50 protein-coding genes (2 of these 50 cut by a window edge) are annotated in these 57,671 nt (G+C 59.1%); 25 read left to right on the top strand and 25 right to left on the bottom strand.

All coding sequences use genetic code 11. From position 1 onward, the window contains the following. The 6 genes from PH547_RS16500 to PH547_RS16475 all read left to right on the top strand — a co-directional run. A protein-coding gene (locus PH547_RS16500; RefSeq protein WP_285168871.1) for an amino acid ABC transporter permease crosses the window boundary here: on the top strand, positions 1-830 show its 3' portion. The gene continues 265 nt to the left of window position 1, outside the view; the window shows 830 of its 1,095 coding nt (coding positions 266-1,095); the start codon falls outside the window, past its left edge; it ends in the stop codon at positions 828-830. A gap of 28 nt (positions 831-858) precedes the next feature. Continuing rightward, positions 859-3,006: a N,N-dimethylformamidase beta subunit family domain-containing protein gene (locus PH547_RS16495; RefSeq protein ID WP_285168870.1), complete on the top strand. Its 2,148-nt coding sequence runs from the start codon at positions 859-861 to the stop codon at positions 3,004-3,006. Positions 3,007-3,127: 121 nt separating this feature from the next. Further along, positions 3,128-4,510, top strand: coding sequence for an aspartate aminotransferase family protein (locus tag PH547_RS16490; protein WP_285168869.1), 1,383 nt, complete (start codon positions 3,128-3,130; stop codon positions 4,508-4,510). A gap of 63 nt (positions 4,511-4,573) precedes the next feature. Further along, complete coding sequence (locus PH547_RS16485) at positions 4,574-5,326, top strand: amino acid ABC transporter ATP-binding protein (protein WP_260304652.1); 753 nt, start codon at positions 4,574-4,576, stop codon at positions 5,324-5,326. A gap of 25 nt (positions 5,327-5,351) precedes the next feature. Continuing rightward, positions 5,352-6,899 (top strand): choline-sulfatase, encoded by a 1,548-nt coding sequence (betC, locus tag PH547_RS16480; RefSeq protein ID WP_285168868.1) that lies wholly within the window; start codon positions 5,352-5,354, stop codon positions 6,897-6,899. Between the two features lie 144 nt (positions 6,900-7,043). Then, positions 7,044-8,078: a proline racemase family protein gene (locus PH547_RS16475; RefSeq protein WP_285168867.1), complete on the top strand. Its 1,035-nt coding sequence runs from the start codon at positions 7,044-7,046 to the stop codon at positions 8,076-8,078. Between the two features lie 77 nt (positions 8,079-8,155). Here PH547_RS16475 and PH547_RS16470 read toward each other — a convergent pair whose 3' ends face one another. Beyond that, the gene (locus tag PH547_RS16470) at positions 8,156-8,806 is read right to left on the bottom strand and encodes a TetR/AcrR family transcriptional regulator (RefSeq protein WP_285168866.1); all 651 of its coding nucleotides are present in this window, start codon (positions 8,804-8,806) and stop codon (positions 8,156-8,158) included. Between the two features lie 377 nt (positions 8,807-9,183). On the opposite strand from PH547_RS16470, the gene PH547_RS16465 reads away from it, so the two are divergent. The 6 genes from PH547_RS16465 (at position 9,184) to PH547_RS16440 (ending at position 17,750) form a co-directional block, all read left to right on the top strand. Beyond that, on the top strand, positions 9,184-11,256 hold the full coding sequence (locus tag PH547_RS16465) for a hydantoinase/oxoprolinase family protein (RefSeq protein WP_285168865.1): 2,073 nt from the start codon (positions 9,184-9,186) through the stop codon (positions 11,254-11,256). Positions 11,257-11,278: 22 nt separating this feature from the next. Continuing rightward, positions 11,279-13,009, top strand: coding sequence for a hydantoinase B/oxoprolinase family protein (locus PH547_RS16460; RefSeq protein WP_285168864.1), 1,731 nt, complete (start codon positions 11,279-11,281; stop codon positions 13,007-13,009). After that, entirely contained in the window at positions 13,009-13,881 is an 873-nt protein-coding gene (locus tag PH547_RS16455; RefSeq protein WP_285168863.1) for a sugar phosphate isomerase/epimerase family protein, read from the top strand. Before PH547_RS16460 ends, PH547_RS16455 begins: the two co-directional genes overlap by 1 nt. After that, positions 13,878-15,284, top strand: a complete 1,407-nt coding sequence (locus tag PH547_RS16450) for a glycerate kinase type-2 family protein (protein ID WP_260304659.1) — start codon at positions 13,878-13,880, stop codon at positions 15,282-15,284. Before PH547_RS16455 ends, PH547_RS16450 begins: the two co-directional genes overlap by 4 nt. A gap of 1 nt (position 15,285) precedes the next feature. Then, the gene (gene eno / locus PH547_RS16445; RefSeq protein ID WP_285168862.1) at positions 15,286-16,560 is read left to right on the top strand and encodes a phosphopyruvate hydratase; all 1,275 of its coding nucleotides are present in this window, start codon (positions 15,286-15,288) and stop codon (positions 16,558-16,560) included. Positions 16,561-16,628: 68 nt separating this feature from the next. After that, positions 16,629-17,750, top strand: a complete 1,122-nt coding sequence (locus tag PH547_RS16440) for a tyramine oxidase subunit B (protein ID WP_285168861.1) — start codon at positions 16,629-16,631, stop codon at positions 17,748-17,750. 92 nt (positions 17,751-17,842) lie between these two features. On the opposite strand, the gene PH547_RS16435 is transcribed toward PH547_RS16440, so the two are convergent. Both PH547_RS16435 and PH547_RS16430 read right to left on the bottom strand, forming a co-directional pair. Further along, entirely contained in the window at positions 17,843-19,081 is a 1,239-nt protein-coding gene (locus PH547_RS16435; protein WP_285168860.1) for an NAD(P)/FAD-dependent oxidoreductase, read from the bottom strand. Positions 19,082-19,094: 13 nt separating this feature from the next. Further along, on the bottom strand, positions 19,095-19,301 hold the full coding sequence (locus tag PH547_RS16430) for a tautomerase family protein (RefSeq protein WP_285168859.1): 207 nt from the start codon (positions 19,299-19,301) through the stop codon (positions 19,095-19,097). A 203-nt stretch (positions 19,302-19,504) separates the two neighbouring features. On the opposite strand from PH547_RS16430, the gene PH547_RS16425 reads away from it, so the two are divergent. Next, positions 19,505-20,293 carry a shikimate dehydrogenase family protein gene (locus PH547_RS16425; RefSeq protein ID WP_285168858.1) on the top strand — a complete coding sequence of 263 codons (789 nt, stop codon included), beginning with the start codon at positions 19,505-19,507 and terminating at the stop codon, positions 20,291-20,293. 20 nt (positions 20,294-20,313) lie between these two features. Here the strand turns inward: PH547_RS16425 and PH547_RS16420 are convergent, their stop codons facing one another. Next, on the bottom strand, positions 20,314-21,051 hold the full coding sequence (locus tag PH547_RS16420; protein ID WP_104826095.1) for a GntR family transcriptional regulator: 738 nt from the start codon (positions 21,049-21,051) through the stop codon (positions 20,314-20,316). A 185-nt stretch (positions 21,052-21,236) separates the two neighbouring features. Further along, the gene (lhpI, locus tag PH547_RS16415; protein WP_285168857.1) at positions 21,237-22,955 is read right to left on the bottom strand and encodes a cis-3-hydroxy-L-proline dehydratase; all 1,719 of its coding nucleotides are present in this window, start codon (positions 22,953-22,955) and stop codon (positions 21,237-21,239) included. A gap of 274 nt (positions 22,956-23,229) precedes the next feature. Between lhpI and dapA the strand changes: the two genes are divergently transcribed. The 6 genes from dapA to PH547_RS16385 all read left to right on the top strand — a co-directional run bounded on the left by dapA (position 23,230) and on the right by PH547_RS16385 (position 29,526). Beyond that, positions 23,230-24,108, top strand: a complete 879-nt coding sequence (dapA, locus tag PH547_RS16410; RefSeq protein ID WP_260304665.1) for a 4-hydroxy-tetrahydrodipicolinate synthase — start codon at positions 23,230-23,232, stop codon at positions 24,106-24,108. 63 nt (positions 24,109-24,171) lie between these two features. Further along, positions 24,172-25,194: a proline racemase family protein gene (locus tag PH547_RS16405; RefSeq protein ID WP_285168856.1), complete on the top strand. Its 1,023-nt coding sequence runs from the start codon at positions 24,172-24,174 to the stop codon at positions 25,192-25,194. 38 nt (positions 25,195-25,232) lie between these two features. Then, the gene (locus PH547_RS16400) at positions 25,233-26,480 is read left to right on the top strand and encodes an NAD(P)/FAD-dependent oxidoreductase (protein WP_260304667.1); all 1,248 of its coding nucleotides are present in this window, start codon (positions 25,233-25,235) and stop codon (positions 26,478-26,480) included. A gap of 25 nt (positions 26,481-26,505) precedes the next feature. Next, a complete protein-coding gene (locus PH547_RS16395) occupies positions 26,506-27,981 on the top strand; it encodes an aldehyde dehydrogenase family protein (protein WP_285168855.1) in 1,476 nt (491 codons plus the stop codon). Positions 27,982-28,000: 19 nt separating this feature from the next. Next, positions 28,001-28,759 (top strand): SDR family NAD(P)-dependent oxidoreductase, encoded by a 759-nt coding sequence (locus tag PH547_RS16390; RefSeq protein ID WP_285168914.1) that lies wholly within the window; start codon positions 28,001-28,003, stop codon positions 28,757-28,759. Positions 28,760-28,770: 11 nt separating this feature from the next. Beyond that, positions 28,771-29,526, top strand: coding sequence for an SDR family NAD(P)-dependent oxidoreductase (locus PH547_RS16385; protein ID WP_285168854.1), 756 nt, complete (start codon positions 28,771-28,773; stop codon positions 29,524-29,526). 91 nt (positions 29,527-29,617) lie between these two features. On the opposite strand, the gene PH547_RS16380 is transcribed toward PH547_RS16385, so the two are convergent. Further along, complete coding sequence (locus tag PH547_RS16380; RefSeq protein ID WP_260304670.1) at positions 29,618-30,028, bottom strand: hypothetical protein; 411 nt, start codon at positions 30,026-30,028, stop codon at positions 29,618-29,620. 196 nt (positions 30,029-30,224) lie between these two features. Beyond that, positions 30,225-31,253: a helix-turn-helix domain-containing protein gene (locus PH547_RS16375; RefSeq protein ID WP_285168913.1), complete on the bottom strand. Its 1,029-nt coding sequence runs from the start codon at positions 31,251-31,253 to the stop codon at positions 30,225-30,227. 246 nt (positions 31,254-31,499) lie between these two features. Here PH547_RS16375 and PH547_RS16370 point away from each other — a divergent pair, with 246 nt between their 5' ends. Then, on the top strand, positions 31,500-32,495 hold the full coding sequence (locus tag PH547_RS16370; protein WP_104826103.1) for a helix-turn-helix transcriptional regulator: 996 nt from the start codon (positions 31,500-31,502) through the stop codon (positions 32,493-32,495). A 183-nt stretch (positions 32,496-32,678) separates the two neighbouring features. Here the strand turns inward: PH547_RS16370 and PH547_RS16365 are convergent, their stop codons facing one another. Further along, positions 32,679-33,551, bottom strand: a complete 873-nt coding sequence (locus tag PH547_RS16365; RefSeq protein WP_285168853.1) for a TIR domain-containing protein — start codon at positions 33,549-33,551, stop codon at positions 32,679-32,681. A gap of 330 nt (positions 33,552-33,881) precedes the next feature. On the opposite strand from PH547_RS16365, the gene PH547_RS16360 reads away from it, so the two are divergent. Next, a complete protein-coding gene (locus PH547_RS16360; protein ID WP_285168852.1) occupies positions 33,882-34,136 on the top strand; it encodes a DUF982 domain-containing protein in 255 nt (84 codons plus the stop codon). 196 nt (positions 34,137-34,332) lie between these two features. Here PH547_RS16360 and PH547_RS16355 read toward each other — a convergent pair whose 3' ends face one another. Both PH547_RS16355 and PH547_RS16350 read right to left on the bottom strand, forming a co-directional pair. Next, positions 34,333-35,622, bottom strand: coding sequence for a TadE/TadG family type IV pilus assembly protein (locus PH547_RS16355; protein WP_260304673.1), 1,290 nt, complete (start codon positions 35,620-35,622; stop codon positions 34,333-34,335). A gap of 211 nt (positions 35,623-35,833) precedes the next feature. Then, a complete protein-coding gene (locus PH547_RS16350) occupies positions 35,834-37,720 on the bottom strand; it encodes a putative bifunctional diguanylate cyclase/phosphodiesterase (protein ID WP_245464218.1) in 1,887 nt (628 codons plus the stop codon). Positions 37,721-38,011: 291 nt separating this feature from the next. On the opposite strand from PH547_RS16350, the gene PH547_RS16345 reads away from it, so the two are divergent. Next, positions 38,012-39,049: a class I SAM-dependent methyltransferase gene (locus PH547_RS16345; protein WP_285168851.1), complete on the top strand. Its 1,038-nt coding sequence runs from the start codon at positions 38,012-38,014 to the stop codon at positions 39,047-39,049. A gap of 100 nt (positions 39,050-39,149) precedes the next feature. Here PH547_RS16345 and PH547_RS16340 read toward each other — a convergent pair whose 3' ends face one another. Continuing rightward, positions 39,150-39,530 carry a winged helix-turn-helix transcriptional regulator gene (locus tag PH547_RS16340; protein ID WP_104826109.1) on the bottom strand — a complete coding sequence of 127 codons (381 nt, stop codon included), beginning with the start codon at positions 39,528-39,530 and terminating at the stop codon, positions 39,150-39,152. Positions 39,531-39,622: 92 nt separating this feature from the next. On the opposite strand from PH547_RS16340, the gene PH547_RS16335 reads away from it, so the two are divergent. Further along, entirely contained in the window at positions 39,623-40,348 is a 726-nt protein-coding gene (locus PH547_RS16335; protein WP_285168850.1) for an SDR family NAD(P)-dependent oxidoreductase, read from the top strand. Positions 40,349-40,360: 12 nt separating this feature from the next. After that, positions 40,361-40,993, top strand: coding sequence for a DsbA family oxidoreductase (locus PH547_RS16330; protein WP_285168849.1), 633 nt, complete (start codon positions 40,361-40,363; stop codon positions 40,991-40,993). A gap of 230 nt (positions 40,994-41,223) precedes the next feature. On the opposite strand, the gene PH547_RS16325 is transcribed toward PH547_RS16330, so the two are convergent. The 6 genes from PH547_RS16325 to PH547_RS16300 form a co-directional block, all read right to left on the bottom strand. Continuing rightward, positions 41,224-43,158 (bottom strand): beta-galactosidase, encoded by a 1,935-nt coding sequence (locus PH547_RS16325; RefSeq protein ID WP_285168848.1) that lies wholly within the window; start codon positions 43,156-43,158, stop codon positions 41,224-41,226. Next, the gene (locus PH547_RS16320) at positions 43,158-44,249 is read right to left on the bottom strand and encodes an ABC transporter ATP-binding protein (RefSeq protein ID WP_104826113.1); all 1,092 of its coding nucleotides are present in this window, start codon (positions 44,247-44,249) and stop codon (positions 43,158-43,160) included. Before PH547_RS16320 ends, PH547_RS16325 begins: the two co-directional genes overlap by 1 nt. Positions 44,250-44,254: 5 nt before the next feature. Next, a complete protein-coding gene (locus tag PH547_RS16315; RefSeq protein WP_285168847.1) occupies positions 44,255-46,345 on the bottom strand; it encodes an alpha-galactosidase in 2,091 nt (696 codons plus the stop codon). Beyond that, positions 46,342-47,193, bottom strand: coding sequence for a carbohydrate ABC transporter permease (locus tag PH547_RS16310; protein WP_104826115.1), 852 nt, complete (start codon positions 47,191-47,193; stop codon positions 46,342-46,344). The genes PH547_RS16315 and PH547_RS16310 overlap by 4 nt, the downstream gene beginning before the upstream one ends. After that, positions 47,193-48,101, bottom strand: coding sequence for a carbohydrate ABC transporter permease (locus PH547_RS16305; RefSeq protein WP_285168846.1), 909 nt, complete (start codon positions 48,099-48,101; stop codon positions 47,193-47,195). The genes PH547_RS16310 and PH547_RS16305 overlap by 1 nt, the downstream gene beginning before the upstream one ends. A gap of 79 nt (positions 48,102-48,180) precedes the next feature. Beyond that, on the bottom strand, positions 48,181-49,371 hold the full coding sequence (locus PH547_RS16300; protein ID WP_104827827.1) for an ABC transporter substrate-binding protein: 1,191 nt from the start codon (positions 49,369-49,371) through the stop codon (positions 48,181-48,183). A 200-nt stretch (positions 49,372-49,571) separates the two neighbouring features. On the opposite strand from PH547_RS16300, the gene PH547_RS16295 reads away from it, so the two are divergent. Further along, positions 49,572-50,486 carry a helix-turn-helix domain-containing protein gene (locus PH547_RS16295; RefSeq protein ID WP_285168845.1) on the top strand — a complete coding sequence of 305 codons (915 nt, stop codon included), beginning with the start codon at positions 49,572-49,574 and terminating at the stop codon, positions 50,484-50,486. Between the two features lie 18 nt (positions 50,487-50,504). Here the strand turns inward: PH547_RS16295 and PH547_RS16290 are convergent, their stop codons facing one another. The 8 genes from PH547_RS16290 to PH547_RS16255 form a co-directional block, all read right to left on the bottom strand. After that, on the bottom strand, positions 50,505-51,446 hold the full coding sequence (locus PH547_RS16290) for an electron transfer flavoprotein subunit alpha/FixB family protein (RefSeq protein ID WP_285168843.1): 942 nt from the start codon (positions 51,444-51,446) through the stop codon (positions 50,505-50,507). Between the two features lie 27 nt (positions 51,447-51,473). Beyond that, positions 51,474-52,223 carry an electron transfer flavoprotein subunit beta/FixA family protein gene (locus PH547_RS16285; RefSeq protein WP_285168842.1) on the bottom strand — a complete coding sequence of 250 codons (750 nt, stop codon included), beginning with the start codon at positions 52,221-52,223 and terminating at the stop codon, positions 51,474-51,476. An 11-nt stretch (positions 52,224-52,234) separates the two neighbouring features. Then, positions 52,235-53,665 carry an aldehyde dehydrogenase family protein gene (locus PH547_RS16280; protein WP_104826120.1) on the bottom strand — a complete coding sequence of 477 codons (1,431 nt, stop codon included), beginning with the start codon at positions 53,663-53,665 and terminating at the stop codon, positions 52,235-52,237. 14 nt (positions 53,666-53,679) lie between these two features. Beyond that, positions 53,680-54,414 carry an ABC transporter ATP-binding protein gene (locus PH547_RS16275; protein WP_285168841.1) on the bottom strand — a complete coding sequence of 245 codons (735 nt, stop codon included), beginning with the start codon at positions 54,412-54,414 and terminating at the stop codon, positions 53,680-53,682. Further along, on the bottom strand, positions 54,411-55,229 hold the full coding sequence (locus tag PH547_RS16270) for an ABC transporter ATP-binding protein (RefSeq protein ID WP_260304681.1): 819 nt from the start codon (positions 55,227-55,229) through the stop codon (positions 54,411-54,413). The genes PH547_RS16275 and PH547_RS16270 overlap by 4 nt, the downstream gene beginning before the upstream one ends. After that, positions 55,226-56,536, bottom strand: coding sequence for a high-affinity branched-chain amino acid ABC transporter permease LivM (livM, locus tag PH547_RS16265; RefSeq protein WP_285168840.1), 1,311 nt, complete (start codon positions 56,534-56,536; stop codon positions 55,226-55,228). Before livM ends, PH547_RS16270 begins: the two co-directional genes overlap by 4 nt. Positions 56,537-56,553: 17 nt before the next feature. Beyond that, positions 56,554-57,471, bottom strand: coding sequence for an ABC transporter permease subunit (locus PH547_RS16260; RefSeq protein ID WP_104826124.1), 918 nt, complete (start codon positions 57,469-57,471; stop codon positions 56,554-56,556). 76 nt (positions 57,472-57,547) lie between these two features. Beyond that, positions 57,548-57,671 carry the 3' end of an ABC transporter substrate-binding protein gene (locus PH547_RS16255; protein WP_104826125.1) on the bottom strand. It continues 992 nt past the right edge of the window, so only the last 124 of its 1,116 coding nucleotides appear in the window; the start codon falls outside the window, past its right edge; the stop codon is at positions 57,548-57,550.

Raw genomic sequence — 57,671 nt, 5'->3', positions numbered from 1 at the left:
TCGGTCTCTACCCATATGAGGAGCAATGGCGCTCTGCCTTGGCTTGTCTTGCTATCCTGGCAACCGTCATTCTCTCCTGTATTCCCCTGTTCTGGTCGGCAAAGCTGCTGCCTGTCATCTGGCTCGTTGGATACGGCACCTTCTATTATTTGATGAGGGGCGGGATCCTCGGCTTGCCGGTCGTCCTTGAGACGCAGTGGGGTGGCCTGGCGCTCACGACATTCGTCTTCTCTTCCACCGTCGTGATCGGCATGCCGCTGGCAATCATCCTGGCATTGCTCCGCAGATCGAAATTGCCGGTGATTTCGTCGGTAACCGCACTCTTCATCGATGGCGTGCGTTCGCTGCCGCTGCTGTCCATTCTTTTCACGGCTGCCATTATCCTTCCCTTTGCGCTGCCGAGCTTCCTGGTTGGGGATAAGCTTTACCGGGTCATTCTCGGCGCAGCGGTTTTCTTTGCTGTCTATCAGGCGGAAATCATCCGAAGCGGCATCCAGTCTCTGCCGACTGGCCAGGAGGAAGCAGCCGTCGCGCTTGGCCTGAACTATTGGCAGACAATTTCGCGGATTATCCTGCCGCAGGCATTCCGCCTTGCATTGCCGCCGACGATCAACCAAGTCGTTATCGCGTTCATGGAAACGTCGCTCATCGTCATCCTCGGCTTCTTCGAGGTCACGGCATCGGGCAATGCATCCTTTTCGGCGGGCGGCTGGAACACGTTCTATGCGGAGGTCTATTTCTTCGTCGCGCTGATTTACTTCACCTTCACCTTCTCGCTCTCGCGATACGGCGCCTATCTGGAGCGATCGCTCAAGACATCGTCGCGTTGATGGTGCATAGGAGCATGGAGCACGCGCGATGCTGATCGGCTATACGGACAGATATTCGGCGCGGGCTGGCGAGACCATTGAGGTCAAGGTTTCGAGCAGCTTCCGCTGCGATTATCGGGCCGATCTGGTCCGCCTCTATTCGGCGGATCCGAACCCAAAAGGGCCGGGCATGGATGCACGTCCTGTACCCGCAGCCTTCGAGGGAACATATCCCTCCGTTGAGAAATCCGCTTACCCGGGCTCCTACGCCCTGATACCGCTTGCCGGGCTGGACGATATTCGCGGCGCCACGGTCTCGATCCGGTTCCAGCCGCGGCTGGAGAAGGATCGCCCGCAAACGATGCTTTCGCTGAAGGCCGCCAATGGTCGAGCGGTTTCCGTCAGCATCGAAGCGGATGGTCCGACCGTCGATTTCGACGGCACTGTTACACCCGTCGCCCGTCGGCTCGAACTCGGCGTCTGGTATGAATTACGGCTCGGTTTGACGGCTGCCGACGTCAGGCTGGCCTTTTATGTGGTCGCCACGGGAGAGCGGATTGCTCATGCCTCTGTGGCCCGGCCCGACAATGACGGGATATTCGTCGAGCTGTCGCTCGCGGCCCGGAGGAGAGGGGATGACGCCTCCTTTATGGCGCACTTCTTCAATGGGCGGCTCGAAAACCCTGCGATCACCCGTGGTCTTCATTTGCCGGACGCCCTCGGGCCGCTTCCGGCGGATGACGGCGCGGTCCTCGCCTCCTGGGATTTCGCGCAGGGCATCCCCACCGACACGATCCGGGATCGGGGGCCGAAATCGCTCGACGGCAAGCTGGTAAATCTGCCCGCCCGTGCAGTGCGAGGATCGCGGTGGACCGGCGCGGAGATGTGCTGGCGGCATGCGCCGGACGAATATGCCGCCATTCATTTCCATGAAGACGACCTGCATGATTGCGGCTGGGAAACAGATTTCCGCTTCGATATTCCCTCTGATCTCCAAAGCGGCGTCTACGGGATAAGGCTCCGCTGCGAAGGGGCTGAAGACATCATTCCGTTTTTTGTCCGTCCCGCTGCTGGCGGCAAAAATGCGAAGATCGCCGTTCTCTTTTCTACATTCACCTACCAAGCCTATTGCAACTATCCGAGGACGAATTACGGCCCGGCCTATATCGCTCGGCGCGAGGCCTGGGGCGGCTATCCGCATCATCCGGCCCAATTTCCCCAGTTCGGGCGTTCGCTCTATGACGTGCATCCCGACGATAGTGGGGTGATGTTCAGTTCAGCCCTGCGGCCACAGCTTTTGATGCGGCCCGGCTTCTTCGCCTATCTGGACGACAAAGGATCGGGGCTGCGGCATTTTCCGGCCGATATGCACCTCATTGCGTGGTGCGCGGCAAAAGACATCGCGGTCGACGTGGTGACGGATCACGATCTCGACGCGGAGGGCGTCGCAGCACTGGCCGGTTACGATCTGGTGCTGACGGTGAGCCATCCGGAATACCATACCGGCCGCTCGCTCGACGCGATCCAGGATTTCATCCGGGATGGCGGCAATTTCGGCTATCTCGGCGGCAACGGCTTCTATTGGCGCGTCGCAACGAGCGCGGCGTTTCCCGGCGCGATCGAAATGCGCCGCTGCGAAAGCGGCGTCAGAATGTGGCAAGCCGAGACCGGAGAATTTTACCATGCCTTCGACGGGCAGTATGGCGGCCTCTGGCTGAAGAACGACCGCCCGCCCCAGAGGCTCGTCGGCATCGGAATGTCGGCACAGGGTCCGTTCGACGCCTCGTACTATCGCCGCACCGCTGTCTCCCGCACTCCGAACTTCGCCTGGCTGTTCGAGGGCATCGAGGAGGAGATTATCGGCGACTTCGGTTTTTCCGGCGGCGGCGCAGCGGGTTTCGAACTGGATTGCGTTGATCCCTCCCTCGGCACACCGGCCGAAACCGTCGTGCTCGCATCGTCCGAGGGGCACTCGGCCGAATACAGTTGCGTGCCGGAAAAGATCTGGAACCCGGACGTCCATACGCGCGAATGGCAGGCGGAGCAGATCAGAGCAGATCTTTGTTTCGTGCCGATGAAAGGGGGAAACTTCGTGTTTTCAACCGGGTCGATCATGTTCTGCGGAAGCCTGCCCGCGAATGGATACGACAACAACGTCTCACGGCTTCTGGAGAATCTCGTGCGGCGTTGCCTGTAGCCAGTTTCGAGGCGTGATCCGCCTCGTAATCGTCGGCACGATGCCGACAGCCGTTTGACGAACCGCCGGTCTCACCCCGTACTCGTCCGAAGCCGCTCGAAAGTTCGGCAAAAATGAGGATATGATGAGCCTTTCAAATTCGATCAAGGACAAGGACCTCGCGTCCCACCTGCATCCGTTCACCAATCTGGCCCGCCACCAGGACGTCGGGCCTTTCGTGATCGAGCGGGGCGAAGGCATCTACGTGTTCGACGATCAGGGGCGCCGATACATCGAAGCCATGTCGGGGCTGTGGAGTGCCGGTCTGGGGTTCGGCGAGAAGCGGCTGGTTCATGCTGCGACACGGCAATTGGAGAAATTGCCCTACTATCACAGCTTCACACACAAGGCGCACGCACCTGCCATCGAATTGGCGTCAAAACTTGCGGAGCTTGCCCCTGGCGATCTCAACCATGTGCATTTCACCAATTCCGGTTCGGAAGCGAATGACACCGTCGTCAAGATGGTCTGGTACATCAACAATGCTCTCGGGCGGCCCCAGAAAAAGAAATTCCTGGCGCGCCAGCATGGCTATCACGGATCGACGGTGGCCTCCGCGAGCCTGACGGGTCTACCGGCAAGCCACCGGGATTTCGATCTCCCGGCAATACCTGTTCGGCATCTCACCGCGCCTTACTTTTATCGCTTCGGGCTTCCTGGCGAAACCGAAATGGAGTTCTCCGCGCGGTTGGCGCGGCAACTCGAGGATACGATCCTCGCCGAGGGGCCGGAGACGATCGCCGCTTTCATCGGCGAACCTCTGATCGCTGCCGGCGGGGTCATTCCCGCACCGACAGGTTATTGGAGCTATGTTCAAGATATCTGCCGGCGTTACGACATCCTCCTCGTCGCGGATGAGATCATCACGGCTTTCGGTCGCCTCGGCACCATGTTCGGTTCGGAATATTATGGCTTCCAGCCGGACATAATGGTGCTATCCAAACAATTGACGTCCTCCTACCAGCCACTGGCGGCAATCGTAATCTCCGATGCGCTGAACGAGGTGCTTGTCGAAAACAGCGGCAAGATTGGCACTTTCGCCCACGGCTTCACGACGACGGGACATCCCGTCGCCACGGCGGTCGCGCTGGAAAATATTGCCATCATCGAGGAGCGCGGCCTTGTCGCCCATGCGCGCGATCTCGGCGAGCGGCTGCAGGCCGGGTTACGGCAATTCTCCTCTCACCCATTGGTAGGGGATGTTCGCGGAGCCGGCCTTGTCGGCGGTGTCGAGCTGGTCGCCGACAAGCACACAAAGGCAGCTTTTGAGCGCCGCGGCGATCTCGGCGCTTATGTTTTCCGACGTGCCCACGAGCACGGGCTGATCATTAGAAGCATCTACGACACCATTGCTTTCTGTCCGCCGCTGATCACGACGGACGAACAGCTCGATGTGCTTCTGGACGCCTTTTCGAGAACGCTCGACAACGCCGCAAAGTGGGTCGAGACGGAAGGGCTGAAGTGACGAACCGAAATCATGGAGCTGGCGACTCCACACCTCGCCATCAAGCAGAGAAAGGGAGCAAATATGAACAGCAAGCAGCCGTCGACGGCCGTTGAGGTCGTCAATCTTGGGAAATCCTATGGAAGCTACCAAGTGCTTTTCGATGTGAACCTCAAGGTGGCGAGGGGGGAGAAGATCGTCATCTGCGGGCCTTCCGGTTCCGGCAAGTCGACCTTGATCCGGTGCTTGAACAAGCTGGAGGATCATCAGTCCGGTACCATCCGTGTTCTCGGCACCGAATTGAACGACGATATCGAGAACATCAATGAGATCCGCCGCGAGGTCGGCATGGTCTTCCAGCACTTCAACCTGTTTCCCCACCTGACTGTGCTCGAGAACTGCATCCTTGCACCCATGCTGGTCCGCAAGCAGGACCGCAAGACGGCGGAAGCGCAGGCGATGACCTATCTCGAGCGGGTCAAGATTCCGCAAAAGGCCGGCGCCTATCCGGGCGAATTGTCCGGTGGCCAGCAGCAGCGCGTCGCGATTGCGCGGGCGCTCTGCATGAAGCCGGAGATCATGTTGTTCGATGAGCCGACATCGGCACTCGATCCTGAGATGATTTCCGAAGTGCTCGACGTGATGGCCGAGCTCGCCCAAGGCGGCATGACCATGTTGTGCGTCACGCACGAAATGGGCTTTGCCCGCAAGGTCGCGGACCGCGTGGTCTTCATGGACAAGGGCAGCATCGTCGAAGAGGCGTCGCCCTCCGAGTTCTTCGACAATCCGAAGCACGAGCGTTCGAAAGCCTTTCTCAGCCAGATTCTGGGGCATTGAGGAGATACGAAGGAGCGCAGCCAGCATGAAACCGAACATCCTCCTGGTGATGTGCGATCAATTGACGGCGATCGCGCTCTCCACCTATGGCAATACCGTCTGCAAGACGCCCAACCTCGACGCCCTTGCCGCGCAGGGCTCGGTGTTCGAGAACGCCTATTGCAACTATCCGCTTTGTGCGCCTTCGCGTTTTGCGCTGATGAGCGGAAGGCTACCATCGCGGATCGGTGCGTACGATAATGCCGCCGAGTTCCCCGCCGCGGTTCCCACCGTCGCGCATTACCTGCGGGACGCCGGCTACTACACCTGCATTTCGGGGAAGATGCATTTCGTTGGGCCAGATCAGCATCACGGCTATGAAGATCGTCTGACCACGGAAATCTATCCCGCCGATTTCAGTTGGGTGCCGCCAAAAACCTACGACGAGCTTGAGGACGAGGAGACAGTCGCGAAGGGTAAGGTGCCATTCGGGGTTTCCAGTGTCGAAACCATTGCCGACGCGGCGCCACTCGCGCGCTCACAGCAGATCGACTACGATGACGAGGTGGCGCGGCGGGCCACCCAACATATTTACGACTGGCGGCGATATGGCGATGGCCGTCCGCTGTTCATGACGGTTTCCTTTACCCAGCCGCACGACCCCTATGTCATCACGAGGGAATTCTGGGACCTCTATTCGGACGAGGGTATTGATCCGCCACGAACGCCGAAGATTGCGCTGGAGGATATGGACCCCCATAGCCGATCTCTTTACTTCCACTACAGCCTCGACAAATTCGATGTGACGGATGAGGTCTATCGCCGGGCGCGGCGGGGCTACTACGGCATGATCAGCTATGTCGACCGCAAGCTCGGCGAGTTGCGTCAGACGCTTGATGATGCCGGCATGGCCGACGACACCGTGATCATCTTCACCTCCGACCATGGCGATATGATCGGCGAGCGTGGGCTTTGGTTCAAGAAGAACCTGTTCGAACCGGCGATCCGGGTGCCCCTGATCATCTTCCGTCCGGGCGCCAAACAGCTTTCGCGGATCTCGGCGCCAGTGTCGCTGATCGATCTTCTGCCGACATTCGTGGACATCGCGACTGGCTCGACCGAGGCCATCATCACCGAACATGAGGGAAGCAGCCTGCTGCCGTTGCTCGACCGGGACCAGCCGGGTCGCATCGCCATGGCCGAACATATCGATGGCGGCACGAAAGCGCCGCGCGTCATGCTGAGGTGTGGGGCGCAGAAGATTGTCGTGTCCGAAGCCTATCCAACGCAGTTCTATGACTTATCTGTCGATCCCTGCGAAATGCGCAATCTGGCGGACGAGCCTTCAAGGCAAGCCGATGTGGCCCGGCTCATGGATATAGTCCGACAGACATGGGACCTCGGCCGCTTGCGCGAGGACGTCATGCGAAGCCAACGCGTCCGTCAATTCGTGAACCGGGCGATGCAGAAGGGCAAAGCGCGGGAATGGGAGCATTATCCGGAGCCCATCCGGGAGCACACTAAATTCGTTCGCACGGGCGAACGCTTCCCCGATGTCGAGCGGCGCTCTTATTTGCCCTATGGCGACTACTGACATGTTCACCGAGCCCATGAACTCGACCAGTTGCTCGGCGCTTGCCGTTTCGGAACCGCGCGGCTTGTGGGACCGCATGCGCCAGCACCAGCCAGACCATACCAAAAGGGGCGGACGACGTTCGCCCACAGCAGAGAGGCAGAAATGAAATTTGATCGGAAACTTGAACTCCTCCTGGTTCATTGCCAGGGGGAGATTGGAAATGTCCTGGTCGCGGGCGCGCCGGATATTCCTGGGGCGACCATGCTCGATAAAATGAATTACATCAACTCGGTGGATGACAGCCTTCGCCGTTTCGTGACATTCGAGCCCCGCGCCAATGTCGCGATGACGGTCAATCTTCTTTTCCCGCCAACCCGTCCGGACGCCGATGCCGGCTTTATCGTGCTCCAGGCCGACCGCGCCCATCCGATGTCGGGGAGCAACAGCATATGTGTCGTCACCGCGCTTCTCGAAAGCGGTCGTGTGCCGATGGTGGAGCCGGAGACCATTGTCAGGCTCGACACGCCCGCAGGACTGATCACTGCAAGAGCAAGGTGCGAGAAGGGCCGATGCGTGTCGGTCAGCATCGATAATGTCCCGAGCTTTGCCGAAAAGCTGGATCAGGAAATCGACACGCCGAAATGGGGGCGTATCAAAATCGATATTTCGTTTGGGGGCGTCTATTACGGCCTGGTCGATGTGGAGCAGATCGGCTTGACCATTGCGCCCGAAAACGCGCGCGCACTAGCGGAGGCCGGTATCGAGCTCAAGGCATTGTTGGCCGAGCAGGTGAGTGTCAAGCATCCGACGCTGCCAGGGATCGATGAGATCGCCTACGTCATGTTCCGCAGTCGTGAGCCGGACGGCGCAATTCGTACATGCACAACGCTCAAGCCGGGCCGCGTCGACCGATCGCCCTGCGGCACGGGCAGTTCGGCGAATCTCGCAACCCTTCACGCCCGTGGACTGGTTTCCGTTGGCGAGACGCGGATTTCCCGCTCGATCATCGGCGGTGAATTCCGTGTCGAAGCGATCGGCGAGACAGAGATTGGCGGGAAGAAGGCCGTCGTGCCGCGGATTTCCGGGCGGGGTTTCGTCTACGGGAGCCAAATTCTGCGCCTGTCCGAAGACGATCCTATTGCGAAGGGGTTCGCGCTTTCCGACACATGGGGGCCTCAAGTCGGCCTGCTAGGCTGAGCCCGCTCGTCAGATCCATCCGTGCGCCGGACATTTCCGTCTACCGACGGGAGTATCCGGCGTATTGTTTCGGAGCGCTATTTTCGAAGGTAGGAAAGCACCATTTCAACCGCCTGCTTACGCTGGCGCGCAATGGTCTGGTTACTGCTTAGGTCTTCCTCGAGCACGATCGAGAGCGTGTGGATGTTCGAGAAGTAAAAATAACCCAGCGCCGAGATCGAAATATAGAGATGCTTCAGATCAATGTTCGACCGAAACAGCCCCTTATCCTGTCCCTTGCGAATGATCTCGTCCAGTTTGTTTAGCAATGGGGTATAGAGCGACTTGATGCTCACCGCCTGTTTCAGGAAGCGCGCGTTTTGCACATTCTCATGGGTCAGCATGCGCACGATCCGGGGATTCTTGGCGAAGGTGTCAAATGTCGACTCGGTAAGCCTTCGCATCGACTCGATCGGATCGAGATCATCGAGCTCGATTTCGTGCTGTGACGCCCTGAGCTTCTCGTAGGTGTCCGAGAGGCTGGCGATATAAAGCTCTTCCTTGCTGTTGAAATACTTATAGATCAGGCTCTTGTTGGTTTGCGATTGCTCTGCGATCGCATCGATGCGGGCGCCATCAAAGCCGCGCTCCGTGAACTCGTCGATGGCAGTATCGATAATTCGCTGCCTGGTCACGAGCGGGTTGCGGATTCTCTTTTTCTTGGGCGCTTCGTTTGCTGGCATGTGCATTCTGATATCCGCTCGATATTCTGACTGGCCCGAACTGAACAATCGCCGTTGCGTACTCGTTCACGCCTGCCGCGGGGCAAGGACCTTTCGTAGCCCAAAGAGACCCACTTCGCAAATCGCATAAATCCGCGTTCCCGCGCCGACGGAGCGGGGCAATCAAGCCATTGATATTGATGAGAAATTTCTGCGTCAACCCCGCAATTGGCCATTGACTGGCCTCTTAAAACGGGCTAGCTGTCTCCTTAATAAACTAAATAGTTCTATAGCGAATGGCGATCGGCCAGTCAATCGGTAGCAGCGGCACGGCTGCTGGCGGACGACCCCGTATGTCCAATCGCTCCCAATCGCCTCAAGGCGCGAGAACGCAGGAGACAGCAATGAACAATGCACGCATAGGCGTGGATATCGGCGGCACCTTCACCGACCTGGTTCTTTTCGGTGATGGCGGAGAGACCTTTTTCACCAAAGTGCCATCGACCCCTGCAAAACCCGAGGAAGCGGTTCTGACAGGCATCCGCCAGATTACCGCGTCGGCCGGATTGAACGTCGACAGGGTCGTGGAGGTTGTCCACGGCACCACGGTCGGTTCGAACACGCTTCTGCAGAAGGTCGGCGCCAAGACCGGGTTGATCACCACCAAGGGTTTTCGGGATGTCCTGGAGATCGGCCGCGTCCGCACGCCAACCATGTTCGACCTGAGCTGGGAGAAGGCCGTTCCACTGATCGCCCGCCGCTATCGCATGGAGGTCGATGAGCGCTCGACCGCGGACGGACGCATCTTAAAGCCGCTCAACGAGAGCGAGATTATCGAAATCGGTCGGTTCTTCGAAAGTGAAGGCGTCGAATCCGTCGCGATCTGCTTCATCAATTCCTACCGCAATCCCGAGAACGAGACCCGGGCGCTGGAGATCATGCGCGCCAATTTCCCCGATATGTGGGTCACGGCTTCGGTCTCCGTTCTGCCCGAAATTCGCGAATATGAGCGGACCTCCACGACGGCGGTAAACGCCTATGTTCTGCCGTCGCTGCGGGCCTATTTCGAACGGCTCGAGAATGGCCTTCGTGAAATCGGCGTATCCGCTCCGCTCCTGATCAGCAATTCGAATGGCGGCCTTTCGAGCGCGAAAATGGCGCAGGAAAAACCCGTTTTCTTCATTTCCTCCGGCCGCTCCGCCGGCGTCGTCGGCGCCGGCCGGCTGGGCGAGGTGATGGCGGAAAAGGATCTCGTCGTCTTCGATATGGGCGGAACGACCGCTTCTGCATCGCTCATTCACAAAGGCGAGCTCTCGCGGGCCAATGAATATGAGTTTCGCGCCGGCATTTCGACGCCCAGCCGCTTTATCAAGGCAGGCGGCTATCTGATGCGCGTCCCGACGGTGGATGTCGCCGAAGTCGGCAGCGGCGCAGGTTCCATCGCCTGCATCGACGAGGGCGGACTGCTGCATGTGGGGCCGATCTCGGCCGGCGCCGACCCCGGGCCGGTTTGCTATGGAATTGGCGGAAACGCAGCCACGGTCACGGATGCGAATGTGGTCCTCGGTTTCCTGCCCCCGGCATTGGCCGGCGGTACGATGAAGCTTAACGTCGATGGCGCCCGTGCCGCGATCAAGCGTGATCTCGCCGACCCTCTGAAGCTTTCCGTCGAAGACGCCGCGTTCGGCATTCGCGAAGTCGTGAATATCAACATGGCTCGTACGATCAAGGCGGTCACGGTCGAACGTGGTGTCGATCCGCGGGATTTTGCAATCCTGGCCTTTGGCGGCTCCGGTCCGGTTCACGCCTGCGATCTTGCGAGGACCCTCGGCATCTCCCGCGTGATTTTTCCGAAGTCGCCGGGCGTCTTCACCGCGACGGGCATGCTGGCCGCCAAGGTCGAACGCTATTTCCTGCGCAGCCTCAACGGCATGCTGGATCAGTTGCCGGTTGCTCGGGTCAACGAACTCCTCCGGGACATGCGCGCCGAAGCGATCGCTTCCCTCAGGGAGGAGGGCTACAGCGAAGCTCAGGTCGAGTGCGGCTTCGAGGCCGACCTCCGCTTCAAAGGCCAGGATTTCGAACTGCCGATCGCCTTGCCGGAAACCGTTACGGATGCGCATCGCGATTCGCTTCGGGCTGCGTTCCGGGATGCCTATAGGGCGATCTATGGCTATGCGTCCGATGACGGCGTGGAAATCGTCAACATCCGTCTCAATGCAAGCGGCAACACCGGCAATCGCCTGACCTTCAAGCCACATGCGCCGGATGACGCCGTAGCTGAAGTGGCGACTCGCAGGATCTACTTTTCGCGGACCGATGGCTGGATCGACACGCCGATCTATCAGCGCAGCACTTTCAAAGGCGGCGTCAGCGGCCCGCTCATCATCCAGAGCCCAGACACAACCATCGTCATCCCGCCGCGCGCAAAAGCCGATCTCGATGCGTTCGGCAATGTCGTAGCAACGCTCTCTTGAGTCCCTCAGAAGGAACCGCTTCATGGCTCAGAAACACAACGATCCCATCACTTTTGCCGTCATCAAGAACGCGCTCGATACGATTGTCGACGACATGGCCTTTGCCGTGATGCGCACGGCACGCTCGCCGATCGTGCGCGACGTTCTCGATTATTCCGTCACGCTTTGCGACCGCCAAGGCCGCATCCTGTCGCAAGCCAAGACCGTTGCGCTTCACCTCGGTGCCGTGCCGGATGCCATGGCGGTTATCATGGCGCGCTACGCCGACGATATGGCGCCGGGCGATGTGATCATCTTCAACGATCCCTATGAAGGCGGAATGCATCTGCCTGACATCTTCATGATCAGGCCGATCTTTCACCGGGATACGCTGCGGGGCTTCTCGGTCGTGATCGCGCATCACTGCGATGTCGGCGGACGCGTGCCCGGATCCAACGCCGCCGACTCCACAGAGATCTTCCAGGAGGGGCTCCGGATAGCCCCTATGAAGCTCTACGATAAGGGCGTTCTCAACGATACGCTCATGCGTATCATTACCAAGAATGTGCGCCTGCCCGAGCTCGTTCTCGGCGACCTCGAAGCGCAATTTGCGACTTGCAACCTCGGTGAACGCGAGCTTCTGCGTCTAATCGAGCGTTACGGCGCCGACGAGCTCGATGGCTATTTCGACGATCTGATCGATTATGGCGAGCAGCTTACAAGGGCGGCAATCCGGGCATGGCCGGATGGGGATTATTTCTTCGAGGACTTCATCGACGGTGACGGGTTCTCGACCGACGCGATCCCGATAAGGGTGAAGCTGACGGTGAGTGGCGATCATCTGAACGTCGATTTCGCCGGCTCCTCTCCCCAGGTCAAGGGGGCGATCAATTCGACGCTCTCCTTCGTCAAATCGGCGACCTATCTTTCGGTCCGCTGCGCGCTCGACGAGGAAGTGCCCAACAATGCAGGCGTCTACCGTTGCATCACGATTTCGGCGCCGGAGGGATCCATTCTCAATCCCTTGATGCCGGCTGCGGTGGCGGCCCGTGCTCTCACGGGATATCGCGTCGTTGATACCGTCCTCGGTGCTCTCTCGCAAATCGCGCCGCGCAAGATCATGGCCGCCGGCGAAGGCGGCAACACGGTGCTGGCTTTCGGCGGCTGGGACAAGACGACGCGCGAACCCTTCGTTCTGGTCGACATGATCAACGGCGCCTGGGGCGGCCGTTGGAACAAGGATGGCGTCGAGGGCGTGACCAACCCCTCGCAGAACATGTCGAACCTGCCGGTCGAAACACTCGAAGTCCGCTATCCCATGATGATGGACGAATACAGCCTGCGCCCGAATTCCTGCGGAGCAGGAGAGTATCGCGGCGGTCTCGGTCTTATTCGGCAATATCGCCTTCTCGCCGAGGAAGCGGTCCTGCAGATCCGCGCCGACCGCCACGATCATCCGCCCTATGGCCTGTTCGGCGGCAAGCCGGCGGCGCCATGTGTCAATATTCTCGACCCCGAGGGCGAGAATACTAGGCTGCCGGCAAAGATCACCCGGACGATCGGGCGCAACGTGGTGGTTCGGCACGAACAGGCCGGCGGTGGCGGTTATGGCAATCCACTTAAGCGATCGCTCGATCTCATCCGCGACGACCTCTGGAATGGGAAGATTACCCCCGCTTTCGCAGTGGAGAATCACGGCGTCGTTTTCGCCGCCGACGGTATCACCATCGACATAACGGCGACGCAGGTGCGCCGAGCCGGGGAGGCTGCGTGATGACGCAATACGATCTTACCCGCTTCGCCATCAATCAGATCACCACACCGAAATGGTCGATGCCTCAGGCGATCGAGGGCTATTCCCGCCATGGCATAAGCGGAATTGCGGTCTGGCGCAATTTTCTGGACGACTATGGTGTCGAGGCGACCGTCAAACATCTCCGCGACGCGGGGATGTGGGTTGCGTCGCTATGCACCAGCGCCTGGGTCAACGAAAGCGACCCGGCCCTCTACAGGAAGACGATCGAGGAAAACCGCCGTATCATCGACCAGGCGGCCGCCATTGGCGCGCCCTGTGTCGTCATGGTCATGGGCGGTCTTCCCAAGGGCGACAAGGATCTTGGCGCGCAGCGCCGCCGCATCCACGATGCACTTGCCGAGCTGGCGCCCTATGCCGCGTCCTCGTGCGTTAAGCTCGGACTTGAGCCGTTGCATCCGATGTATTGCGGCGACCGCAGCGCCATGAATCTCATCACCGATGTGAATGACATGATCGACGAGTTCGGCACCGATGCCACCAGCCTCGTCGCGGATGTCTATCACTGCTGGTGGGATCCGGCATTCGAACGCGAACTGCGGCGCGCCGGGAAAGACCGGATCAACACGTTCCATCTCTGCGATTGGCTGGTGCCGACGAGAAATCTGCGCGACCGCGGCATGGTCGGCGATGGCGTCATCGACATCCCGCGCATCCGTGGCTGGCTCGATGACATCGGCTATGAGGGACCCTTCGAGCTGGAGATCTTCTCCGAACTCGACTGGTGGCAGCGCGACCCGGACGAGACCGTTCGGATCGCGGTCGAGCGTTGCGGTCCGTTTGTCGGGCCGCTCGTCCGCAATGGCTCAATCAAGTCGGGTTCCGCACAATGAAGAAAATACGCAATTCAGAGGAAATCCTCTCGCAAGGCGACATAGCCTCCAGACGAGTCGTGATCGAGATAGCCGACCGCACGCTTGACAGGCTGGACAGCTATCGGCGGATCAGAAGCATCATGCGCATGGAAGGCAGCGTCCTTCACATCGGCACCCGGTCATGGGACTTGTCCCGGAAGCGCAACGTCTACCTCTTCGGTGCCGGCAAGGCCTGCAATCATATGGCGATGGCGGTCGATCACGTGCTGGGCGATTATCTAACGTGCGGCATCGCCATCGTGAAGATCCACGAGGAAACGGATCGGTTCAACAAAACCGAGGTGTTTGTCGGAGGCCATCCTCTGCCGAATGAGGAAGGCCACCGGGCATCGAGGAAGATTATCGAGATCGTCGATCAGGCTGGCCCCGACGATCTCTTCATCGCTGTGATCAGCGGTGGCAGCTCGGCGCTCATGTCTTGCCCGATCGAGGGCATCTCCCTGCAGGACGAGATCGATACCACCGACGTTCTTCTGAAATCCGGCGCGGGAATTTACGAAATCAATGCGGTGCGTCGTCATATCTCGGCGCTGAACGGTGGAATGCTGGCAAAGCGTATTCAGGATGTCGGCGCCGAACTCATCGGTTTCGGCATTAGCGATGCCGTCGGTTCCCCGGCCACGGGCGATATTGCCGTTCCCTATGCCGCCTACAAGAGTACGCCGATCGGCCCCGATGCGACGACCCTGGACGATGCGCGCGCCACCATTGTCAACTTCGATGTGGCGGATCGTCTGCCCAAAAGCGTCGTCGATTATCTGATGAATGCAGGCCCCGAAAAGGAAACGCCCAAAGCATTCCCCGACAACACCTACTTCCTGCTCAACACGCTGCCGGATTCCTGCATCTACGCCAAGGAAGTCTGCGAAGAAATGGGCATTCCGGCAATCATCGTATCGTCCTTCCTCGAAGGCGAAAGTCGCGATGCTGGCACCTTCTTTGCCTCGATGGCGCGCGAGATCCAGACCTATGGCAATCCGGTCAAGGCGCCCTGCGTGCTTCTCAGTTCGGGCGAAGTGACGACGCAGATCCTGGATAATAGCGTGATCAGGGGGCACGGCGGCCCCGGCCAGGAAATGGCTGTGAGTTTTGCCATTACCGCTGCCAAGACCAAAGGCGCCTGCCTGCTGTCGATTGACAGCGAAGGCACCGACGGCACCGCCAAAGTCGCCGGCGGCATCACCGATTCCACCAGCTTCCGGAGCGCGGCAGACAAGGGGATCAGCCTCTATCAAGCGCTGCGCGAGCACAGTTGCTTCGAGGCGCTCAACGCCGTCGGCTCGACGGTCTTCACCGGCAATACGGGCACCAATCTGTGCGACCTGAATATCGTCTACGTTCCTGAACTGAAGGGTGCGTAAGATGGAAGACAGGATCACATCCATCCGGGCACAGCAGATCATTGACTGCAAATGCCGCCCTGCCGTCGAAGTGGAGATACACACCGAAAGCGGAGCGATGGGCCGGGGCGCTGCGCCGACCGGTACTTCAGTGGGCATGTATGAAGCATTTGTCCTGCGCGACGGCGACTCCAGGACCTACAAGGGACTGAGCGTCCATAAGGCGGTCGACAATGCGGTGAACCTCATCGGTCCCGCGCTGATCGGAATGAACGTATTCGACCAGCGCGCCATCGATGAGAAGATGATCGCGCTCGATGGTACTCCAGACAAGAGGAATCTCGGCGGCAATACCATTTACTCGGTGTCCATCGCCGCTTTCCGTGCGGCGGCGGATGCGCGCCGGATACCGCTTTACGACCACATTGCAGGCAGCGGGATCAAGACCGTGCCTGTGCCCTGTTTCAACGTGATCAATGGCGGGCGATACGATGGGTTCACTCAGGCGTTCAACGAATTCCTGATCGTCCCCTATGGCACTGACAGCGTCGACTATTCGATCGAAATGGCAGTGAGCGTTTTCGAGAAGCTTGCCGACATATTGAAGGATCATCTGGGGCATAAGCCGCAGGTAGCCAGCTCCTACGGCTATGCGGCACCCTCGGACGACCCTGAGGTGGTGCTCGGGCTTATGCAGAAGGCCATCGACCAATGCGGACTGGCCGGCCGGATCGCCTTCGCGCTCGATTGTGCCTCAAGCGAGATGTTCGACCGGGAAACCGGCACTTACCTCCTGAAAGGCAAGCGGGTTTCATCGGACGATCTGATTGCCTATGCGAAGTCGCTGACCGAGAAATTCAACCTGGTTTTCATCGAGGACCTGCTCGATGAAAATGATTGGGCGGGCTACAGCAAGGCTGTTCGGGCATTGGACCGCACCATCGTCCTGGGTGATGACCTGACGGTGACCAACCTGGCGCTGCTTCGACGGGCTCATGAGACGCGGGCCGTGGACGGTTTTGTCCTCAAGCCAAATCAGGTCGGCACGGTCACGGAAGCAATGGATGCCTACCGCTTCGCCGAGGAGCACGGGATGATCGCCGTGCCGTCCGGACGCTCCGGCGGAGTGGTCGATGATGTCGTGATGGATTTCTCGGTCGGCCTGCAAGTCCCATTCCAGAAGAACGGTGCGCCCCGCTCGGGCGAGCGCATTGAAAAGCTGAACTTCCTGATGCGCGCAAATGCGAGAAGCCCCGGCTGCCGCCTCTACGACATATCGCCACTTCTCAAATTCTGACGCGGCGTTCGCGCCCGCGGCAGCAAACTGCATGAAATGCTCAACGCCTCTCAGAAAAGGTTGCCCCAATGTATCCTAAGATCGACTTTCTCTATCTTTCAGAACCGGACATGATCGCCGCCGGCGTGCTTGATGCCGAACGTTGCGTGACCGTCTGTGAAGAGACCTTCAGCCTGCTTGGCGAGGGTGACTATTTGATGGGCGGCGCCAATCACAACAATCACGGCATGAACATCGTTTTCCCGAAGGAGACGAAGTTTCCGAATATGCCGGTCGCAGGGCCGGACCGTCGTTTCGCCGCGATGCCCGGCTACCTCGGTGGACGCTTCGATGTATGCGGCAACAAATGGTATGGCTCCAACCACGCCAATGCCGAAAAGGGATTGCCGCGTTCCATCCTGACGGTGATGATCAATGACAAGGATACCGGTGCGCCGCTGGCGCTGATGTCAGCGAACCTTCTGAGCGCGGCGCGCACGGGCGCCGTGCCTGGCGTGGCGGCGAAGCACCTTGCTAACGCCGATGCGAAGATCGTGTCGGTCGTCGGCTGTGGTCCGATCAACAAGGCCTGTTTCACGGCGATCATGACTCAGCTCAAGGCGGTCGAGAAGGTTGTCTGCTTCGACCTCTTCCTGGACAAGGCAAACGAGTTTGCCCGCTGGGCCGAAGGAAAATACGGCGTCACAGCCGTTGGCGTGGACGAAACCGAGGCCGGTTTTCGCGACGCCGATGTGATCACCGTCGCCGCCTCGCGCCTGAAGCCGCTTCATTTCAAGGACGAATGGATCAAGAACGGCGCAACCATTCTCGTGTCAGGTCCGGTCAATACCGACGAGTCGTTCCTCACCGGATGCAAGATCGTCTATGACCATACGCCGTTACAAGAGGCCTATGTCGAGGATGCAATCGCGTCGGGCAACAAGGATGCCTATTACAGCGGCGTCATCGGCGGCCCGTTTTATCGGCTGATCGATGCCGGTAAACTGCCTCCGCTGAAAGAGTCGACCGGCCTTGGCGATGTCGTCAACGGCAAGAAGCCGGGTCGCGAGAGCGCGACCGAGCGGGTGATTTTCATCGCCTGCGGTATGGCGGTTTTCGACATTAGCTGGGGCTTCGAAATGTATCAGAGCGCCAAGGAAAAAGGCATCGGCCAATTGCTCAATCTCTGGGACAAACCAAGCCTGTCTTGATGAAGACGCGCCGGCCGCGACAGACCGTCGTGGCCGGCTTTTCAGGCATGCATCAGGTCTGATCGAGTTCCCATGAGATTGTTGCGCCGGTATCAGAAGCGGGTGGAACGATAGGGGGACAGATCCAACCCCGGAGTTCGTCCGGCGATGAGATCGGATACGATCCTGCCGGTCGTTGCGCCAAGGGTCATTCCCACCTGTCCGTGGCCGAATGCCAGGATGACGTTGTCATGGTTTGGCGCACGGTCGATAACAGGCAGAGTGTCGGGCATGAAGGGTCTCGGCCCCATCCATTGTTGTCCACCCGAGATGTCGAGCCCCGGCAAAATGCCGACAGCCTTGCGCGCAATGATGTTGGCGCGCTCGAAGTTCGGACGCGGATCGACGCCGGCAACCTCTATGGTTCCTCCAATTCGCAAACCACTTTCCATCGGCGTCAGCACGAAGCCGCCATTGGCGTAAAGCACGGCGCGGTTAAGCGTTACCCCCGGTTTCGGCAGGTGATGGTGATATCCCTGAAGCGCCGCAATGGGTACCTTGATGCCGAGATGGCGCACGAGCTTGCCGCTCCAGGCGCCGGCACAGATTGCCAGACAGCGAACCTGCAGCCTTTCTCCACCTGCGAGATGAACGGCCACCGCCTTTTTGCCATCCGTCTCGATGCGCTCGACGGAGGCAGTACGAAGCTTTCCGCCACGCGAGACGTAGAACTTGGTAAGCCGCTGTTGCACAAGCCCTGGATCGGAGAACTGCAGCCACCCTTCCAGCAGCACCCCGCATGAAATCGGGCCGTCGAGAGCCGGTTCGAGTGATCGCAATTCCTCACCTGTGAGGAACCTGTGATTGAAGCCATGCTGCCGACGAAGGTCCCACGAAAACTGATCGGCTTCGTAATCGGCCTTGGAGTTGAAGGCCGTGATGTTCTCTGCCGGCACAAGATTGTCGGATATGCCGACTTGCGCAAACAATGCCTTATAGTCGTCCTCGGCCCGGTGCGTCAGAGGCGCCATAGCTTTGGCAATCTCAAGAACGCGCTTTCGCCGTCCGGACCAAAGGAAACGCAGCAGCCAGGGCATCTGCGTGATCATGTCCTTTGGACGCACGAACAGCGGGCTTTCCGGATCGAGCAGCCATTTTGGTATTTTGGTGATGACCCCGGGCTTGGAGATGGGAACCACTTCTCCGACGGCGAGAAGGCCGCAATTGCCGTAGCTAGCGCCTTCGGTTGCAATTCCACGATCGACGAGTTCGACCGAAAAACCCTCATTTTGCAAAGCAATGGCCGTACATACGCCTATGATACCACCGCCAATGATCGTCACATCGCTCACGGGCTATGCCTCTTCAACTTGCTTTGGAGGCTGCCGCATGGGGAGTTGATATGACGCCGCCGACCGCCCAGTTGCCTCTATCGACTTCACTGAAAACGATCTGCACGTCCTTGATCCCGCAGCCCGCGATCCGAGCGAGTTCCTTCGTGAAAACCTCGGCAATTTCATTCTTTTGCTGCTGGCTACGGCCACTTAACATTTCGACTCTGACGACGGGCATGGGGATCTCCGGTTTTTCTCTTTGCAGGCAGTCGAACGGCTCTCATCAAACCGCTTCCGCTTCCGCTGGCACTTGTCCAGGACCGCGCTTGACTGCTGAAAAAGATATTGCATATCTAATGTCGACATTCCATAGGCAATATGCAAGGATTTGAAAATTGCGCGTCACACAGGACGCTCAAACCTGCAGAAAGGCTTGCGCGCATGATTTCCGGAAAGACGAAGATTTTTTACATGTTGGCAGATCCGATCGGGCACGTCAGGACGCCCGAGGTGATCAATCCGGTCTTCGCTGCGCGGGGCATCGATGCTGTGATGGTGCCAATTCACTATACGCCAGAGGATTTCGTGCTCGGCTGGTCGGCGATGAAGCGGACAAAGAATCTGGGCGGAATCGTCGTCAGCGTACCGCTAAAAGAGCAGGCGCTTGAGCTTGCTGACGAAGCCGATGATGTTGCCAGCGAGCTGGGGGCCGCCAACGTGATCAGGAGAACCGACGACGGCCGGATGATCGCGACAAATTTGGATGGGCGAGGCTTCCTTCGCGGCGTGCTGAATGAAGGGGTTGATGCCCGCGATCGAAGAGTATTGTTGGTCGGGGCTGGTGGTGCCGGGAAAGCGATTGCATTCAGTCTGGCAAAAACCGGTTGCCGTTCCCTTCGGGTGAGTGACGTCGATGGCGCGCGCACTCAGGCGCTGGTCCACGAGATCAGCAGGCGTTATCCCGATTTCGATGTCACCGCCTCGGGCAACCATCTCGCTGATATCGATTTGCTGATCAACGCCACGCCATGCGGCTTATATCCGGACAAAGACCCGTTGCCGGTCGACGTCTCGGAACTGCGGCCGGACATCATGGTCGCCGACATCATTATGAAGCCGCGCGAAACGCCGCTGCTGAAAGCCGCTCAAGCGGCCGGTTGCGAAATCCGCTATGGCGCAGGCATGCTCGACTCGCAGATTGACCTGATGGTCAGCTATTTTGGATATTAGAAACGCATCGGAGCGGCGGTCTATTTCCCATAATCGAGTGAGAGCTTGGCCGTCAGATTCTGGTTCAGGAACTCCATGAACCGGCCTCTGAACTGAACGGCATGCAAATGCGCCTGATGTTCCGCGGCGTCGGCATTTTGTTCCTCGATGGCGGCAACCATTGCCGTATGGCCTTCCGCCAGCTCTTCGACGGAGAGGTTCGGATCCAGCGATTGATATTTGAAATGAAAGAACAAGAGGCGTCGCCCCTCTTGCAGGAGGCGGCGATATGAATCGGCGAAGTAGGAGTTTCTGCAGGCGTAGGCAATGGACATATGAAATTCGAAGTTCTTCTCGATCATTCCGATGCAATCACCGGAGATCAACGCCTTCTGGGCCTCGACCTCGTAGTTTTTCTGGGCGGCACGGATCTTTGTGAAGTCCGCACTCGTGCGATGTAGTGCTGCAAGGCGCGTCACCACGCGCTGCAAAAGATCCAGGGCATCTAGGAATTCCGGCATTTTGTCGAATTCCATCGGCGTTACGATCGTGCTGCGGTTCGGCAGAATTTGAACCAGTCCTTCGCCTGAAAGCCGGACCAGGGCTTCCCGAATGGGCGATCTCGACAGGTCAAAGCGCTCGCTGAGACTTATTTCATCCAGCGGGGCGCCAGGAGCGATATGAACGCGCAGGATATCATCGCGGAGCTTTTGGTAGACACGAGAGCTGCCCGTCTCCTTGGGCGTTTCGGCTTTTTGATCGGTGCGCTGTTCTCGCATCCTGTACTCCTAAATCGCTGCCTCGCGTTTCGCGGTGGTCACCTGTTGTCAATGACCTGACTCTGCGCCGCACGCAACGTTTTTTGCCTGCTGAAGCAGGCCGAGTTATTTGTCGACATTAAAACTACAATTCTTGCGGTCAACAGGTTTCGGCATTGGAACAGGAAAACAAGCCGAAACTTTTGTCAGACCGACAGCCAAACGGGAAGGGCGGGATCGACATAACCCTTGCATGCGGCATCCACACACCGCTCCAAGCTTCCGAAATGGAAGCCCTTGTTGACCACGGCCGGGCCGTAGTGGGCATATTTTCCTGAGTTCGTCAGGATATTTCTGACTTCACGCGCCACAACAGGTTCGCCGATCAGACACCAGCAGGTATCGTTCATGAACTTGCCGCCGAAGTCGGAGATTGTCTTCACATAACCTGCAGCCTTTGCCTTTTCGAACACGTCGCGTCCGCAGGTGATGATGAGACTGACGCCGTCAGCCTTTTTTCTGCCGGCGCATAGTTTGGAAAGTCGCTCGCATTCCGTCAGCGAAAAGTGGGGATTGCCGAGGGAAACGAGGTCCACGTCTGGTGTGACGGCGTTGTTCAACTCGTGCCAGGTTTCCGTCAATTCCTCGACACTGACGATATGGCTTCTGCAATCGGAAGCTCCCGTTGCTTCCTCGACAGTCCCGGCTTCCGGAGTAATGCTTACGATATGGAACATCGCCGCCGCGGAGGTGGTCGCAAAAGCTGCGCCGAACGCCTTGAGGTCATCACGCGAAATCGCCAGGTCTTCCAGCCCGCAAATCACAGGTATGTCGTTCGTGGCAATCTTTCCGATATGGTATCCCAGCGCAGGGTAATAGGAATCGTCCGGTTCGAGCGGCCGTGGGACATCGATCCTGAGCGTCGCAAGGCGCTTGGATTCCACATGGCAGTCGGCGTTCGGCGCGCGTCCCGTGATGGCGACCAGAATGTCGAGGTAGTCGGGATATTTCATCGTCCGCGCGCCCAGGACGGAATTTGCGAAGACGACCGCGTTTGACTCCGCCCACGCGATCTGCTGGCCGAATACCGGCGCGCCGTCGAGCAGATAGGGAGCGCAGGTGTAGGTCGGCTTGACGCCCATCTTCACATAGGTTTCCGCCAGCTCGTCAGATGGGAGGCCCATTTTGTCGTCGACTCCGAGGTGTTTCCATTGGCGGCGGTCGACGCAAAGGGCGTTCATAGACGAAGGCACCCTGACACGACCTCCCAAATCGAGGAGCCTTTTGGCGAATTCCAACCCTGCCGGGCCGTGATAGAAACATCCGTCGATATGCGCCATGTCGATATCGATGAGGCTGTTGGCACCTTCGAGCTGGGCGGTGCGTATGATGATCCGCATCGCGACCTTTCCAGCCTCCCCATACGCCCCGGCAAGGAAATGGCGATCGTTTTCCGTGAGATCGAAGCCATCTAGGTCGAGGTGTGGCAAGTCATCCCCGCCGGACACCGAAGATGGTGGAGTATCGAGGACCTCGACTGAACCGTGCCGCACGACCGCGTGGGAGGCGCTTGCCAGCGACGCGAAATCCTCGGGTTTGAGGCAAACAACTGGAATCCCCTTGTCGAAAAGCTCCTTGGCTATGATGACGCCAAGGGTGAGGATCGTCTCCCTGTGCTGGAAAATGAGGGCTTTCGGGGCGTGCCCGTTCATCAGGAGCTCGAATATCGCAAGGCTCCCGGCGCATGATCCCCGTCCGCTGGGAATGGCCAGTACCTTTCCGCATACGCTTTTGCCATTAAGGGGATGATGGGTGTCGATGACCTCTCCCGTTTTCGGGTTCACCCCTCCCATGAAGCTAAGGCCGATATTCGCGAACAGAACCTCGCCAGCTTGCGCCCCCTGCACGAGACATTCTCCCAACATCCTGCACCTTCCTTCCCTGTTTTCTCGGTCGGACGCTTCTTGTCGTAGTCCATCACCGCAGACGCGTTGGATAGCGTTCGGCATGCTAATTTTTATGCTTGACTTTGTCGACATCAAGACGACATAAATATTCAGTCGACATCGAGACGACAGAATTCAGCCGCCTGCTGGTCCGTAAGATCCGATGTCTTCGGCCGCTTCCTGTCGAGTACGACACCGCGCCGGGAGCGCGTACTAGTCGCACGTGCCCAATTATTGAAACCGGAGACACCCAATGAAACTTTCAGGCGTCATGCCCGCTCTCGTCACGCCGTTCGACAAGAACAACAGGATCGACTTCAAGGCCTTCGAGAAGCTTCTCGCCCATTTGCGCGAAGCGGGGGTGACCGGTTGGGTTCCGAATGGCTCGACCGGGGAATATTTCAGCCAGTCCAACGAAGAGCGGCGCGATGTTCTGAAGTTCGTCCGCGATTTTGCCAAGCCAGGTGAAATCCTGATTGCCGGGACCAATGCGCCTGCCACCCGCGAGGTGATCGAGCAGACGGCGATGGCCAAGGATATCGGCTACGACACGGTCCTGCTCGCACCGCCCTTCTACACCCGCCCGACCCAGGAAGAGCTTATCAAGCATTACGAAACGGTGCTCGATGCGGTCGATGTCAATCTGGTCCTCTACAGCTACCCGGCAAAGGATGGCTCCGACATCAGCTTCGAACTGATGGACCATTTCGCTGACAATCCGCGCGTCATTGGCATCAAGGAAAGCTCCGGCGTGCTGCAGCGCGCCGTCGACATCGCCAGCCGCTACGAGGGCAAGATCCAGCTCGTCAGCGGCTCGGACGACATTGCGCTCGACTTTATGTTCTGGGGCGCCGAATCCTGGATTTGCGGCCCGTCCAACTGCATGGCCAAGGCATGCTGCGATCTCGACCGCACCTATAAGGCGGGAGACCTCGGCAAGGCCCGCGAGATGATGAAGACGCTCTACCGCGCCATGAACATCCTCGAGTCAGGCAAGTTCGTGCAGAAGATCAAATATGGCTGCGAATTGCAGGGCATGCCCGTCGGCGAATGCCGCGCGCCGCTCGGCCCGCTCACCGATGCCGAGAAGGCGGAATTCAAGGCGGCGATGCAACCGATCCTGAATTGGTAACCGACGTTGCGGAGTGGCGTGCTGCCGCTCCGCGATTTCATTGGTATTCGGGGGAGATTTGAGATGCGCTTCAAGAAAGTTCTGTCCGTGGTCGATTGCCATGCCGAGGGCGAAAGCGGCAAAGTCATCGTCGGCGGAGTCGGCCAGGTGCCGGGCAAGACGATGTTCGACAAGAGGCTCCATCTCGAAGCTCAGATGGACGACATCCGCAAGATGGTCCTGTTCGAACCGCGCGGCGCCGTCTGGCACAACGCCAACATCGTCCTGCCGTCGAACCACCCGGATGCGGATATGGGCTACGTCATCCTCGAGACGACCGAGTACCCTGCCATGTCCGGGTCGAATACGATGTGCGTGGCGACGGTTCTTCTGGAAACGGGGATCCTGCCGATGCAGGAACCCGTCACCAATCTGACATTGGAGTCGCCGGCCGGTCTGATCCGCGTTCGGTGCGAATGCTCGGACGGTAAGGTGACGAGCGTCCGCCTCGTGAACCAGCCGGCGTTCTGCTACCACATCGACCGTTACATCGAGGTCGCCGGGCTCGGCAGCGTGCGCGTCGATATCGTCTATGGCGGGATGACCTACACCATGGTCGATGCCGCCGATCTCGGCTTTGCGATCGATCCCTCCGAAGCGCGCGATCTCTGCGAAGTTGGCCAGAAGCTGAAGTTCGCGGCCGCCGAACAGCTCGCCGTCGAGCATCCCGAAAACCCCGCCATTCCGGGGATCACCAATACCGAATTCATGGGGCCGTTGCGGCGCGAGAACGGGCAACTCGTCTCAAGAAATTGCGTCGTCGTTTCGCCGGGCCGCTGCGACCGCTCGCCCTGCGGCACGGGCTCGTCCGCAAGGCTCGCATTGCTGCATGCCAAGGGTCTTATGAAGGAGGGAGAAACCCTCATCCATGAATCGATCACGGGCAGCAGGTTTATCTGCACCATCGACGGACTGGCGAAAGTCGGCCGTTACGATGCCGTCGTTCCCGCCATCGCAGGACAGGCTTGGATCACCGGCCTATACCAGATGGGCATGGATCCGACGGACCCCTATCAGCAGGGTTTCACGGTGGCTGACACCTGGTGACCACCGTCTGAGAAAGCCTCCCGGAGAGAGTTGAGAATATGAAGTCGGAACGGAACCTTGTGGTGGTCGGAGCGGGTATCATCGGCGTTGCCATCGCCTATGAGCTTCAGCGCCGCGGCAAGTCAGTGATCATTGTCGACCGGGACGAGCCGGGCCGGGGTGCTTCGTTCGGCAACATGGCCTCCATCGCCGTCACCGAGTTCATGCCTGCGTCGCGCCCCGCCATCTGGAAACAGATGCCGAAATGGCTGCTCGATCCGGAAGGGCCGGTGAGGGTACGGCCGTCCTACATGCCGAAACTCACGCCTTGGTTCGCGCGCTTCCTGGCCGCCAGCAGGCAATCCAAGCTGAGGCAGCTCGAAGGGCAGGGAGCCGCACTCTGCAAGCGTGTCTACGAGGATTTGCTTCCGCTCCTTCGAGACACGGGCCTGTCTGACATGCTGACGGAGGAAGGGTGCCTCGCGCTCTACGCCAACGATGCCGAACTTGCCGCCGACCGCGACCATATCGAAATCCTCGAACGCTTCGGCTTTGCGCACAGGCATCTCGGACGCGATGATATCCACGCACTGGAGCCGGAGATCAGTGACCGGATTGCCAGGGCGGTCCTGTTCCCTGACAACCGTTCCATTCGCGATCCTTACAAGCTGGTGGTCGGCATATTCGACAAGTTCAAGGAACTTGGCGGGAAATTCATCAAGGGCGATGTCGCTGGATTCGACCGTTCGGCTTCGGGTGTGGATGCCGTCAGGCTCGGAGATGGCCGTGCCATCGGCACGGACCAGCTCGCGCTCTGCGCCGGAGCCTTCACGGCGCGCATATCGAAACAGTTCGGAGAGCCGATCCCGCTTGAGACCGAGCGCGGATACCATACGCAAATCATGTCCCCCGGACTTGGTCTTCGTCATTCGATCATCTGGCCTGCAAAAGCCTTCATGGTGACCCCGACCGCCGGTGGCCTGCGTGTCGGCGGGACCGTCGAGATGGCAGGGCTGGATGCTTTGCCGGACTACCAGCGTGCCAAAGTACTGGTTAAGCGCGCTCGCGAAGCTCTCCCCGGCCTGAAAGTGGAAGGCACCAGTGAGTGGATGGGACACCGACCCGCACTGCCCGACACGGTTCCGATCATTGGTCGCTCTGCCAAGATCACCAACCTCCTCTACGCCACCGGCCACGGGCATCTTGGCTTGACCTATGCGGCGACCACGGCCCGCATCATCGGCGATCTTGCCACGGGCGCGCCGCCGCCGCTCGACATCAGGCCTTATCGCGTCGACCGCTTCTGACACGTTCAACACGGGAGAAACACCAATGCGCACGGAACTCTATATCGACGGGCAATGGACGCGCCCCCTCAAAGGCGGCACCTTCCCGATCGTCAATCCCGCGACCGAAGAGGTCGTTCATCATGGCCCGCTGGGCACGGCGGAAGATGTCGAGCTTGCCGTCCGGGCGGCGCGGCACGCATTCGATCAGGGTCCCTGGCCAAAGATGCCCGGCACCGAACGGGCAAAATACCTTCGGGCGATCGGCGCCGGTATCCGCGATCGGTTGCAGGAACTGGCACGGCTGGAAACCATAGACAACGGCAAGCCTTTGCCGGAAGCCGAGTGGGACATCGCCGATGCTGCCGGTTGCTTTGATTTCTATGCCGACCTCACAGAGGGTCTCGACAAAAAGCCGGAGGAAGCAATCACGCTCGCCGACGGCCGTTTCGTCTCCAAGGCGGTCAAGGAGCCCGTCGGCGTCGCCGCCGCCATCATTCCCTGGAACTTCCCATTGCTGATGGCCGCCTGGAAGGTCGCGCCGGCGCTGGCTGCGGGCTGCACCATGGTCCTCAAGCCTGCCGAACTGACCTCGCTGACGGCGCTCGAACTCGGCGCGATCGCACAAGCTGCCGACCTGCCGCCGGGCGTCCTCAACATCGTGACGGGTGCAGGCTCGGTGGCCGGCCAGGCGATGGTCGACCACCCCGATGTCGACAAGCTCGCCTTCACCGGTTCGGGGCCTGTCGGCTCACGGATCATGCAGGCGGCGGCGCGCGACATCAAGCGCGTCAGCCTTGAGCTTGGCGGCAAGTCGCCCTTTATCGTCTTCGACGATTCCGACATCGACGCCGCGGTCGAATGGGTCATGTTCGGCATCTTCTGGAATCAGGGCGAGGTCTGCTCGGCGACGTCGCGTGTGCTCGTCCAGGAAGGCATTTACGACCGGTTCATGGACCGCCTTGTCGAAGAGACGAAGAAGATCAAGATCGGGGATGGCCAGGAACCGGGCGTGCTGCTCGGGCCGATGGTGTCGGAGAAGCAGATGAACCAGGTGCTGGCCGCAATCGAGAACGCTCGTACTGATGGTGCGAAGGTCACGGTTGGCGGCGGGCGTCCCGCGAGTTTCAACAAGGGATACTATGTCGAGCCGACCGTCCTCACCGACGTGCCTCTCGACAGCGATGCCTGGAAGGAGGAAATCTTCGGCCCGGTCGTCTGCGTAAGACCGTTCAAGTCGGAAGATGAAGCCGTGGCGCTTGCCAATGACAGCAGGTTTGGTCTCGCCGCTGCCGTCATGTCGAAGGACGACGCCCGCGCCGACCGCGTCGCTGCGGCCCTGCGTGCCGGCATTGTCTGGATCAATTGCTCGCAACCGACGTTCACCGAGGCGCCATGGGGCGGCTACAAGCAGTCGGGCATTGGCCGCGAGCTGGGTCGCTGGGGCCTCGAAAACTATCTCGAAACCAAGCAGATCACCCGTTTCGTCAGCGAAGAGCCATGGGGCTGGTACATCAAGTGAATTGGGAGAAGGCATGGTTATGGACAATCCGCTAGATCGCATGAATGTCCTGGTCACCGGAGCATCCGGCGGCTTGGGCCAAGCCATCGTCAAACGCTTGGCGGCTGAAGGCGCGACGCCGATCATCCATTTCGCTCGGAATGAGGCAGCCGCGCAGGCGCTGCTCGAAAGGATCAGTGGCAAAGGACACGTGGTTCAGGGAGATCTCTCCTCGCGAGAAGGTCCGGAAGAACTATGGAGCAAGGCAGTGCATGCCGCGCGACGTATTCATGCCGTGGTGAATGCCGCGGGCATCCGCACGGAGGTCGCCCTGACCGACAGACTGGAGACTTGGCATTCCGCCTGGCAAGGCGAATTCCAGGTCAACCTGTTCGCTGCTGCCGACCTCAGCCGCAACGCCATATTGCATTTCAAGCAAAATGGCGGCGGACGGATCATCAATATCGCCAGCCGCGCGGGTCAGCGCGGCTATTCGGCCGACGCGATGGCCTATGGCGCATCGAAGGCGGCGCTGATCAATCTCACCAAGTCCATCGCGCGGAGTTTCGGCGGGGACGGCGTGACGGCCATCGCGATAGCTCCCGGTTGGATACGGACCGACATGGCCGAGGACTTCATCGCCAAGAACGGCGAGGCGGCCGCCGTCGCCGACATTCCCATCGGCGCTATGGCGTTGCCGGAGGAAGTCGCGGAACTGACCGCCTTTGTTCTCCGGCCGTCCCAGCGCTCACTCAACGGCGCAACGCTCGACGTCAATGGCGGCAGCTACATTCGATAGGGGGATAGAAAATGCAGCGATTTGAAAACAAGGTTGCGATCGTAACGGGTGCAGGTGGAGGCATCGGCTCGGCGATCGCCAAGCGGCTGGCAAGCGAGGGCGCCTATGTCGTGGTCATCGACATGAACGGTGATGCCGCCAGCACTGTCGTCGCGGAAATTGAGGCAGCCCATGGAGAGGCGGTAGCCATCGTGGCGGACATCGCCAACGGCGAGTCCTGCCGCGAACTCATCGCGGAGGTTATCGGTAGGAAGGGGCATATCGACATTCTTTGCAACAATGCCGGGATCAACCGCCGTGGCAATCTGCTTTCCGTTACGGAGGAGGATTGGCGGCTGAGCTTCGCGGTGAACATCGATTCCATGTTCCATCTCTGCAAAGCCGTGATCCCGCACATGATCGAGGCGGGTGGTGGGGCAATCGTCAACACGGCCTCGCAATGGGGTCTCCATCCCGCGCCGAATCACATTGCCTATAACGTGACCAAGGCCGCTGTTGCCTCCTTCACCCAGAATCTCGCACGCGACTACGCGCCCCACAAAATCCGGGTCAACGCCGTCTGCCCGGGTGAAATTCACACCCCGATGCTGGAGGCCGGCGTCATTCGTTCGGGCCGCACCATCGCCGACCTGGACAGGCTGGTTCCCTTCGGCCGGATCGGCAGGCCGGAAGAAGTGGCGGCGCTCGTCGCCTTCCTCGCCTCGAACGAAGCGGAGTTTATGTGCGGCTCATTGGTGGAGATAACAGGCGCACAGGCAGTTGCGTAAGCTTCTACTGAGGCGATGGCGGCCCGTTCAGAAGGGCCGCCGGAGATGTACGCCGGCTGTTCCTGGAACGATGACCGTTGAGAAAAGGCGCTCAATCGGCCACAGAGTTGACGACGCGGCAAAGGTTGTCGCTCATGCTGGGGGCAACCTGTCCTTGCGGCACCATGAAAAGAGCATCGACGCGGCTGCCCTTGCCGCTCTTCCTGACGACGACTCGCAAAGTCTGCGGACGTCCGGATCCAGTCGTTTCCTGTTGGGCCGTCAGCGTGCCGAGTTGTTTCTCGGCATTCACATCGACAAAGCCTTCCGCCAGGACCGCTCGGGATACTTTGTCAAAGGCAACAGTGGGATTGACCGACGGAAATTCCATCCAGGTCTTGTAGGTCACAGCGGTTACGAGGGGAACGCCGCTGCTTTGATAATGCTGCGAGCATGGACTGGCATGGGCGGAGCTGAGGGAGATAGTGGCAAAGGCGAAAGCGTACAGAATTGTCTTATGCAAAGCGAAACGTCCTCTGTTGATAATCCGACGCGGCCTGGCCGTCGTTTGCGGCATGCTGTCCAGCAATGATGGGACCTCTATCGGAGTCGGGATCTTCGCATAACGTGGCGCCGTGGCTGATTACAGTGGATTTCCGAAATCTAAACGCAAGTGCACTTGTTATGGACGATCCTGCACCGCATGCGATCGGCTATTTTCAATTGCCCGGCACACCGAACGGCAATGTCCAACCCGAAGGCCGATTGACATGGTCTTGACGATGGGGAGCGGCGTGTTTCAGCGCGGCGCCGGCGCGAATGTTCTCCAGCGTCTCGCCGGGGGTGTGGCCGAATTCGGTCTTGAACAGACGATAGAAGTATTTCTCGTTCGAGAAGCCGTGCCTCCAGGCGATCTCGGCGATATGCGGCTGCGGCCGGCTGGGGTCTGCCAGCACTTGGTGGGCGCGACGCAGCCTGCGGCGCTGTATTTGCCGCATGACACCGCCGCTGCCTTCGAACAATTGGTAGAGTTTTGCCCGCGACAGGCCGACCTCCCGGCAGATCCGATCGGGCGTCAGATCGACATCCAGCAAATGCGTATCGATGTAGCGCAGGATCCGCTCACGCAGCGCATTTCGGATCGGACCGTTCGCCTCAACCAAAGCATCCGGTGTCGGGGAGACTGCGGCGGTCAGAAGCTGCAGGGTCGATTGAACGACATAGGGAATCTCATGCTCGGTAAGGCTTGCAAGGTTTCGCAACAGCGAAAGCAGATGGTCGCCAAGAAGACGGCTTACGCCACCCGGCAGCGTCTGCCCGTGCAAAAGCGCGGTCCGGTGCGGCAGGAGATCTCTCGGCACTACCAAAGAGATCACGTCGCCCGCCTCGACCAGGCCTTCGTTCACCTGAGCGGCGTCAAGGACGAACAGATCCCCCGCCGCTTTTATGGGTTGAGGCGTGTTCCATCGACACAAAAATCGGCCACTCACCATCAAGGTGAACCGAAAAAAATCCTGACCGTCGGTCCGTATGTGCCGCCCGCTTCGATTGATTTCATAAGCCGAAGACCGGGTCCGATTGAGCCACCGTCTCCCGGACAAGATAAGAGGACCGAGAGCAGCGCCGGTTGCTTCGGCGTTGAACGCAATGGAATCATCGCTCCGCAAGATGCAATCGCAGTGATTGTCTCTGACCCAAGCGTGAAACCGATCTTTTTCAGGAAAGTCGAGCGTCGAGAAACTGAACATCAGCGTGGAATATGTCTGCGCCATTGAACTATGCATTGACCTTTAAGCGATACATAGAGCAACCGCAAAATGTGGCAATAGGTCATAAACTAAACGTTATGCGTGCTTATGCGAGGCCGTCATTACAAAACCCTATTGCCCCAAACGTCGTCGACATTGAAAAGCCTGTTTGATGTCAAATCAATTTCTCGTTAGACGCAGATGGGGGCCTAACCGCGACAAAATCAGAGAATTGGGTAGGGCAAGTTGACCGAAATTTTGACGCTTAAACTCGAGGCGACGTCACTCACAACGAGTGAAGTCTCCGAATGGCTTACTGGCGAAAAGCAGGACAATTTCTATCGGCCTCTCAGTACCGACAGCCGCGGTCTCTTCTCATTCGGTGTTCATGGCGCTGGCGAGCTGGTGGGCTGGGTGGGGGCGAGCTCAACGGACCGCGCCTTTTCCGTCACGATCGAGAATGATGACTTCATGTTTTTTCTCGAGCATGGAACCTGCTACGATCTGGCAACAGGCGGCATAAGGCATGCTATCACGCCCTGCACGGGACTGCTGACGACGGCCGACCGCTATTCCGCGGTGAATATTCACGCAGGCTCCGTTGCCGAAGGATTTTGCGTCCCGAGGAGCGCGGTACACGCGGCCCTGACCAGCACCTTCGAACGTCTGCCGCCTGTCGATTTCGAATTCGTTCCCCTGCAGGACCTGACGGCGGGACCGGCGGCGCATCTTTTCAAGCTCATGCGGTTCTTCCGAGATGAGATTTGCGCCGATCAAAATCTCGAGATTTCTCCTATTGCCCTGACTAGCTTCCAAGAGATGTTCTGTCTGCTGATGGTGCAGAATCTGCCCCATACGCTTTCGGACACCGGATCGCGGGTGCAGACAATTGCCCCTCGCCAGCTTCGAAGAGCGCTGGAGTTCGCCAGAGCGCATATCGCAATGCCGATCACGATCACGGACATGGCAGCGGCAGCGGGTGTCAGCGTGCGGGCGCTGCAGATCAATTTTCGACGATTTTTGAATGTCACCCCAATGGCTTACCTACGACAGCTCCGCCTTGATGGCGCACGCCAAGATCTGTTGACGGCCATGCCATCCGCGACGGTCAGTGAAATCGCGCGCCGCTGGGGGTTTATACATCAGGGCCGCTTCTCTCAGGAGTATCGTGCTGCTTTTGGCGTCCTGCCGAAATACGATCTCGGACGCAGTTATGAGAAGAATCGGCGTGCGGCGTCATAAAGCACACGTCGATACCGGTTCGATATCGGCGCGTGTTCGCGGCTCCTCATGATGGACAAATCGAGGGTGGCGGATCTGCCGGCTAGAGCAATTCCAGGAAAACTGTGCAGCGGTTTTCCGTCAGGAATGCGTAAGAACAAAGAGATAGAGCGGGAAAGCTACTCCGTGAAACGCTGAACCGCTCTAGAGAAACTGAACTCTCTGGGCAATTGCATCGGCTATTTCGCTCGGGCTGAATTCCCACGCATCCAGGTACCCGTCAGTTCCAAGATCGCTCTCCGCGTCGCCATGGTCGAGGCGAACATACATAACGCGATCATGCGCTCTTTGAGCAGCAATTTGCTGAATAGTGTTCCATTCGATACCGCACCAAGTCTTGGACTGATGGTCGGAGCCGATGAATATGACGATCAGCTTGGAACGGTTCTGGTAGATGTCCCGCAGCAGAAGGTCTGTTGTCGGCCTCGCCAGTTGTCCCTGGTAATTGTAGTCATAAAAGTAAGAGTGGGGGCCGATGTTCTTTTCAAGCTGAGTTGCAACTTTTGCAACCAGGCCCATTGCCTCAGCAGGAAACGACAAGCCGACATCGAAGCGATGCGAGTTTATGTTTATCGCGCGCCCCACGGGGTTCGTCCAGGAGGGCAGGGTAATTCCCAGTCGCTGCAGTTCTTTGGGTAAATTCGTGTCCTTAACCGCCCAATGCGTGCGGTTCATTTCCCAATCGCCAAGGTCGAGGATAAAATGCTTATCCGTCATGTCCTGCCAGCTCAGAAACTTTGGAAGAGGTTGGATCTCATAGTCGATGTGAACCAGCTTCTGGCGAATGGCGATGTCTCGGATAATGCCGAAATGGGGAGCGCGCTCACGGAAAGTTTCGTGAGCAAATATGGTCGGCAGCCTCATGAGCTGTAGCTGCGACGCCTCTGTCGTTACGTCAAATCTATCGGCTATCGCTTTTTCTGTGTACTCAAAGATGCTGATGCATCTGGTTAAATCGATTTCAAATGGCGTTCCGTCCCACGGTTCTTCTCTGCTGGAGACGATCAGATTATACATGCCGCCCTCCCTCAATTTAGCGATCCCGCTACAGCATAATAAATAAACCTATAGGGCCTGAGAGTCACGAACTACCAAAGCTTGAGGTTGAGACCGCGCAGTTTTTCTGTCGTGCGGGAGTGAGGATTGGAACGCACGATCATGCTTCACAACTGCATAGCGATTTTTTCAGTCCCACCAGCCTCGCTGGTCCTCGCGCCGGCTGCAGACACTCTGGTCGTCATTGCGTGATCGGCCAGGGCAAGAAAAAGCGGGTCATCGTCGGTGTTTGCTTGCGAGCGTGGAACAATTGTCTTCTGGCGCAGTTCGGGGACCCGGGGATTAAAGAAGATGAAGCGCCAGTGGTGGGATGATCCAGTAAAGGTCGGAACCCCCGTTCCGGGCAGGTATCTCATTATCAACAGCACCGAAAGTGCAGCTCAGTACATGTTCGAGGAGTGGCCCGGCGATCGCAGCACGATGGCTTTTCAGGCGACGGTGCAAGCCCTCTTCGATGCCCATGACGGAAAGCTGCCGATTGGTGCTGCGCGCGCCGCCTTCACGACGGCAGTCGAAAACGCCGGACTACGCTTTGCTGCTGAATGATTGGTCAAAATCTGAGAAGAACACCAAAAAAAGCCGTTAGCAGGGACAGGGCTCTGCCAACGGCAATAGGAAATGACACCACCTTGGGCACGGTAGTGGCCAGGCGTGTCCCTGGCGGCTGACCGAACTCGCTAGTCTGAGTATTGTTCCCGCCGCGAATCGCGATTTTGTAAATCGGTAAAAATCGCGCGAAACCTCAGCTCGTCAGGCGAGGGCTTCTGATGATTTTCAGGAAGAGCGCGTTCATTGCGTCGGCGATGCCCTGCGTCGGATTGACTTCGAAATAGAGACCCGGCGAAGCGCAACTTTGCAGGCGCGTCGGGATTTGCGATTGAAACGGGGCGATCCAGGTATTGTACCAATTGTTTGCCGGCAGCGGCAGATAGGTCGTGTATAGAATGGCAATCTTGACGTTCTGATCCTTCAGCGGCTGACAGAAGGAGGTGTCGATCGGTTCCTGGCACCGGTTGCCGGTCAAGGGCTTCGTGCAGGTGTATGGTTTTTGGCTGTCACCAACCCCGTCCGTTACGAAGAAGAGAACCTTTTCGCGATCGGTGCTGCTTGTGCCGCCGCCGCCCGTGCCCATATTGCTCTTCATCTGGGTGAGCGCGTTGTCGAAGCTGGTCGTCTGATCGTTGTTATAGCCTTGATAGGGAATGGTCATCAGATCGACGTTGTCGGTATAGCTTTTGACCTGCGCCATGTCGGACGACAGGCCGGATACTGTCGTTAGCTGTGCTTTCTCCGCCTGTGTGCCGAACGTATAGACTGCCATCCTGTATTGATCGGGCGTCGAGCGGCTGGTGGTCGCCGTCTCCGTCAGCTTCTGCGTTGCCTGGCGCACCACGTCGATGCGCATGCTCACCCCAAGCTTCTTCGCCAGATTGTAGTAGTTGTTCGTCGTATCCATGTTGTGGCAGGCAAAGGCGCACTTGTCGCTGGTATTCTTTTGCATCGTCGCGACGTCGGTCGGGGTCGCTCCCACGCCCATGGACGGGGTATTGTCGAGCAGCATGTAAAAATCGATGAAGGTGGCGGTCTGGTATTGCGCGGTGGCTGCCCCGGCGATCGGAATGGTCGTGTCGCCAAGGATCTGCAGAAACGACGTTGGAACAGTCGCATGGAACGTGACGTTTGACGTTACGATATTGGCTGCCTTCGTTACGGAGACGTCGACATCCACCGGAACACCCTTCCAATCGCTCGCGAGCTGGCCGAAGAAGAGCTTGCGTGCGTCGTCCTGCCCGATTGTCACGACGCCGTCTCCAGACATGGCCATGGCCGCCGCTACGCCGCTTGAGGATTCCGCGATCGCTCCGAGCGCCGCCGCATCGGCAGCCGCATAGAGCTGGCTGCGCAAGCTGAGCGCGTTCGAGATATCGACCGCCAAGCCCGCCGCACCGATCAAAGGTACGGCGAGGAGTGCTGTTATCGTGCCGAAATTGCCGGATTTGCTCCGCGCGAAGCGAAGGAGTGTATGAAGCATCTAATAACTACCCCAGGCTAGACGACGCAGTTCATTCGCGTTCGACCCGCCATCATGGCAGTTTCAAATCCGTATATCGCTAACTTATAAAGCTGCGTTTAAAGTATAGTACTAAGAAAGAATGAACAGTTTCGGCAAATACGATCGACGCTCTGCTGCGATCTTCGATAACACTTCGAGGAAGTCTTCGTCGACCGCTCGCTCAGAGGTACTAGGCACTTGCCCGCAATAGATCGACACTCACCGGTTTGCCGAGATGAAACCCTTGAACCCGGTCAATGCTGAGGCTCTGAAGGACAGACATCTGAGCCTCGGTCTCCACGCCTTCCACCAGAATGGTGTTTCCCCGATTGCGTATCAGGGCGACCATGTCTTGTAACATCGTCAGGCCACGTTCGTCCGAGCAATCATGCAGGAAGGTTCGATCAACCTTGACGGTGTCGAACTCGATCGCCCGGAGCCACGACAATCCGGCGTAGCCGGAGCCGAAGTCATCCAGCCAAATCTCGACGCCGAGCGCCTGGAGATCGGCGACACACTGCAGCACCTCGGGTTGCATCTCCATATCCAAGCCCTCGGTGACTTCCAATGCAAGCCGGGACCCGGAGACGCCAGTTTCTTCGAGGATAGCTGCAACGCTCGAGGCGAAGCCGGGAGATCTTAGCTGCACCGGAGAGACATTCACGCTCACCGTGGCCATGCGGTCGGACGCCAGGATATCCTGACATGCCGTTTTGATCGCCCAGCGACCCAATTCGACAATAGATCCGGTCCGCTCAGCGATCGGAATAAAGACGCTTGGCGGCACGGAGGTTCCATCGGGCATGCGCAGCCGCATCAAAGCCTCGGCGGCTTTCATCTGCCCGTCCCTGAGATCGAATATTGGTTGATAGACCAGCGATACCAGTCTCCGATCGATGGCTGCGGCCAGCAGCGGCACCAATTTTCCGGCATCCTCGTTCGGACGCCGCAGCACCGGATCAAAGATTCGAACGCAATTGCGGCCGGAGGCTTTTGCACTGTAGAGCGCAAGGTCGGCCTCACGCACAAGCCATTCCACCTTTGCGGCGGATCGCTCGCTGATAAAAGCAACGCCGACACTTACCGTTACGAACTGCGTGTCGTCCGGCCGCTCTTCATGTCGGATTGCGAGCGCCTCGACTTGGTGCCGAATTTTGCCCGCTATATAGATCGCTTCATCCTGCGCTTTCAAAGGCATGACGACGATGAACTCCTCGCCGCCATAACGACCAATGATGCCTCCGTGGCGCTCAACCAGCTTCTGAAGCGTCGTGGCAATGACCGTCAGGCAGCGGTCGCCTTCCTGATGGCCGTACCGGTCGTTGAAACGCTTGAAGAAGTCGACGTCGATCAGGATGACGGAAAATTCGCGGCCCTTATCTTTCCAGGCGCTCCAGCACTCATCCAGCCGCCGATCGATCGCGCGTCTGTTCTCGATGCCGGTGAGGTAATCCGTGTGTGAAAGACGCAGCAATGCCTTTCCGCGCTCTGCCGCTTCCCAATGTTGGTGGCGCGCTTCCACCGCATTCAGGAAAACGTTGTAGCGCTCGACATTCAGGCGCCAGTTCACGAAAGACGTGAACACGAAGCACGAGACGTAAAATAGTCCGAAAGCGAGCTGGTAAGCCGGCGTCGATGGAAACGAACTGTAGAGAGCCGCAAAAAACACGGCCAATACAGTGCCGGACGTCAGGACGGACAGGCGAAACGAGAAGCTGAAGAACAGGTTCGCGCCCATCATGAAAATCGCGCCGAAGATCATGTAGTATGACATGCTCGTCGCATATTCTGTGGCGATAGCCGGATAAAGCCAGCCGGCATAGCCGAAGATCAGCGCCAATGCGCAAGTGCTGTCCAACCAGACGGTCTTTGCCTTCGCCAACCGCAAAGTCTCAAAGGCCAGCAGCGCAATAGCCGCCACGACAAACCGCATGAGGATTGTCAGCGGCGCAACATCGGGAATAAGCCAGCTATCGGGAGCGGCAAAGACCAAATAGACGACGACTGCCATCCACAATCCCTTGCGCGTGCCTTCCCGGCGGACGGCATCGTTTTCCGATGCGTAGGCGGCCCTCATCTCCAAAGCAAAGCCACGGTGTTTTTCTGTCGGGACAGCGCCGTCTACAAATGGAGCCTTTGCGGAAATTTCGGATGCGGTCTGCTCTGTAGATAACTGCTCATAGAACATGCGGCGATGCCTCCCGAGCATTGCTGCCGATAAACCTGCGTTCACCGCTTCCAAAAGTTCCGTCCGTGTCAATCACGAAATTTAGCTCGTACTGCTAGAAATACCCTCTTGACGTGCAGAATCCAATCGCGTTCTGTCGTCCACATATTTATGCTTAACATTGCGTCAACGGAGTTCATAATGGCACAAGGCTTTAAGTTCGACGGCGAGAGTCTCATTGCACCTGGACAAATTTTTCGCCCGACTAAGCCAGACGACCTTCCGTCATCAGATCAGATGGTAATCGCCAAGGCGGAACTTGCTCTCACGCTCGACTTATCGCTTCAACAATTCCGATCCGAAGTGGATTCTCATGCGATTGTCAGCCGGCTATCGCAGGCGTTGCATCAGATCCGTCGTCGGTTTCACGCCAGCATATGGAGCGAAATCGTCTTCCTTGCGCAGAACCATCCCGTTGCACAGTTTCTGCTTCAGGATCCATTCACGAAATGGTCATTCGATAAGCCGCGGGGCTATTCCGGTGACGCGCATCTGCTCGACTTCATTTATGGTCATGCCATCGTGGAGGCGGAAATCGCAGCATCCACCGCGCTGGGCAGAGCGATATATGAATACACCAAAAACGCGTCCTCATCCGTCGCGGTGAGAGAACGCCGCGACATCCTCGCACAACGAGTGGATGAGCACGCCAAGGATCGACCCGGCTCGGCCGAAGTCTTGGCGATGGCATCGGGCCATCTTCGCGAAGCGGCGCTGTCGACCGCGCTTAGAGAAGGGAAAATCAAGCGCTGGATTGCGCTCGATCAGGACCCCCTAAGCGTGGGGACGGTTGCGCGCGATTTTGCCGGAACATGCGTCGAAGCGGTGGACGGCACGGTCAAGAGCCTGCTTTCCAACAAACACGCTTTCGGGCATTTCGATTACATCTACGCTGCGGGTCTCTACGACTACCTCACGCTTCCGGTTGCCGCCAAACTGACGCGCAAATGTGTTGAAATGCTCAAGCCCGGCGGCTCCTTCCTGTTCGCGAACTTCTCGCAGGAAATCGAAGTCGACGGCTACATGGAAGCATTCATGAGTTGGCCTCTGCTCCTGCGTTCGGAAAACGACATGCAAATGATTGCCGATGCAAGCGCTAGCGAGGCAGAGACAGATGTATCCATCTGGTTTGGAAAGAACCGCAACATCATCTATTGCGAAATTACGAGGGTAAAGTAACTCGGCAGCCCGTTTTTGCCTCTCGCTATGTCGCGCTGCATAAACGGCCGCCAACTGAGACCACTCGCAATGAGGGGCAGGAGCTAGCTAGCTACCTTGGCTAGCTTGCCCCTTCATCATGCAAGGCGCGATGCGCTTCGATTTCCCCCAGGTGATCCAGCACCCACATAGCGAGCTGCAACAGGGGCGCTGAAAGCGAGCGGCCGAGATCCGTCAGGCTGTATTCGACCTGCGGCGGTATGGTCGGATAGACCTTGCGCGTCACCATGCCATCGCGCTCCAGCGCCTTCAAAGTGCGGGTGAGCATCTGCTGGGAAATGCCGCCGATCAGCCGTTTCAGTTCGTTGAAGCGGCGCGGCTGATCGGCCAGCATGGTGATTGCCATGATCGTCCACTTGTCGCCCATGCGGCCGAGGATCTCATTGACTTTCCGGCAACTGGGGTCCGTGCCGGGCATGGTTGGCGGGGTGGGCATATGCATGTGACTAGGCCTCGAAAATATGCGTTCTTGCGACATTGCAGTCATTATATCATATCTGGTCAGTAAAACATACCGCCATCAAGGAGTAAGTGATGACTGACAGAAAAACGATTGCCCTCTTCGGCGCCGGCACCGGGCTCGGAAGCTCGCTGGCCATGCGGTTCGGTCGCGAAGGCTATCGCGTAGCACTTGTCGCTCGCCGCGCCGGCCCGCTCGATGAGCGTGTGGCCGAGCTCGCCCAGGCCGGCATCGAGGCCGCGGCATTTCCGGCCGATCTCACCGGTGTCGATGGCATCGCACCACTGGTGCGCTCCATCGAGGATCGGTTCGGCTCGATCGATGTCGCCGTCTACGCGCCCGTGCCCTCCGATGCGGCTTTTGTGCCGGCGGCGGAACTCGACGCGGCAAGGCTGCGGTCGATGGCCGATATCTTCACCTTCGCGCCGGTCGAGGTGTCGCATGCAGTGCTGCCCGGCATGCTCGCGCGCGGCGACGGCGCGGTCGTCATCGTCGGCGGGCTGACGGCAGTGGTCACGATGCCGGGCATGAGCGGCGTCGGACCGCTGATGGCGGCGGCGCGCAACTACGTCTTCACCCTCAATGCTGAGGTCGCGGAGAGGGGCGTCTATGCCGGTACGGTGAATATCGGTGCGTTCCTCGATCGCTCGACCGGCCTTCGCGCCATGACATCCAATGGCGTGCCGCTCGATCCGAAATATCTGGTGCTCGATCCCGACGATGTCGCCGAGGAGATCTGGGGTCTCGTCACCAGACGCGACCGGGCCGAGATCATCCTCCCGCCGCTGCCGCAGGGTTGATGGGAAGGCGCCATGCTGCAGATCGACCTTTTTACTGAAATCACCTGCCCCTGGTGCATCATCGGGCAACACCGGCTCGACAAGGTGCTGGCCGAGCGCTTGCCCGGCCTTGCCGTCGATATCAGGCATCATCCGGTGCTGCTCATGCCGGATGCGCCGGCGTCCGGGCTTTGCATTCCCGACCTGCTGCGCGCACGCTACGGCATCACCGATCCAAAGGCCGCGTTCGCGCGGCCCGAGGCCGAGGCGCAGGCCTCCGGGCTGGCGCTCGACCTCTGCCGGCAGCTTTGGGCCTATCCGACGCAATCGGCACATGCGCTCATCCTTGCAGCGCGTGAACGCGGCACGCAACATGGGCTCGCAGTGGCGATCTCCAGCGCTTATTTCCTCGGCGTGCGGAATATCGCCGATGCCGACGTGCTCGCCGATATCGCGGTGGACCACGGGTTCGAACGCGCCGAAGTCCACGCGATCGCTTGCGACCCCGCCTGGCGCAGGCGCGTCGAACAGGAGGCGGCGAGATCGGCGGCCGCGGGCGTTCGGTCGGTTCCCCACTTCGTCTTCGCCGGACGTATCGCGATCAATGGCGGCCGCAGCGAAGACGAAATTGCCTCATCGATAAAAGAGGCAGTGGCGACCGGCTAAGCGGCAGCGCGTGGTCTGCTCAGACCGGCATTTCCCACGAGCTCGTCAAACAACCCTCAAAGGCGGGCGTTCGGGGCAAAGCTCAACCGGCAAGGCACCTCTAGGCCCGCTTGATCCCTCCCCACCGCAAGTCTTTGCCATCTGGCGCAGCGCTGGTAGCAATATGCAATCCCCTCACCAAAGAGGTAAGGGGATTCGCTTTCCTTCATTTCATCCGCGGACTCCGGTAGTCATCTCCACGCCGAGAGGGAGAATGGAGCGATTTCCTGGCCGCCGAGCACAAAGTCGTGCTTTTCCGGGATCGTCCAGGCGTCCGGCCCGTAATTGAAGGCGAATGTGAGATTGCCTGCACGACGAAGGCGGATGAAATCGGGCAGGGTAGCGGTCGGCAGATCGAGTCCGGCGGCAAGGTGCGCCATTAGATTGCCGAGGAGTTCGCCGTCGGCCCAGCAGGCCAAATAGACGTATCTCCCCTTCGACACCAGCGCTGGGCTGCCATCGTCGAACGCTGCCACGACATCCGCTCCCGCCGCTGTCTCAAGATATTCGCGCCATCTTGTCGCCCGGCCGCTGATCGCGCCCGACAAAGAGGCGCTAAGCCCCGGCCGTAGGGAAGCCACCTGCGTGATCCTGATGCCGGTAAGCTCGCCGATCGGCCCGGGCGGCAAATTGGCGGGAATCCGGAAGTTGCGGTCCCGCGATCCGGTCCGTGGCCCGAAAAGCACGGTTCCATCCGCCTGCTCTAATGCCGCCAATGCCGCGTCGGAGACGTGCATGAGGCAGGGAACGAGAACCAGCTTGTAGCCCGCGAGGGACGCGCCGGGGCGAACGAAATCGACGTTGAGGCCAAGCTTCCTGACCGCCTCGTACCAGCGGAAGGCAAGTTCTTCGTAGCGAAAATCCTTGCCCTGCGGCTGAATGACCGTGGACCAATAGGTCTCATAATCATAGACGATGGCGACGGGTGCCTGTTGCGGCTTCTGCAAGCGCCCGACGGCATCGATCTCATGGCCGGCGATTGCGGCTTCCTTGCCTCCGGGCGAAAGCTCGTCGAGGCCAGGAAGGTTCAGTCCGGCATGCATCTGCTCCTGCGCGAACGGCGCCTGACGCCAACGGAAGTAGCTGACAACCTCGGCCCCGTGGGCAAGGCCCTCCCAGGTCCAAAGACGAACCATCCCCGGTTTGGGGACAGGGTTCCATGGTGCCCAGTTCACAGGCCCCGGTTGCTGTTCCATGATCCAGAACCGGCCATTGCCAACGCCGCGGTATAGATCGTGATGAAAGGCGGCGATGTCGGGGTGGGATGTTTCCGCCCAGCGCACGCGCTCTTCCTCGCTGAACGGAAATTTCTCCACGAAGCCGATCGGATAGGAATCCCAGGAAGCGAGGTCCAGGTTTTCGCCAACCTTCCAATGATCGAAATCGTTGACGAAACCCATGAAGTTATGGGTTATCCAGCGATCCGGGGAGTGCTTTCTGATGATATCGCACTGCATTCGGTCATAGGCGGCGATCTGATCGGACTGGAAGCGCCAGAAATCGAGCCGGACGGCAGGGTTCGGCTCCGTGACAGTCAGATTGGGCAGCGCGACGTCGTCGAAGCTTTGAACTTCCATTGACCAGAAGACGGAACCCCAGGCCTCGTTCAGTTGCTGCGGTGACTGATAGCGAAGGCGAAGCCAGCGGCGAAACGCCTTCAGGTCTTCGGCGCCCCAGGAAAAGCTCGTATCGTGGCAGCCATATTCATTGTCGGTCTGCCAGCCCGCGAGACCAGGGTGCGAACCGTATCGCTGCGCGACCGCTTCGATGATACGCGCCGATTCCTTCCACCAGACTTCCGACGAGAAGCTGTAGTGACGACGAGAGCCGAAGCCTCGCACTCTACCCTCTTCGTCCACCGGAGCGATCTCGGGATATTCGTCCATCAGCCATTTCGGCGGCGTGGCGGTCGGCGTGCCAAGCACAATTTTCAGGCCGGCCGCAGCCAGCGTGTCCATCGCCCGGTCGAGCCAGCCGAAGTCGAAGGAGCCGCGTGAGGGCTCAAGGCGCGACCAGGCGAATTCGCCGATGCGCACATAGGAGATTCCAAGCGCCCGCATGCGGCGCGCGTCTTTTTCCCACCAGCTTTCGGGCCAGTGTTCCGGGTAATAGCAAACGCCGAGCATTATTTCGTCAGGTCCCCGTTGAGGATAGCGTTGCCGGCATCATCGAACAGATGGCAGGCAGCCGCCGGAATATGGATGGAGAATTCGTCGCCCGGCTTGGCCTTCGCCAGCCCGTCCGCCTTCACGGCAATCTCGGCGCCGTCGGCAAGGGTGATATAGAACATCGTTTCCGATCCCAGATATTCGGCAAGACGCACCTTGCCCTGAAGCGTTGCGTCGCCGCCTTCGCTGCGATCGAGATGTTCGGGACGGACCCCGAGAGTGATCGATTGCCCTTCCTTCACCGAACCGCCCTCTAGCGTGATCGACTGACCACCGGGGAGATCGACTTTAGCGCCGCCTTCTGCGGGCGATGCCTTGGTCTTGATGAAGTTCATTTTCGGCGACCCGATGAAGCCGGCGACAAAGATGTTCTTCGGCCGGTGATAGAGCTCCAGCGGCGATCCGACCTGTTCGATCAACCCGCCCTGCAGAACGACGATCTTGTCGGCCATGGTCATGGCCTCGACCTGATCGTGGGTGACGTAGATCATCGTCGTCTTGAGATCCTGATGCAGCTTGCTGATTTCCGTGCGCATCTGGACCCTGAGCGATGCGTCGAGATTGGACAGCGGCTCATCGAAGAGAAACACTTGCGGATTGCGCACGATGGCGCGGCCGATGGCGACGCGCTGACGCTGGCCGCCGGATAGCTGGGAAGGCTTCCTGCTGAGCATCGGTTTCAATTGCAGCATCTCGGCGGCAGCGCTCGTTCGGCGCGAGACCTCTTCCTTGGAGTGGCCGGTCATACGCAGGCCAAAGCCGATATTCTCGGCCACGGTCATATGCGGATAAAGGGCATAGCTCTGGAAGACCATGGCAACCCCACGCTCCGAGGGACCAACCTTGGTCATGTCGTTGCCGCTGATCCTGAGCCCACCGGAGGAAATATCTTCCAGCCCGGCAATCATGCGCAGAAGCGTGGACTTGCCGCAGCCGGACGGCCCGACGAAGACACAGAACTCGCCATCTTCGATGGTAAGGTCGACGCCCTTGATGACACTGGCGGCGCCGAACTGCTTCGTCACGCGGTTGAGCGTTACATTTCCCATGAGGCTTAACCTCCCTTCACGGGCTGGAATTCAAGAAGGAGCCCGCTCTCGGGCTTGAGCATCGGCAGCGGCAATCCGACATGTCTCAGCGTATCGAGACTGAAGGTCAGTTCTCCGTTTAGAAGCTTTTGCTGGCCTTCCGAGATCCGGATGAATTCCGGCTCTACGGGATGCACCGCTGCCACGCGCCACAGCACATCGCTATCACCGCTCACAGGCAAGCGGACGGGTGCGGGCTGCTCGCCCGCCATTTGCGGGCCCTGGACGACGAAAGCGACGATGCGGTCGGTATCTGCCGCTCCCCAAACATAACGCCCGTCGAGCGGCGGCAGACGAAATTGCTTGCCGGCTGCATGCAGAAGCGGCCGCAGGCTCTTGTGGAGCGCGATCCAGCGTTCCAGTTCCTGCTTCTCTTCAGCGTCGAGTGTCAGTGGATTGAGTTCCACGCCCAGGTGATAGGCGAGCGCGACCAGCGCGCGGAAAGCAAGGCTCAACTTGCGGCCGGTCTGGTGGTTCGGAGATGCGGCGATATGTGCGCCGAGAAGCTCCGGGGAAACGAATTGCGACGCCCCATGCTGTATTTCAAGCCGCTCGAAGGCGTCGGTGCAATCCGATGTCCAAACGCGGTGCGTGTATCTGAGGACGCCGTAGTCGATACGCCCGCCGCCCGAGGCGCAGCTTTCTATCTCGACTGCGGGAAAGGCTTGCCGGACCCTGTTCATCAGGGCGTAGACGGCTCGCGTCTGCCTCGCGGTGCGCGCGCGCCCATCTGTGCCGCCGGCATGGGTCAGATCGCGGTTCATGTCCCACTTGATGTAGGCGATTGCGTGCTGCGAAAGCACCGCTTCCATGCGTTGGAAGAGATAGTCGCTGACCTCCGGGCGCGTCAGATCCAGCACAAGCTGGTTTCGCGACAGCAGAAGCGGGCGTCCTTCGACTTGCAGAGCCCAATCGGGATGGGCGCGAAACAGTTCGGACTCCGGGTTCACGTTCTCGGGTTCGAACCAGAGGCCGAACTCCATGCCGAGGGACGTCACGTGGTCGACGAGTGGCTTCAGCCCGTTCGGGTATTTTCGAGCGTCTATGAACCAGTCACCAAGGCTGGTCGTATCGTCGTCCCGCTTGCCGAACCATCCGTCATCGAGGACGAAACGCTCGATGCCGACAGCCGCCGCTGCATCCGCCTGGGCTTTCAAGGACTCCATGCGGTGATCGAAGTAGTTGCCTTCCCAGGTGTTCAGCGTCACCGGCCGGGGCTTCATCTCGCCGCCCGGCCAGGCAATCACGCTCTCTCTGACGAAGGCATGGAAAGCCTCGCTGTCAGGACCGGCAAAAGCTGTCGGGCTGTCATAGGCTTCGCCCGGTGCGAGGCGCATTTCACCCGGTTCGAAGAGTTCGCCGAGATGCACCAGCCGGCGTCCATCGTCGAGCGTGTCGATCGCCATCTGGTGATTGCCGCTCCAGCCGAGATGGAATCCCATCCGCTCGCCGCCGCACTCGAGGAAGATGATGGGAAAGCGGTCATGCGAGGTTCGCCCCCTCCGGCTTTCCTGCATCCAGAGCCCGTTGGGGAGTTGCGATTGGCGCGTCTGGAACTCCCGGCCCCACATTCCCGTAAAGCTGGTCAGCTCTGACGCGCCGGCCGGCATCAGGAAACTCGCCGCCATGCAGCGATCCAGCGTATAATCGCTGGAGCCGCGGTTGATCAGTGATGTCGAAATCGACAAAACCCCAGTCGCGCCGCCGTTCAGGCATATCTGCAGGCCGATTTCCGCGACGGGATCTTCAGTCTTCAGGATTATGCCGGCGTCGATCTCTTCGGTCTGCCAGTTCTGGAATTCCAGCGTGAACATACGCCCATCGCGGTGCCCGCAAATCGCCGGCCATCCGAAGAATCCGAGTCCGCCGACTGGCAGCAACACATTCGAAGGCACGTCCACGTCCATGCCGTTGACACGGCTCGAACGCGGCACATCGGGCCAGAATTCCGGGGCAAGCGCCCCGCGGCCGAAGCCCAGGATCTCGGGCATGCCACGCTCCGGCAGGCCGAGAGCGAGGCAAATGGCCCCCGCTTTTACAACTACAGTCTTTTTCATCCCTTGGTCGCTCCGAGAGTGAGGCCCGCAATGAAGTGCCTCTGCATGAAGAAGAACATCAGAACCGGCGGCATCGCGGCGACGATCGAACCCGCCGACACCAGATGCCATGCGGCAACCCATTGCCCGTTCAACGCGTTCAGTCCGGCGGTAACGGGCATTGCGGCCTGGCCCTGGACGAGCACGGTCGCCCAGAAATAGTCGTTCCAGACGAAGGTAAAGATCAAGACCGACAGCGCCGCAATGGCCGGGCGCATCAAAGGCAGTACGATGTGGATGAATATCCGCCACTCGGAAACGCCTTCAACCCGCGCCGACTCGATCAGCGAAAAGGGCAAGCCCTTGATGAAGTTGCGCATGAACAAGGTGCAGAAGCCGGTCTGGAAAGCGACGTGGAACAGCACAAGCCCGGTCACGGTGTCGTACAGGCCCATTTTGAGTGTCAAGTCGCGAACAGGGACCATCAGGATCTGGAACGGAATGAAGTTGCCGGCAACGAAGACGAAGAACAGGAACAGGCTTCCCTTGAACCGGTAGACGGCCAAAGCAAAGCCACAGAGGCATGACAGCCCGACCGCACCAATCACCGTCGGGATGGTGATCTTGAAGGAATTGAGGATGTAGTGGCCGATCGGCGAATCCCGAAAGACGGCGGTATAGTTCTCGACACCGGCAAAGCCCGAGGGAATGCCGAAATAATTGCCGGCCGCCAGATCGCCCGATGGGCGGATCGACGTGACCGCAACGCCGATCAGGGGAAGAAGCCAAATGATGAGGGCGATCGGCAGAAGAACTTGGTAGGCGGCCGACACCCATGGCCCCGATTTCTGGACAGGAGTTGGAAACATCAGGAATTCCTTTCCTGTCTCAGCATGCGAATAAGGAAGAATGTGATGAAGACCATCATGATCAGGAAGAGCACGACTGCGATGGCAGCGCCATAACCCATCCGGAATCCGTATTCGGAAAGCGCTTCTTCGTACATGTAATAGGAAAGGACGCGGCTCGAACCGTAAGGTCCGCCGGCCGTCATGACGGAAACGAGGTCAAAGGATCGAAGTGCGCCGATGACGGTCACCACCACCGCGATGAAGGTGGCCGGCCGAAGCTGCGGCAGGACGATGTTCCAGAACAGGTGCCAGCCCTTGGCGCCATCCATGCGCCCGGCTTCAATCTGCTCCGGATTGATGTTGTTGAGGCCTGTCAGGTAGAGGATCATGCAATAGGCGATCTGCGGCCAAAGGCCGGCGGCAATGATGCCGTAGGTCACCAGGCGCTCGTCTGCGAGAATGGCGACCTGCGTCCCCGTCAGGGCCTGGATCAGCGCAGAGAATAGCCCGAAATTAGGAGCGTAAAACCACGTGAAAATCAGGCCGACGACCACCTGGCTGATCACGAATGGAAAGAAGAACAGTGATTTGTAAAGGCGAATGCCGGTGACGGTCTGGTTCAGGAACAATGCCGTAGCCAAGCCAGCCGGGACCGCCAGCAGATAAAGAACGAGCCATATGACGTTGTTCTCCAGCGACGTATAGAAGGCGTCGTCGGAGAGGAGTTCGACATAGTTCCCAAGACCGATCCAGGTTTTGGGTCCCAGACCATCCCAGTCATGGAAACTGATCCATACGGATTGGAATACCGGGACGATCACATAGACCAGAAACATCAGGGCGCCTGGCGCAAGAAAAAGCCAAGGTGCAAATGTCCGCTGATTGCGTTTCCAGAACCCCGGTAGAGCGGGACTGCTCGTGCCCATCGTCTGCTCCTATACAAATGCGACGAAAAACGCTGCCGGACGGAATTAACATCCAGCAGCGCGGTATCTTCAGAACGAGTTATTTGTAAGCGTGAGCCCGGATCTTATCGAGGCGAGCCAGGATCGCATCGAGTTTGTCAGGCTTGACCATGAATTCCTGGAAGCCTTCCATGCCGGCCTTCGCCATATCGGCCGGGGCGTCGCGGTCGTAGAACTGCGCGAGAGCGTGGGCGTTCGCCAGCATCTCGAAACCAGCCTTCAGGAACTTATCGTCCGGCACGGTCGACTTGTTGTTGATCGGTAGCTGACCGAGCGTCTCGTTGATTTTCGTCTGGGCTTCAGGCGAGGCGAGATAGGCGAGGAACTTCTTGGCGTCTTCCTTGTTCTTCGCACCCGACGGAATGTGGAACGTGTCGGTCGGAGCCTCTTCGGAAACCGGCACCCCTGCGGTAATCTGCGGGAACGGGAGGAAGCCGATCTGGTCTTGCTTCAGTCCGCCATCCTTCATCGGGGCGACGGCGAAATTGCCCATCAGATACATGGCCGCCTTGCCTTGAACGAATTGCGGCATGGCGTCCTGCCAGTCGAGAGCTGCGTGGTTCTCGATGAAATAGCCCGGCTTTACCAGTTCTGCCCACTTGGCGAATACGGCTTTGACCCTCGGATCGGTGTAAGGCACCTTGCCTGCGGTCAGATCCATGTGGAATTCATAGCCGTTGACGCGCAGGTCGAGATAGTCGAACCAGCCGGCGGTCGGCCACAGGGCCTTCGTGCCGATCGTAAACGGTGTGATGCCTGCGCTTTTCAGCTTGGCGCATGCGGCCACCAGCTCGTCCCAGGTCTTTGGCGGGGTAATGCCTTTGTCCTTGAAGATATCGGCGCGGTAATAGATGCCCCACTGATAGTTGGTGTAGGGGACGCCCCACTGCTTTCCGTCGATCGTCATCGATGCGGCAGCAGACTTCAACTGGTCGTTCAGGCCGTTCGCTGCCCAAACGTCGCTGACATCGGCAAAGAGACCCGCTTTGACGAAGGGCGCCATACGGTTGCCAGCATACCATGCCACGACGTCAGGCGCGTCGGCGGTCAGGAAGTTGCGGATCGCGGACTTGTAGCCTTCGTGGTCGAAATTGTTCCACTTAACCTTGATGTCCGGATTCTTCGCCTGAAAATCCGCAATCAGTTGTTCCATCGCCTTCTTCGGCGCCGGATCCGACTGGTCGGAATTGAGAACGATTTCGCCAGCGCATGCCGCCGATGCGACGAGCATGTAGCTGAATGCTATAGAGCCGATATTCTTCAATAGGGTCAATTGATCCTCCACAGACCTCATGGGCGTTGGCCGCCCGCGCACACGTCACTCCCGTGTACGGTGGTTGATATTCATCATCCAAATTCGTAGAGCTCTACCGCCATACGGAAGATCGCTTCCGGTTTTCTAAGATCGAGACCCCGCCAGAGCATCTTCCAATGTTGATCGAAGACGAGTCAGTTCCAGTTCACGATGGCCCGACGCGCCATCCGCTTGTCGTTTTCGGCGATCATCGCTTTTGCGCTGGAGAAAGGCTGGAGGTGCGGCGCATGAGCGGTCCGCACATGCACAGCCAGGTGGAGCTCAACTACGTCCTCGATGGACGCATCACATATTGGTTCGACGGCCGCAGGCTCCAGATTTCGCAGGGGCAGCTCTGCCTTTTCTGGGGAATGATCCCGCACCAAGTCGTCGAGGTGACGGAGCCTGCGAACTTCGTCTGCCTCTATGTCCCCATGTCCGTGCTCGTCAACATGCGTAGCATGGGGAGCTTTCGGGATGCTGTCTTCCGCGGCGGCCTGATAGAGGCGCAAAGCGTCAGGCCGCACGACCGCGAAGTGCTTCTCAGATGGCGCGATGAGCTGCTGTCGGGCGATCCGGAGCTGGAACAGATTGTCCGCGACGAGCTGGTCGCTCGCATACGGCGGATTGCGCGGGAGGGCTGGCTGGACTTGCGCGAGCAGGGGTCGGCAATTGCTGCATCGCGTAACCAAGATCCTGACCGACTGCCAAAGGTCGAGAAAATGATCCGCTTCATTGCCGAACATGCATTGGGCGAGATATCGGCCATCGATGTCGGATTGGCGGCCGGACTGCATCCAAACTACGCCATGTCGGTATTCAAGAAGACGGTCGGTCTTACCGTCAATCAGGCCATAACGCGCCATCGGCTGGATACGGCCCAATCCCTGCTGATCTCCAGCGATCTTCCGGTGGCCGCCGTCGCGTTCGAATCGGGATTTGGCTCGCTGTCGCGCTTCTACGAGGCCTTCGAAGAGCGTTTTTCGACAACCCCGGCCAGATATCGGAGCGGCTTCGGTCTGGTGAGCGCGAAGCCTGCTCCGGCCGCCTAGCTGGTGGAGCAGGCTATCTCAGACCGAGCGCAAAAGCTCAGGCAAAGCCTCGAAGAGATCGGCGACGAGGCCGTAGTCGGCGATCTGGAAGATCGGGGCCTCTTCGTCCTTGTTGATGGCGACGATGACCTTACTATCCTTCATGCCGGCGAGATGCTGGATGGCACCGGAGATGCCGCAGGCGATATAGAGCTGTGGTGCCACCACCTTGCCGGTCTGGCCGACCTGCCAGTCGTTCGGCGCATAGCCTGCATCGACGGCAGCGCGGGATGCGCCGACCGCAGCCCCGAGCTTGTCGGCAACCGGAAGGATGACCTCCTTGAACTTTTCTGCCGAACCGAGCGCCCGGCCACCGGAGATGATGATCTTTGCCGACGTGAGTTCCGGACGGTCCGAGGTCGACAGCGCATCGGCGACGAAGCTGGACAGGCCGGGATTGGCGACCGCCGGGATTGCTTCGATCGTGGCCGAACCACCGTCTGCGGCAGAGGCGAAGGAAGCGGTGCGCACGGTAATCACGCGTCTGGCATCGGTCGACTGCACCGTCTGAATGGCATTGCCGGCATAGATCGGCCGCTTGAAGGTGTCGGCGGAGACGACTTCGATGATTTCCGAGACCTGGGCGACATCGAGCAAAGCGGCAACCCGCGGCATGACATTCTTGCCGACCGAGGTGGCCGCCGTCAGGATGGTGTCATAGGAAGCGGCGAGCGCCACGATCAGATCGGCAAGCGGTTCGGCGAGATTGTTGGCGAGGCTGGCATCGTCGGCAACCAGCACCTTGGAGACACCGGAGAGTTTCGCTGCCTGTTCGGCCGCAGTGTTGGCGCCCGCGCCGGCGACGAGAACGTGCACCTCGCTTCCCGTTCCCTGGGCAATCTGTGTCGCCGCCGTCAGCGCCTTGGCGGTCTGGTCGGAAAGGTGGTTGCTGTCATGATCAGCCAGAAGAAGAATGGCCATGGTGTCTAACTCCTCGTTCGGACTGGATTAAAGCACGCCGGCTTCGGTCTTGAGTTTTTCGACCAGCTCGGCCACCGACTTGACCTTGACGCCTGCCTTGCGGCCGGACGGCTCTTCGGTCTTCAGCACCTTCAGGCGCGGCTCGGTGGAGACGCCGAAGTCGGCAGGTGCCTTCTTGTCGAGCGGCTTCTTCTTCGCCTTCATGATGTTCGGCAGCGAGGCATAACGCGGCTCGTTGAGGCGCAGGTCCGTCGTGACCACCGCCGGCAGCTTGACCTCGATCGTCTGCAGGCCGCCATCGACCTCGCGGGTGACAGTCGCCTTGCCATCGCCGATCTCGATCTTCGAGGCAAAGGTTGCCTGCGCCGTGCCCAAGAGGGCCGCCAACATCTGGCCGGTCTGGTTCGAGTCATCATCGATCGCCTGCTTGCCGACGATGATCAGCCCCGGCTGTTCGGCATCGGCGACACCCTTGAGGATCTTGGCGACAGCCAGCGGCTCGACCTGATCGTCGGTCTCGACCAGGATGGCGCGATCCGCCCCCATGGCGAGCGCCGTCCTCAGCGTCTCCTCGGCCTTGGCCGGACCGATCGATACCACCACCACCTCTTCCGCCTTGCCGGCTTCCTTCAGCCGCAGCGCTTCCTCGACCGAGATCTCGTCGAACGGGTTCATCGACATCTTCACATTCGCAAGCTCGACACCCGTGCCATCCGCCTTCACGCGGATCTTCACGTTGTAATCAACCACCCGCTTCACCGGGACGAGAATCTTCATCACATATTTCCTTATGCGAGCGTGTAGGCGGTCTTGACCGAGGTATAGAATTCCGCCGCGTATCGGCCCTGTTCACGCGGCCCATAGGACGAGCCTTTTCGTCCGCCGAATGGTACGTGGAAGTCGACACCGGCGGTTGGAAGGTTGACCATCACCATTCCGGCCTCCGAGTTTCGTTTGAAATGGGTCGCATATTTCAGGCTGGTCGTCGCAATGCCGGAGGACAGGCCGAAATTGGTGTCATTTGCGACCGCAAGTGCCTCCTCGTAGTCCTTCACCCTGATGACTGCAGCGACAGGGCCAAATATTTCTTCGCGCGCAATCCGCATCTGATTGGTGGCTTCGGTGAACAAGGCCGGCTGCAGATAGAAGCCGGGCGTGCTTCGTTCCAGTTGCTCGCCACCGAATGCAAGCTTTGCGCCTTCCCGACGCCCGATATCGATATATTCCACATCCTGCTTCAATTGGCTTTCGTCGACGACCGGGCCGATATGAGTGCCGCCCTTGAGGGCATCATCAATAACGAGTCCCTTCATGCGTTCCGTCAACGCGGCGACAAAGCGGTCATGGATGCCTTCCGTCACGATCAGGCGGGAGGACGCGGTGCATCGCTGGCCTGTCGAGAAAAAGGAAGAGTTGGCGGCTGCTTCGACGGCGACGGAAAGGTCTGCATCGTCCAAAACCACAAACGGATTTTTGCCGCCCATCTCGAGCTGGAACTTCCTGTTATGCTCGATGGACGACAATGCGACGCGTTTGCCGGTCCCTACCGATCCGGTGAATGTCAGAGCGTTCACGTCGGGGCTGTCGAGCATGGTTTGCCCAACCACGCTGCCGCGGCCCATGACCAGATTGATGACACCGGCTGGCGCGCCGGCACGATGAATGATGTCGACGAGCGCCCAGGCGCAACCCGGCACCAGGTCGGCCGGTTTCAAGACGACGGTGTTGCCGTAAGCTAGTGCCGGAGCGATTTTCCAAGCGGGAATCGCAATTGGAAAGTTCCAGGGTGTAATCACCCCGACGACACCAACCGGTTCACGGGTGATCTCGACACCGATGCCGGGCCGAACCGAAGGAAGGATTTCGCCTGAAAGCCGCAGCACTTCACCGGCAAAGAAATCGAAGATCTGTCCCGCGCGGGTCACCTCTCCAATCGCCTCGGGAAGAGTCTTGCCTTCCTCTTGGGCGAGGAGCCGGCCAAGTTCTTCCTTCCGGGCCACGATTTCGTCGCCCGTCTTCTTCAAGACGGCATGACGCTCCAGGATCGGCGAACGCGACCAGGCTGGGAACGCCGTCTTTGCCGCAGCGATCGCGGCCCTGGTATCATCAGCGCTCGCGCGAGCATATTCCCCGACACTCTCGTTGGTGTTGGATGGGTTGATGTTTGCAGACGCGTCGCCCGCAACCCATTCACCGGCAATCAGGTTCTTGTGCAGCATGGAGATGGTTCCGTTCAATGCAGTCCGAGATAGGCCTTGCGGACTTCCTGGTTGTCGAGAAGAGAGGCGCTCTCGCCGGAAAGGTGGATCTTCCCGTTCACCATGACATAGGCTCGCTGCGAGAGCTTGAGCGCGTGATTGGCATTTTGCTCGACCAGAAAGATCGTCTTGCCCGTGGATGCGATCTCGCGCAGCACCTCGAATACGCGCTTCACTACGAGAGGCGCCAGTCCGAGCGAGGGCTCGTCGAATAGGATCAATTCGGGGCGAGCCATCATTGCCCGGGCAATTGCGAGCATCTGTTGTTCACCGCCCGACATCGTACCGGCTGTCTGGTTGCGACGTTCCTTGAGGCGAGGAAAGAGTTCGAACATGGTCGTTCGATCGTCCTCGAAATAGGCCATGCCGATGGGTGTCGTGCCCATCATCATGTTCTCTTCCACGGTCATTTCCTGATAGATCTGGCGACCCTCCGGAACGAGCGCGATGCCGCGGCGGGAAATCCTGTTCGTCGGTATGCGCGAGATGTCCTCGCCGCGATGTAAAATCCTGCCGGAAGAGGCGCGCGGCGCGCCGAAAATCGATGACAGCAATGTCGTTTTGCCTGCGCCGTTTGCGCCGATCAGGCTGACGATCTCGCCCTCGAAGATGTTGACGTCAACCGCTTTCAGGGCTTCGACCGGGCCGTAATGAGCATGGACGGCGACAAATTCCAGAAGCGGTATCTTTATACCGGAAGGCTGGCTCATGCTTGCACCTCCTCTTCACTGACACCCAGATAGGCCGCAACCACAGCGGGATCGTTGGCGACATGCGCGGGCGTGCCGTCGGAGATGACCTCTCCGTGGTCGAGTACGACGATATGGTTGGAAATGCGCATGACCAGGCTCATGTCGTGCTCGATGACGAGAACTGTTTGGCCGTGTTCGTTGCAGAGCCGTTGGATGACCTCGGACAGATCCCGTGTTTCGGAGGGATTGAGGCCGGCGGCGGGCTCGTCGAGGCAGATCAGCCTCGGCGCAGTGCACATCGCCCGAGCGATCTCAAGGCGCCGCTGGCGACCGTAAGGAAGTTCGGCCGCGAGGCGATTGGCATCCTCGACTAGGCTCATCTGCTCGAGCCAATAGTAGGCGCGATCCACCGCTTCGCGTTCGGCTCTCCGGAACCCCGGGGTGAAAAAGACGCCGCTCAGAAGATTGTTGCGTGTCGCAAGGTGCTGAGCGACGAGGAGGTTTTCGACGACCGACATCTCCTTGAACAGACGGATGTTCTGAAATGTCCTCGCGATGCCGGCGCGCGTTACGAGATGCGAGCCGCCGGAAATCGGTTTTGTAACCAGCTCGCCGACGTCCTCTGCACCATTAGTTCCGTTCAGGACGATCCGGCCCTCGCTTGCGCGATAGAACCCGGTAATGCAGTTGAACATCGTCGTTTTGCCGGCTCCGTTGGGGCCGATCAGCGCCGTAATCGAACCTCGTTCGACGCGGAAGCTGACATTGCGGTTGGCGATGATGCCGCCAAAACGCATCGTGACATTTTGGACGTCCAGTATGGGCTCACTCATCGTCTCGCCTCCAATTGGGTCTGGAGGGGCATTTCGGCGCTGCTCGCTTCCATCCTGGTGCTCGGGAAGAATGCCGGGCGTTTGATCCGAACCAGGCCGCGCGGCTTCCAAATCATCATCACGACCATGAGGACGCCGAACACCAGAACGCGATATTCCGCGAACTCTCGCAGCATTTCCGGCAGGACGGTCAGCACGAGAGCGGCAAGGATGACGCCGATGGTTGATCCAAGGCCGCCAAGGACAACGATGGCAAGGATGAGGGCCGATTCGAAGAAGGTGAAGGACGTCGGATTGACGAAGCCTTGGTGGACGGCGAAGAAGACACCGGCAAGCCCGCCAGTCGATGCGCCGAGCATGAAGGCGGTGAGCTTCGTGAAGACGTGGTTTACCCCCAGAGAGCGGCAGGCGACCTCATCTTCGCGCAGCGCTTCCCACATGCGCCCAAGCGGCATGACGCGAAGCCGCTCGACTACATAGATGACCATGCAGACGGCAAGGAAAAGTACGAGGTAGATGAACCAGAATTTGTAGTCCGCGCTGTAAGGAATGCCCAAATATTCATGCAGCGGAACGCCGCCTTGTTTTGCGGTGCGGGTGAATTCCAGGCCGAGGATTGTCGGCGGCGGAACGGGAGCGCCGTTTGGACCTCCGGTGAAATCGCCCCAATTGTTCAATATGAGACGGATGATCTCGCCAAACCCCAGCGTCACGATGGCAAGATAGTCGCCGTGCATCTTCAGCACGGGAAAGGCTAGGATCATCCCGCAGAGGCCGGCAAGGAACGGGGCTATGATCAAAGCCGTCCAGAATCCGAAGCCGACATATTGCGAGCCAAGCGCAAGCAGGTAAGCGCCGACTGCGTAAAAGGCCACAAATCCAAGATCGAGCAGACCTGCGAGACCTACGACGATATTCAATCCCAGGCCGAGCAGGCAGTAGATCAGCGCCAGTATGGCGACGCCGAGAAAGTACTTGTCCGCGACGAAGGGGAGGCTCAGTCCTGCAAGGAACAGGACAGCGAGAAGCAGCACCGGCGATTTTTCCTTGCCGGTCATGACCGTGACGCCGGCATTATTTCCGGCAAAGCGTTGCCTGAATCCCTTGCCCAATCTGCTGGACTGGAAAACCGAGATCGCAAGACGTCCAAGCGTGACGATTGCCGCCAATGTGACCGCCCGCATCAGTTGGTTTTGGAAGGAGAAGCCCTCCAGAACCAGTCCGGAGATCGGGCCGAACAGAACGATGCAAACGGTAAATGTGAGAAGCGCTTCCTTGGCAAGCGCAACTAGCCTGTGGGGTTTCATGTTGCCTGGCTCCTCATTTAGACTTTCTGGATTTCCGGGCGGCCCAGAAGGCCGGAGGGACGGAAAAACAGCAGGATGATGAGCAGCGCGAAGGCAAAGACGTCCTTGTAGTCGGTACTGACGTAACCGGCGAAAAGGGCTTCTGTTAATCCAAGCAGCACTCCGCCCAGCACGGCACCCGGCAGCGATCCGATCCCGCCGAGAACGGCGGCGGTGAACGCCTTGATACCCATGACGAAGCCGATGAAGAAATTGAAAGAGCCATAGTTGAAGGTGACGAGCGTTCCGCCGACAGCGGCAGTCGCCGCACCGATAACGAAGATCGTCGAGATGATGCGGTCGGTATTGACGCCAAGAACGGCCGAGATGCGGATATTCTGCTGGGTCGCCCGGCATTCGCGCCCAATTCGCGTGTAGTTGATCACGTAGGTCAGAATTCCCATGGCGATCAATGAGGCGAACAGGATCACGGTCTGCATATAGGTGATCTGCGCAAAATGGGTGTCATCGCCGAAGCGGAACGCGCCTTGAATGAGGGTCGGCACTCCCTGGTCTCGCGCACCCTGAGCGATCTGGACATAGCTCTGCAGCATGAGCGAAATTCCGATCGCCGAGATGAGTGGCGCGAGCTTGGTCGAGCCGCGCAGCGGCCGATAGGCGACACGTTCGATCGTCCAGCCATAGACGGCGGTGATGGCGCAGCTAATGACGAGCACCGTGATCAGCGCGAACGGAACGGATTGAACGCCGAAGAAGCTGAGCACCGCCAGGACGATAGCGGCAATGTAGGCAGAGACCATGTAGACGTCGCCATGGGCGAAGTTGATCATGCGGATGACACCATAGACCATGGTGTATCCCACGGCGATCAGGCCGTAGATCGTCCCCAGCGTAATGCCGTTGAACAATTGTTGAACCAGGATGTAAAAGTCCATGGCGAACCCCTCTTGTGTTTTTTAGGGCATGGATGAGCGCGCCGGACCGATGATCCGGCGCGCAGGCAAAGCTGCCTTACTTCACGAGAACGGGGGTTCCCTTGTCGTCGAAGTTGTAGAAGACGAACTTGAAGTCCTTGATGTCGCCCTTCTTGTCCCACGTGACCTTGCCGATCGCGGAATCAACGGTGTTGGTGCGC

Source organism: Rhizobium cerradonense, assembly GCF_030182455.1.
Classification (GTDB): domain Bacteria; phylum Pseudomonadota; class Alphaproteobacteria; order Rhizobiales; family Rhizobiaceae; genus Rhizobium.
The sequence above is the reverse complement of the archived record's forward strand: the minus strand, read 5'-3'. Positions and strand labels throughout refer to the sequence as shown.

Coding starts and splice junctions, on each gene's coding strand:
- PH547_RS16495 (WP_285168870.1), top strand. CDS start 859: ATGCTGATCGGCTATACGGACAGATATTCGGCGCGGGCTGGCGAGACC.
- PH547_RS16490 (WP_285168869.1), top strand. CDS start 3,128: ATGATGAGCCTTTCAAATTCGATCAAGGACAAGGACCTCGCGTCCCAC.
- PH547_RS16485 (WP_260304652.1), top strand. CDS start 4,574: ATGAACAGCAAGCAGCCGTCGACGGCCGTTGAGGTCGTCAATCTTGGG.
- betC (WP_285168868.1), top strand. CDS start 5,352: ATGAAACCGAACATCCTCCTGGTGATGTGCGATCAATTGACGGCGATC.
- PH547_RS16475 (WP_285168867.1), top strand. CDS start 7,044: ATGAAATTTGATCGGAAACTTGAACTCCTCCTGGTTCATTGCCAGGGG.
- PH547_RS16470 (WP_285168866.1), bottom strand. CDS start 8,806: ATGCACATGCCAGCAAACGAAGCGCCCAAGAAAAAGAGAATCCGCAAC.
- PH547_RS16465 (WP_285168865.1), top strand. CDS start 9,184: ATGAACAATGCACGCATAGGCGTGGATATCGGCGGCACCTTCACCGAC.
- PH547_RS16460 (WP_285168864.1), top strand. CDS start 11,279: ATGGCTCAGAAACACAACGATCCCATCACTTTTGCCGTCATCAAGAAC.
- PH547_RS16455 (WP_285168863.1), top strand. CDS start 13,009: ATGACGCAATACGATCTTACCCGCTTCGCCATCAATCAGATCACCACA.
- PH547_RS16450 (WP_260304659.1), top strand. CDS start 13,878: ATGAAGAAAATACGCAATTCAGAGGAAATCCTCTCGCAAGGCGACATA.
- eno (WP_285168862.1), top strand. CDS start 15,286: ATGGAAGACAGGATCACATCCATCCGGGCACAGCAGATCATTGACTGC.
- PH547_RS16440 (WP_285168861.1), top strand. CDS start 16,629: ATGTATCCTAAGATCGACTTTCTCTATCTTTCAGAACCGGACATGATC.
- PH547_RS16430 (WP_285168859.1), bottom strand. CDS start 19,301: ATGCCCGTCGTCAGAGTCGAAATGTTAAGTGGCCGTAGCCAGCAGCAA.
- PH547_RS16425 (WP_285168858.1), top strand. CDS start 19,505: ATGATTTCCGGAAAGACGAAGATTTTTTACATGTTGGCAGATCCGATC.
- PH547_RS16420 (WP_104826095.1), bottom strand. CDS start 21,051: ATGCGAGAACAGCGCACCGATCAAAAAGCCGAAACGCCCAAGGAGACG.
- lhpI (WP_285168857.1), bottom strand. CDS start 22,955: ATGTTGGGAGAATGTCTCGTGCAGGGGGCGCAAGCTGGCGAGGTTCTG.
- dapA (WP_260304665.1), top strand. CDS start 23,230: ATGAAACTTTCAGGCGTCATGCCCGCTCTCGTCACGCCGTTCGACAAG.
- PH547_RS16405 (WP_285168856.1), top strand. CDS start 24,172: ATGCGCTTCAAGAAAGTTCTGTCCGTGGTCGATTGCCATGCCGAGGGC.
- PH547_RS16400 (WP_260304667.1), top strand. CDS start 25,233: ATGAAGTCGGAACGGAACCTTGTGGTGGTCGGAGCGGGTATCATCGGC.
- PH547_RS16395 (WP_285168855.1), top strand. CDS start 26,506: ATGCGCACGGAACTCTATATCGACGGGCAATGGACGCGCCCCCTCAAA.
- PH547_RS16390 (WP_285168914.1), top strand. CDS start 28,001: ATGGACAATCCGCTAGATCGCATGAATGTCCTGGTCACCGGAGCATCC.
- PH547_RS16385 (WP_285168854.1), top strand. CDS start 28,771: ATGCAGCGATTTGAAAACAAGGTTGCGATCGTAACGGGTGCAGGTGGA.
- PH547_RS16375 (WP_285168913.1), bottom strand. CDS start 31,253: ATGTTCAGTTTCTCGACGCTCGACTTTCCTGAAAAAGATCGGTTTCAC.
- PH547_RS16365 (WP_285168853.1), bottom strand. CDS start 33,551: ATGTATAATCTGATCGTCTCCAGCAGAGAAGAACCGTGGGACGGAACG.
- PH547_RS16360 (WP_285168852.1), top strand. CDS start 33,882: ATGAAGCGCCAGTGGTGGGATGATCCAGTAAAGGTCGGAACCCCCGTT.
- PH547_RS16355 (WP_260304673.1), bottom strand. CDS start 35,622: ATGCTTCATACACTCCTTCGCTTCGCGCGGAGCAAATCCGGCAATTTC.
- PH547_RS16350 (WP_245464218.1), bottom strand. CDS start 37,720: ATGAGGGCCGCCTACGCATCGGAAAACGATGCCGTCCGCCGGGAAGGC.
- PH547_RS16345 (WP_285168851.1), top strand. CDS start 38,012: ATGGCACAAGGCTTTAAGTTCGACGGCGAGAGTCTCATTGCACCTGGA.
- PH547_RS16340 (WP_104826109.1), bottom strand. CDS start 39,530: ATGCATATGCCCACCCCGCCAACCATGCCCGGCACGGACCCCAGTTGC.
- PH547_RS16335 (WP_285168850.1), top strand. CDS start 39,623: ATGACTGACAGAAAAACGATTGCCCTCTTCGGCGCCGGCACCGGGCTC.
- PH547_RS16330 (WP_285168849.1), top strand. CDS start 40,361: ATGCTGCAGATCGACCTTTTTACTGAAATCACCTGCCCCTGGTGCATC.
- PH547_RS16325 (WP_285168848.1), bottom strand. CDS start 43,158: ATGCTCGGCGTTTGCTATTACCCGGAACACTGGCCCGAAAGCTGGTGG.
- PH547_RS16320 (WP_104826113.1), bottom strand. CDS start 44,249: ATGGGAAATGTAACGCTCAACCGCGTGACGAAGCAGTTCGGCGCCGCC.
- PH547_RS16315 (WP_285168847.1), bottom strand. CDS start 46,345: ATGAAAAAGACTGTAGTTGTAAAAGCGGGGGCCATTTGCCTCGCTCTC.
- PH547_RS16310 (WP_104826115.1), bottom strand. CDS start 47,193: ATGTTTCCAACTCCTGTCCAGAAATCGGGGCCATGGGTGTCGGCCGCC.
- PH547_RS16305 (WP_285168846.1), bottom strand. CDS start 48,101: ATGGGCACGAGCAGTCCCGCTCTACCGGGGTTCTGGAAACGCAATCAG.
- PH547_RS16300 (WP_104827827.1), bottom strand. CDS start 49,371: ATGCTCGTCGCATCGGCGGCATGCGCTGGCGAAATCGTTCTCAATTCC.
- PH547_RS16295 (WP_285168845.1), top strand. CDS start 49,572: ATGTTGATCGAAGACGAGTCAGTTCCAGTTCACGATGGCCCGACGCGC.
- PH547_RS16290 (WP_285168843.1), bottom strand. CDS start 51,446: ATGGCCATTCTTCTTCTGGCTGATCATGACAGCAACCACCTTTCCGAC.
- PH547_RS16285 (WP_285168842.1), bottom strand. CDS start 52,223: ATGAAGATTCTCGTCCCGGTGAAGCGGGTGGTTGATTACAACGTGAAG.
- PH547_RS16280 (WP_104826120.1), bottom strand. CDS start 53,665: ATGCTGCACAAGAACCTGATTGCCGGTGAATGGGTTGCGGGCGACGCG.
- PH547_RS16275 (WP_285168841.1), bottom strand. CDS start 54,414: ATGAGCCAGCCTTCCGGTATAAAGATACCGCTTCTGGAATTTGTCGCC.
- PH547_RS16270 (WP_260304681.1), bottom strand. CDS start 55,229: ATGAGTGAGCCCATACTGGACGTCCAAAATGTCACGATGCGTTTTGGC.
- livM (WP_285168840.1), bottom strand. CDS start 56,536: ATGAAACCCCACAGGCTAGTTGCGCTTGCCAAGGAAGCGCTTCTCACA.
- PH547_RS16260 (WP_104826124.1), bottom strand. CDS start 57,471: ATGGACTTTTACATCCTGGTTCAACAATTGTTCAACGGCATTACGCTG.